Annotated in this window: 57 protein-coding genes and 1 pseudogene (2 of these 58 running past the window's edge); 34 read left to right on the top strand and 24 right to left on the bottom strand. The window is 69.2% G+C overall.

The annotated features are described in order from the left end of the window. The 21 genes from ACQP2F_RS33260 to ACQP2F_RS33160 form a co-directional block, all read right to left on the bottom strand. Positions 1-261, bottom strand: partial view of a S1 family peptidase gene (locus ACQP2F_RS33260; protein ID WP_433294497.1) — the start only. Its footprint begins 657 nt before the window's first position; 261 of the gene's 918 nt are visible here — the first part of the coding sequence; it begins with the start codon at positions 259-261; its stop codon lies beyond the left edge, outside the window. Between the two features lie 292 nt (positions 262-553). Continuing rightward, entirely contained in the window at positions 554-1,297 is a 744-nt protein-coding gene (locus ACQP2F_RS33255; RefSeq protein WP_433294495.1) for a hypothetical protein, read from the bottom strand. Positions 1,298-1,386: 89 nt separating this feature from the next. Beyond that, entirely contained in the window at positions 1,387-2,379 is a 993-nt protein-coding gene (locus tag ACQP2F_RS33250; protein ID WP_433294493.1) for a hypothetical protein, read from the bottom strand. A 190-nt stretch (positions 2,380-2,569) separates the two neighbouring features. Next, complete coding sequence (locus ACQP2F_RS33245; RefSeq protein ID WP_433294491.1) at positions 2,570-2,770, bottom strand: hypothetical protein; 201 nt, start codon at positions 2,768-2,770, stop codon at positions 2,570-2,572. Positions 2,771-2,844: 74 nt separating this feature from the next. After that, positions 2,845-3,423 (bottom strand): hypothetical protein, encoded by a 579-nt coding sequence (locus tag ACQP2F_RS33240; RefSeq protein WP_433294489.1) that lies wholly within the window; start codon positions 3,421-3,423, stop codon positions 2,845-2,847. Positions 3,424-3,473: 50 nt separating this feature from the next. Then, positions 3,474-4,355, bottom strand: coding sequence for a methyltransferase domain-containing protein (locus ACQP2F_RS33235; protein WP_433294488.1), 882 nt, complete (start codon positions 4,353-4,355; stop codon positions 3,474-3,476). Between the two features lie 35 nt (positions 4,356-4,390). Continuing rightward, positions 4,391-4,873, bottom strand: coding sequence for a hypothetical protein (locus ACQP2F_RS33230; protein WP_433294486.1), 483 nt, complete (start codon positions 4,871-4,873; stop codon positions 4,391-4,393). Positions 4,874-5,014: 141 nt separating this feature from the next. Then, the gene (locus ACQP2F_RS33225) at positions 5,015-5,476 is read right to left on the bottom strand and encodes a hypothetical protein (protein ID WP_433294483.1); all 462 of its coding nucleotides are present in this window, start codon (positions 5,474-5,476) and stop codon (positions 5,015-5,017) included. Next, positions 5,473-6,993 carry an ATP-binding cassette domain-containing protein gene (locus ACQP2F_RS33220; protein ID WP_433294481.1) on the bottom strand — a complete coding sequence of 507 codons (1,521 nt, stop codon included), beginning with the start codon at positions 6,991-6,993 and terminating at the stop codon, positions 5,473-5,475. The genes ACQP2F_RS33225 and ACQP2F_RS33220 overlap by 4 nt, the downstream gene beginning before the upstream one ends. Further along, a complete protein-coding gene (locus ACQP2F_RS33215; RefSeq protein WP_433294479.1) occupies positions 6,990-7,532 on the bottom strand; it encodes a hypothetical protein in 543 nt (180 codons plus the stop codon). The genes ACQP2F_RS33220 and ACQP2F_RS33215 overlap by 4 nt, the downstream gene beginning before the upstream one ends. Continuing rightward, positions 7,529-8,377, bottom strand: a complete 849-nt coding sequence (locus tag ACQP2F_RS33210) for a hypothetical protein (RefSeq protein WP_433294477.1) — start codon at positions 8,375-8,377, stop codon at positions 7,529-7,531. Before ACQP2F_RS33210 ends, ACQP2F_RS33215 begins: the two co-directional genes overlap by 4 nt. Next, a complete protein-coding gene (locus ACQP2F_RS33205; RefSeq protein ID WP_433294475.1) occupies positions 8,374-9,150 on the bottom strand; it encodes a hypothetical protein in 777 nt (258 codons plus the stop codon). Before ACQP2F_RS33205 ends, ACQP2F_RS33210 begins: the two co-directional genes overlap by 4 nt. Continuing rightward, positions 9,147-9,428 carry a hypothetical protein gene (locus ACQP2F_RS33200; protein ID WP_433294473.1) on the bottom strand — a complete coding sequence of 94 codons (282 nt, stop codon included), beginning with the start codon at positions 9,426-9,428 and terminating at the stop codon, positions 9,147-9,149. Before ACQP2F_RS33200 ends, ACQP2F_RS33205 begins: the two co-directional genes overlap by 4 nt. Continuing rightward, positions 9,425-10,987, bottom strand: coding sequence for an ATP-binding cassette domain-containing protein (locus ACQP2F_RS33195; RefSeq protein ID WP_433294472.1), 1,563 nt, complete (start codon positions 10,985-10,987; stop codon positions 9,425-9,427). Before ACQP2F_RS33195 ends, ACQP2F_RS33200 begins: the two co-directional genes overlap by 4 nt. Continuing rightward, a complete protein-coding gene (locus ACQP2F_RS33190) occupies positions 10,984-12,012 on the bottom strand; it encodes a branched-chain amino acid ABC transporter permease (RefSeq protein WP_433294470.1) in 1,029 nt (342 codons plus the stop codon). The genes ACQP2F_RS33195 and ACQP2F_RS33190 overlap by 4 nt, the downstream gene beginning before the upstream one ends. After that, complete coding sequence (locus ACQP2F_RS33185) at positions 12,009-12,881, bottom strand: branched-chain amino acid ABC transporter permease (RefSeq protein WP_433294468.1); 873 nt, start codon at positions 12,879-12,881, stop codon at positions 12,009-12,011. The genes ACQP2F_RS33190 and ACQP2F_RS33185 overlap by 4 nt, the downstream gene beginning before the upstream one ends. A gap of 28 nt (positions 12,882-12,909) precedes the next feature. After that, positions 12,910-13,722 carry a class I SAM-dependent methyltransferase gene (locus tag ACQP2F_RS33180; protein ID WP_433294466.1) on the bottom strand — a complete coding sequence of 271 codons (813 nt, stop codon included), beginning with the start codon at positions 13,720-13,722 and terminating at the stop codon, positions 12,910-12,912. A gap of 11 nt (positions 13,723-13,733) precedes the next feature. Continuing rightward, complete coding sequence (locus ACQP2F_RS33175) at positions 13,734-15,110, bottom strand: ABC transporter substrate-binding protein (RefSeq protein WP_433294464.1); 1,377 nt, start codon at positions 15,108-15,110, stop codon at positions 13,734-13,736. 178 nt (positions 15,111-15,288) lie between these two features. Next, positions 15,289-15,702, bottom strand: a complete 414-nt coding sequence (locus tag ACQP2F_RS33170) for a roadblock/LC7 domain-containing protein (protein ID WP_433294462.1) — start codon at positions 15,700-15,702, stop codon at positions 15,289-15,291. 34 nt (positions 15,703-15,736) lie between these two features. After that, on the bottom strand, positions 15,737-18,322 hold the full coding sequence (locus ACQP2F_RS33165; protein ID WP_433294460.1) for a nitrate- and nitrite sensing domain-containing protein: 2,586 nt from the start codon (positions 18,320-18,322) through the stop codon (positions 15,737-15,739). Continuing rightward, positions 18,319-18,516 carry a hypothetical protein gene (locus ACQP2F_RS33160; protein WP_433294458.1) on the bottom strand — a complete coding sequence of 66 codons (198 nt, stop codon included), beginning with the start codon at positions 18,514-18,516 and terminating at the stop codon, positions 18,319-18,321. The genes ACQP2F_RS33165 and ACQP2F_RS33160 overlap by 4 nt, the downstream gene beginning before the upstream one ends. 1,012 nt (positions 18,517-19,528) lie before the next feature. Between ACQP2F_RS33160 and ACQP2F_RS33155 the strand changes: the two genes are divergently transcribed. The 6 genes from ACQP2F_RS33155 (at position 19,529) to ACQP2F_RS33130 (ending at position 26,294) form a co-directional block, all read left to right on the top strand. Next, a complete protein-coding gene (locus ACQP2F_RS33155) occupies positions 19,529-20,638 on the top strand; it encodes a radical SAM/SPASM domain-containing protein (protein ID WP_433294456.1) in 1,110 nt (369 codons plus the stop codon). Next, the gene (locus tag ACQP2F_RS33150; RefSeq protein WP_433294454.1) at positions 20,635-21,234 is read left to right on the top strand and encodes a dTMP kinase; all 600 of its coding nucleotides are present in this window, start codon (positions 20,635-20,637) and stop codon (positions 21,232-21,234) included. Before ACQP2F_RS33155 ends, ACQP2F_RS33150 begins: the two co-directional genes overlap by 4 nt. 20 nt (positions 21,235-21,254) lie before the next feature. Further along, a complete protein-coding gene (locus tag ACQP2F_RS33145; protein WP_433294452.1) occupies positions 21,255-22,058 on the top strand; it encodes an endonuclease/exonuclease/phosphatase family protein in 804 nt (267 codons plus the stop codon). Positions 22,059-22,277: 219 nt separating this feature from the next. Beyond that, entirely contained in the window at positions 22,278-23,678 is a 1,401-nt protein-coding gene (locus tag ACQP2F_RS33140; RefSeq protein ID WP_433294450.1) for a helix-turn-helix domain-containing protein, read from the top strand. Next, the gene (locus ACQP2F_RS33135; RefSeq protein ID WP_433294447.1) at positions 23,675-24,220 is read left to right on the top strand and encodes a flavoprotein; all 546 of its coding nucleotides are present in this window, start codon (positions 23,675-23,677) and stop codon (positions 24,218-24,220) included. Before ACQP2F_RS33140 ends, ACQP2F_RS33135 begins: the two co-directional genes overlap by 4 nt. 520 nt (positions 24,221-24,740) lie before the next feature. Next, on the top strand, positions 24,741-26,294 hold the full coding sequence (locus ACQP2F_RS33130) for a helix-turn-helix domain-containing protein (protein WP_433294445.1): 1,554 nt from the start codon (positions 24,741-24,743) through the stop codon (positions 26,292-26,294). 41 nt (positions 26,295-26,335) lie between these two features. On the opposite strand, the gene ACQP2F_RS33125 is transcribed toward ACQP2F_RS33130, so the two are convergent. Further along, a complete protein-coding gene (locus ACQP2F_RS33125; protein WP_433294443.1) occupies positions 26,336-27,379 on the bottom strand; it encodes an NAD-dependent epimerase/dehydratase family protein in 1,044 nt (347 codons plus the stop codon). A 458-nt stretch (positions 27,380-27,837) separates the two neighbouring features. Here ACQP2F_RS33125 and ACQP2F_RS33120 point away from each other — a divergent pair, with 458 nt between their 5' ends. The 5 genes from ACQP2F_RS33120 to ACQP2F_RS33100 all read left to right on the top strand — a co-directional run bounded on the left by ACQP2F_RS33120 (position 27,838) and on the right by ACQP2F_RS33100 (position 32,339). Next, on the top strand, positions 27,838-29,358 hold the full coding sequence (locus tag ACQP2F_RS33120; RefSeq protein WP_433294441.1) for a helix-turn-helix domain-containing protein: 1,521 nt from the start codon (positions 27,838-27,840) through the stop codon (positions 29,356-29,358). After that, the gene (locus tag ACQP2F_RS33115; protein ID WP_433294439.1) at positions 29,355-29,894 is read left to right on the top strand and encodes a flavoprotein; all 540 of its coding nucleotides are present in this window, start codon (positions 29,355-29,357) and stop codon (positions 29,892-29,894) included. The genes ACQP2F_RS33120 and ACQP2F_RS33115 overlap by 4 nt, the downstream gene beginning before the upstream one ends. 290 nt (positions 29,895-30,184) lie before the next feature. Continuing rightward, positions 30,185-30,973 carry an asparaginase gene (locus tag ACQP2F_RS33110; RefSeq protein WP_433307688.1) on the top strand — a complete coding sequence of 263 codons (789 nt, stop codon included), beginning with the start codon at positions 30,185-30,187 and terminating at the stop codon, positions 30,971-30,973. Next, complete coding sequence (locus tag ACQP2F_RS33105) at positions 30,973-31,452, top strand: PPC domain-containing DNA-binding protein (protein WP_433294437.1); 480 nt, start codon at positions 30,973-30,975, stop codon at positions 31,450-31,452. Before ACQP2F_RS33110 ends, ACQP2F_RS33105 begins: the two co-directional genes overlap by 1 nt. Before the next feature lie 65 nt (positions 31,453-31,517). After that, the gene (locus ACQP2F_RS33100; RefSeq protein WP_433294435.1) at positions 31,518-32,339 is read left to right on the top strand and encodes an alpha/beta hydrolase; all 822 of its coding nucleotides are present in this window, start codon (positions 31,518-31,520) and stop codon (positions 32,337-32,339) included. On the opposite strand, the gene ACQP2F_RS33095 is transcribed toward ACQP2F_RS33100, so the two are convergent. After that, positions 32,266-33,630 (bottom strand): helix-turn-helix domain-containing protein, encoded by a 1,365-nt coding sequence (locus ACQP2F_RS33095; RefSeq protein ID WP_433294433.1) that lies wholly within the window; start codon positions 33,628-33,630, stop codon positions 32,266-32,268. The two genes, ACQP2F_RS33100 and ACQP2F_RS33095, sit on opposite strands and share 74 nt — an antisense overlap. 988 nt (positions 33,631-34,618) lie before the next feature. On the opposite strand from ACQP2F_RS33095, the gene ACQP2F_RS33090 reads away from it, so the two are divergent. The 7 genes from ACQP2F_RS33090 (at position 34,619) to ACQP2F_RS33060 (ending at position 41,125) form a co-directional block, all read left to right on the top strand. Next, positions 34,619-35,308: a 50S ribosomal protein L11 methyltransferase gene (locus ACQP2F_RS33090; protein WP_433294431.1), complete on the top strand. Its 690-nt coding sequence runs from the start codon at positions 34,619-34,621 to the stop codon at positions 35,306-35,308. A 5-nt stretch (positions 35,309-35,313) separates the two neighbouring features. Beyond that, complete coding sequence (locus ACQP2F_RS33085) at positions 35,314-36,726, top strand: NAD(P)/FAD-dependent oxidoreductase (RefSeq protein ID WP_433294429.1); 1,413 nt, start codon at positions 35,314-35,316, stop codon at positions 36,724-36,726. A gap of 5 nt (positions 36,727-36,731) precedes the next feature. Further along, positions 36,732-36,965 carry an acyl carrier protein gene (locus tag ACQP2F_RS33080; protein WP_433307687.1) on the top strand — a complete coding sequence of 78 codons (234 nt, stop codon included), beginning with the start codon at positions 36,732-36,734 and terminating at the stop codon, positions 36,963-36,965. Beyond that, on the top strand, positions 36,962-37,585 hold the full coding sequence (locus ACQP2F_RS33075) for a DapH/DapD/GlmU-related protein (RefSeq protein ID WP_433294427.1): 624 nt from the start codon (positions 36,962-36,964) through the stop codon (positions 37,583-37,585). Before ACQP2F_RS33080 ends, ACQP2F_RS33075 begins: the two co-directional genes overlap by 4 nt. Positions 37,586-37,664: 79 nt before the next feature. After that, positions 37,665-38,936: a UDP-N-acetylglucosamine 1-carboxyvinyltransferase gene (murA, locus tag ACQP2F_RS33070; RefSeq protein WP_433294425.1), complete on the top strand. Its 1,272-nt coding sequence runs from the start codon at positions 37,665-37,667 to the stop codon at positions 38,934-38,936. A 66-nt stretch (positions 38,937-39,002) separates the two neighbouring features. Then, entirely contained in the window at positions 39,003-40,064 is a 1,062-nt protein-coding gene (locus ACQP2F_RS33065; protein WP_433294423.1) for a DegT/DnrJ/EryC1/StrS family aminotransferase, read from the top strand. Continuing rightward, positions 40,061-41,125: a Gfo/Idh/MocA family protein gene (locus tag ACQP2F_RS33060; protein ID WP_433294421.1), complete on the top strand. Its 1,065-nt coding sequence runs from the start codon at positions 40,061-40,063 to the stop codon at positions 41,123-41,125. The genes ACQP2F_RS33065 and ACQP2F_RS33060 overlap by 4 nt, the downstream gene beginning before the upstream one ends. Here ACQP2F_RS33060 and ACQP2F_RS33055 read toward each other — a convergent pair. Beyond that, positions 41,089-41,589 (bottom strand): NUDIX domain-containing protein, encoded by a 501-nt coding sequence (locus ACQP2F_RS33055; RefSeq protein ID WP_433294419.1) that lies wholly within the window; start codon positions 41,587-41,589, stop codon positions 41,089-41,091. The two genes, ACQP2F_RS33060 and ACQP2F_RS33055, sit on opposite strands and share 37 nt — an antisense overlap. Positions 41,590-42,028: 439 nt before the next feature. On the opposite strand from ACQP2F_RS33055, the gene ACQP2F_RS33050 reads away from it, so the two are divergent. The 16 genes and pseudogenes from ACQP2F_RS33050 to ACQP2F_RS32975 all read left to right on the top strand — a co-directional run. Further along, positions 42,029-43,927 carry an ABC transporter ATP-binding protein gene (locus tag ACQP2F_RS33050; RefSeq protein WP_433294416.1) on the top strand — a complete coding sequence of 633 codons (1,899 nt, stop codon included), beginning with the start codon at positions 42,029-42,031 and terminating at the stop codon, positions 43,925-43,927. 50 nt (positions 43,928-43,977) lie between these two features. Next, a pseudogene (locus tag ACQP2F_RS33045) lies at positions 43,978-44,739 on the top strand (ATP-binding cassette domain-containing protein); the annotation flags it as partial. Between the two features lie 5 nt (positions 44,740-44,744). Beyond that, positions 44,745-45,356 carry an NUDIX domain-containing protein gene (locus ACQP2F_RS33040; RefSeq protein WP_433294413.1) on the top strand — a complete coding sequence of 204 codons (612 nt, stop codon included), beginning with the start codon at positions 44,745-44,747 and terminating at the stop codon, positions 45,354-45,356. Positions 45,357-45,433: 77 nt separating this feature from the next. Beyond that, positions 45,434-46,894, top strand: a complete 1,461-nt coding sequence (locus ACQP2F_RS33035) for a GDSL-type esterase/lipase family protein (protein ID WP_433294411.1) — start codon at positions 45,434-45,436, stop codon at positions 46,892-46,894. 302 nt (positions 46,895-47,196) lie between these two features. Then, positions 47,197-48,432 carry a methyltransferase, FxLD system gene (fxlM, locus tag ACQP2F_RS33030; RefSeq protein ID WP_433294409.1) on the top strand — a complete coding sequence of 412 codons (1,236 nt, stop codon included), beginning with the start codon at positions 47,197-47,199 and terminating at the stop codon, positions 48,430-48,432. Continuing rightward, positions 48,429-49,058, top strand: coding sequence for an AAA family ATPase (locus tag ACQP2F_RS33025; protein WP_433294407.1), 630 nt, complete (start codon positions 48,429-48,431; stop codon positions 49,056-49,058). Before fxlM ends, ACQP2F_RS33025 begins: the two co-directional genes overlap by 4 nt. Further along, positions 49,055-49,495: a hypothetical protein gene (locus ACQP2F_RS33020; protein WP_433294405.1), complete on the top strand. Its 441-nt coding sequence runs from the start codon at positions 49,055-49,057 to the stop codon at positions 49,493-49,495. The genes ACQP2F_RS33025 and ACQP2F_RS33020 overlap by 4 nt, the downstream gene beginning before the upstream one ends. A gap of 75 nt (positions 49,496-49,570) precedes the next feature. Continuing rightward, on the top strand, positions 49,571-50,851 hold the full coding sequence (locus ACQP2F_RS33015; protein ID WP_433294403.1) for an MFS transporter: 1,281 nt from the start codon (positions 49,571-49,573) through the stop codon (positions 50,849-50,851). A gap of 129 nt (positions 50,852-50,980) precedes the next feature. After that, entirely contained in the window at positions 50,981-51,391 is a 411-nt protein-coding gene (locus ACQP2F_RS33010; protein WP_433294401.1) for a GNAT family N-acetyltransferase, read from the top strand. 16 nt (positions 51,392-51,407) lie between these two features. After that, positions 51,408-52,232: a phosphotransferase enzyme family protein gene (locus ACQP2F_RS33005; protein ID WP_433294399.1), complete on the top strand. Its 825-nt coding sequence runs from the start codon at positions 51,408-51,410 to the stop codon at positions 52,230-52,232. After that, on the top strand, positions 52,229-52,768 hold the full coding sequence (locus tag ACQP2F_RS33000; RefSeq protein WP_433294397.1) for a GNAT family N-acetyltransferase: 540 nt from the start codon (positions 52,229-52,231) through the stop codon (positions 52,766-52,768). The genes ACQP2F_RS33005 and ACQP2F_RS33000 overlap by 4 nt, the downstream gene beginning before the upstream one ends. Positions 52,769-52,840: 72 nt before the next feature. Then, entirely contained in the window at positions 52,841-53,251 is a 411-nt protein-coding gene (locus tag ACQP2F_RS32995) for an NUDIX domain-containing protein (protein WP_433294395.1), read from the top strand. 24 nt (positions 53,252-53,275) lie between these two features. Then, entirely contained in the window at positions 53,276-53,848 is a 573-nt protein-coding gene (locus ACQP2F_RS32990) for a nucleotidyltransferase family protein (protein ID WP_433294393.1), read from the top strand. A gap of 163 nt (positions 53,849-54,011) precedes the next feature. Then, positions 54,012-54,833 (top strand): phosphotransferase, encoded by an 822-nt coding sequence (locus ACQP2F_RS32985; protein WP_433294391.1) that lies wholly within the window; start codon positions 54,012-54,014, stop codon positions 54,831-54,833. 81 nt (positions 54,834-54,914) lie between these two features. Then, complete coding sequence (locus ACQP2F_RS32980) at positions 54,915-55,436, top strand: topology modulation protein (RefSeq protein ID WP_433294389.1); 522 nt, start codon at positions 54,915-54,917, stop codon at positions 55,434-55,436. Beyond that, a protein-coding gene (locus ACQP2F_RS32975) for a 3'-5' exonuclease (RefSeq protein WP_433294387.1) crosses the window boundary here: on the top strand, positions 55,433-55,864 show its 5' portion. It continues 231 nt past the right edge of the window; 432 of the gene's 663 nt are visible here — the first part of the coding sequence; its start codon is at positions 55,433-55,435; its stop codon lies beyond the right edge, outside the window. The genes ACQP2F_RS32980 and ACQP2F_RS32975 overlap by 4 nt, the downstream gene beginning before the upstream one ends.

Below are 55,864 nucleotides of genomic sequence, written 5' to 3'. Positions count from 1 at the left end.
GGCGGGCACCGCTTCGACCTGCGGGGCGACGAACTCGTCGCTGACGCAGTGCGCGGCGGTGAGAACGACCCGCGGGGTGATCAGAGTGCCGCCGCACTGCGCGGTTCCGATGCCGGGATAGAGAACGCCGACGAACGTCATGCCCGGATAGGCGTGCGTGGCGTCGCGACCGCCGACAATCGCCGCGGCCGGGGAGGCCGCGACGGCGAGTATGCCGGCAACCGTTGCCGCGGCGATCGTCGACCGTTTGAGGAGTTTCATCGAATCCTTACTGATCAGAGGGATGGGTCACCCGGCACCGTCGTGGTGCCGGGAACATGAGGGGCGGCCTGCGGGCGCTGGCGCCTAGTCGGCAAGCGTCCGACCGCCGTCGTAGCGGTATTGCGTCCGGCGCCCGTTCGCGGCCAGCAGACTCGGTAGGCAGAGCGGACCACCGGCCACGGGCTCCCGACGAAAACGCGAGATGTGGTGGAGGAAAGGCCGGCCTCAGGAGGCCCGAGCCCGTCGTGGGCGGCGTTGTGGTGTACGCAAGGCGTCGTTCGACGTGACCGGGTTACGACCGGGAGGGCAGCAAAACCGCTTGCCACCCCTGCCATCGGTCCGCCTCGGGTGGTGGTTCACGTTGCGGGAGCAGGGTGCAGACCGGTGGATGTTCGCGTTCGGCGACGGCAATCTGCACGGCGGTGATGAACGCGGCGGTTGCGCGCTGGTCGGTTCCGGGCACCGCGACGAGGTAGGTGTGGTCGCGGAGCAGGGTGTGAGCGGCGTCGGTGTCGCCGCATCCGGCGAGGATGCCGGCGTAGGTGCTCAGGAGCTGTCCGCCGGTGGGTTGGGCGGGCACGTCGGTGTGTTTCCAGTAGGTGAAGGCTTCCTGGATCTGGGAGTGGGCTTCGGCGCATTGCCCGTCAGCGTGGAGCGCTACGGCGAGTTCTCTCCAGGCATGGGGGATGTCCTCGGCGGGTCCGTAGGTGGTGTAGGCGGTGAGCTCGCGGCGCCGGGTGATCGCGGCGTCGAAGGTGAGGCCCTGCCTGGTGCAGACGCGGGCGTACATGTCGGCGATGTGGTGGCGCGTCGGGTTCGCCACGGTGTAGTAGGTGCGTGCCGCCTGGTTGGCGTATCGGGCCCAGGCGAGTTGGATGTCGTCGCGGTCGGGGTGGGTGTGGGCGAATGACAGGACGTCGATGTAGAAGGTCGCGGCACGCATCAGGCGAGGGTCGTGGCGGGCGGTAACCGGGTCGAACGGTCCCAGTGCGTGGCTGAGTAGCCGACACGCGCGGGTGTTCTCCAGGTCGCGCATGAGCCGTCGCGCATGGCGGATTACCGCGGGCAGAACACCGAGTTCTGGCATGCCCACGACTGGTTGACGCAAGCTCTGATCGGCTCTGTTCATCGGGTTGTCCGGGGCCCTTCGACCTGTTGGAGGGGTTTTCCGAGCACGTCGGCGTGGTATGGCCGCTTCGGGGTGGCGGGAGCCTTGGCGAAGCCATAGAGCAGCGCATCCCACTGCTCACCGGAGCGGCGCGCGGATCGCGGGCGCCCGGCGTCCGGGCCCGGCGCCCGGCACTGGCGTTGATGCTCGGATCGCTGCTGGGGGCCGACGTGCCAGCCGATACTGAGGATGTCCTTCATCGGGTGGTCCGGCTCGATGAGCAGGTGTCGGAATCGGCTTGCGGTTTCGACGGCGCGTTCGTCAAAGCCGCAGAGAATGAGTATCTCGAGCATGCTGGTCAACGCGTGCCGCTGAGCGTGCGCAGCATCGACCGCGGCGGCGGCGGTGTGTGGTGCGGCGCGTGGGAGGGGGCGTAGACAGAGCTGCAGGCGGCGGGCGGCGGCTTCGCGGGCGATGCGGCACCATCCGGCCTGATGGGCGAGCCGTTGCAACAGGCCCAGCGCTGCTGCGGTCTCGCGGCTGTCGCCCAGCTTGGCCAGACCGCAGTACTGCCGGCACGCCAGCCTGACGGACAGGTCGAGCCGGCCGGTGTTGTCAGCCAGCCCGGCTGCGGTCCCGTAGCCCTCGAGGGCGTCGGCGTCGTCTGCGGGATGAAGCTGGGGGATGACGCGCAGGAGGTAGTTCAGGCAGGCGTCGTCCATGTCGACGCGGTAGGCGAACCAGATTACGGCTAGCAGCAGCCGCGGGTCAGCCGGTGCGGCGGCCAGGTCGATGCGGGCGAGCGTGTCGGCGGCCTCGTCTTTGATGCCGTCGAGGGGGTCGTCGAGCCAGTCGCCCGAGGGTCCGTGGCGGTAGTCGTCGCGCACGATGGAGGCCAGCTGGGCGAGGCGATCCAGCACTTGCTCCCGTACAGCTGGTTCACCGGCTGCCGCGGCAGGGCTGTCGGTCGGCGCCTGGTACGGGAAGGTCGTTGATTGCTGGCGGGTCATCGCCGCGGCTGCCGTCGCGTAGCGGCCGTGACCAGGCCGGGTCGCCCGTAACGTGCTGCCGATGCTTGAGCCGGTAGGTGGAAGCTGGAAGGGGCGGGCATGGCGTAGTCCTTCGTGCCGGTCAGTGTCGGTAAGGGATGCCGGCGCGCGCTGGGTGGCGCGGTCGCGCGGCAGGTGCGGTCGTGCTCGCTCATGGGAGGTCCCCGCTCAGGGCGCCGAGCCGGGTGTTCACGTGGTCGAGGGCGCCGGGATCTGTGGCGGCCGCGGTGTGCACGGCGCGGCTGGGGTCGAGGATGGTGAAGGTGCCGGCGATACCGACCGCGAAGGTCGTGTTCTGTTCGGCGATGGTGATGGCCGTAGGCGCGAGTCGGCCGTCACCGCCATCGGCCACGCCGGGCTCAGGCAGTCCGCAGCGACGAGGGGCGTGGATCTGCCGCGTGGGTCAGGCGAGAGTGTCGAGGGGTCCTAGGGCGACCACATCTCGCCCGGCTTCTGAGTTTCTGCGCGGACGGCCTTGATCCACACGCCGATGTCCGCAGGTGGCTTCTCGATGCTCCTGACCACGAGAGCGGTCGCACTCGCCGGGGTGTATCCGGGGCCTACGTCTTGCAGGTGGAGGTGGTTACCGAGGACCAGCGCGACGGCCACCTGGTAGAGCTCGGGCCATTTGATGTACGGGTCGCCTGTGCTGTAGTGGATGGCCCAGCGGCAGCGGCGGACGACCTCCTGACCAAAAGCGTCGAGAGGGAAAGCGGTGACCGCGGGTGCGACGGGTTCCTCATTGGTGGGCTCGTCGGTGGCTTCGGCCGCGTGCTGGGCGAGGTGATCCGGCAGCAGGCTGACGATCCAAGCAACGGGCACCTCGCGATCCGGTCCGTACTCACGTACCGCGTTGAAGTCCGGGTGCACGTGGCAGCGCACGGCGATGGTGCCGTCGCCTATCCACAGGAAGACCTGGTCGGCGCCGGGCACAGCGGTCGCAGCTGTCTTGCCGGCTGCGGCCGAGTGCTGGTGCGCTGCGGTCTCGGGCTGGTGGTCGGCCATCGGTGATTTCCCTCGTGGTATCGGCTTGTGCGGCGCGACGTCGGCGTTGGTCAGGCGGCGGGTTGCCGCAGTTGGGCGCTCAGGTAGACGACCGGGGTGGTGAAGGTGATGCCGGCCTGGTCCGGGGCGTGGTCGAGGGCTTGGTGCCAGGCAGTGGCGTACCGGTCGGCGAGGTCGGCGCCGAGATGGTTCGTGATCAGGTCGAGGGGGTGGGCGGCGCCAGGGTGCGGGATGCGGTGCAGGTAGGCGTCGATCTGGTTATGGGTGGTCATCTGGTCGGTGACGGCGGTCTCGGTGGTGCTCGAGGTGAAGCCGGCGTGCTGGGCGGCGTCCAGCAGGGCGTCGATGCTGAAGGCGAGCATCGGGGCGGCGGTTGCGCTGCTGCGTTGCCGTAGCCGGTCGATGGCGTCGAGCTCGGCGGGGGTGATGTCGGCGAGGACGGCATCGTGGTGCCGGCGAGCGTTGATGGGTTCAAACGCCGCGAAGACCCCGCCCGGTTTGAGGACGCGGGCGACTTCGCGCAGGGCGCCGGGCAGGTCGTGCAGGTAGATCAAGACGCTGCGGGCAACGACGCGGTCCATGCTGGACGCGGCGATGGGCAGGCGGCCGGCATCACCGGCGACCGGGAAGATGGCGCGCTGCGTACGGGTGATCTCGGCGAGCGCGCTGACAGCCAGGTCGACGGCGAGGACGGTTCCGGTGGGGGCGACGCGGTCAGCAGCGGCATGGGTGAGCAGACCGGTTCCGGCTCCGATGTCCAGCAGGCGGTCGCCGGGCCGGACCTGGGCCGCATCCAGCACTCGGTCGCTGATGCCGGCCAGCAGGTCGGACAGTGCGGCTTGTTCGGCGTGTCCGCGTCCGTGGTCACGCTCGCGGGTCAGCCATTTCCCGCCGTTTTCGGTCGAGGCTGCCGGTGTGGTGTGCTCACCCATGCTGATCAGTGCTCCTCTGCTGCGGTGGTCGCTGGTTACGCGGCGGCGGCCGTCATCTGGAAGGCCGGGCCGATCGCGTTGTTCAACGAGGGCAGCAGATCAGTGAGCCGGGCGTCCTTCTCCGCGTGGTAGATCGCGTCGATGGGCTCGAGCTGGTCGTCGCGCAGCAGGTCGTGGCCGCGTTCGCCGTAGGCGAAGAACAGCTCCTCCTCGGCCCGGAACAGCTCGGCGTGCCGGTCGAGCAGTTCCTTGCGCCCGGCGACGGTCTCGGCGTTGAGCCGGCCCCGCTTGTGTTCCAGCTGCTCGGTGACCTGAGCGAACTCGACCCGGATCTCGATCAGCTTCGCCTGGTACTCGGCGTTGAGGTCGATCAGGGCGACGATCTGCTGCGGGGTGAGGCCGACTTCCTCGTGGTGCGACAGCATCCGGGTGAACAGGACCTTCGCGGCGATGCTCTCGCAGGAGATGTCGATCAGGTAGCCGGGCCGAGGGAACAAGTTGTGGTTGACACCGCACATGCTGTGACTCCTTATCGTGTGCTGGAGGAGGCTTCGATTCGCGGGATTGCCAGTACGTGGACCGATTCGGGGAGCGCGGATGTGGTGGAGCCCGCCCTCGATGCCGGCGATGAGTGGTCGCTGCGGGCGTATGGCCGGCCATCACCCACTCCTTGTGGGTGCCTGGGAATCTGCCGGCCAGGCGTGTGGCGGCAGATGCGGCGAATATTCGAGTTGTCTGATCCGCTCGCGGATCTGACGCCAGCGCAGCTGGTCGGGCTGCCCGCGGTACTCGCAGCTCGGCCGATGCTCGGCGCGGCCACGCGGGTCACTGATGGCGGCGATCAGCGCCGTGATGGCCCGGTCGCGTTGCCGGTCGCCCACGGCGGGCAGGGCACCGGTGTGCTGGACCAGCAGGTCGAGAACAGCGCGACGCCGCTCGCACAGGGCCAACGCCGCCACGACCGGCGGCAGGGCCAGAGCCGTACGGTCGGGTGTCTTCCGCAGCAGGGCGAGGTACTGCTCGTGGCCGGCAACGCAGCGGCCGGACCGCAGTTGCGCCTGGGCGTCCACGAACGGATCGCCGTCCAGCCCGGCGAGCGCCCGCGTTTCGCTACCGGTCATGACGCCCGCCCCGGGGCCGATCGGGTGGCGAGGTCGCTGTGCTGCGCGTCGACCGTCAGGACGATCGCGCCGTTGCTCAGCACGCTGAGCCGGTCGGCGACGCCCGGAGCGAGGGCGGGCGTGGCCTCGGCCAGCAGGATCGTGACACCGCGCTGGGCGATCACGGTGAGGGCCGCGGTCAGCGTCGCGCGTTCGCCAGCGGCCAGGCGGCGGCCGGGATCGTCGAGCAGCAGCAGCCGTGGGTGCGCCAGCAGCGCGACGGTGATGCCGAGCATCGTTTTCTCGGCGTCGGTGAGCTGCGCCGGGTACCGGGTTCCCACCTCGTTGAGCCGTGGGAACACGGCCAGGACTGCGGGGATGGTCCACCGTTGCGCTCCGGCCGGAAGGTGGTGCCGGTCGGCGAACGCGAGATGCTCGCCGACCGTGCGGTGCTCCACGAACTGGTCGTCGGCCAGGCTGATGCTGGCATGATCCTTGGAGTTGTCGGCGCTGATCGCCATGCCGTTGTAGCGGATGACCGAGCTGCCGGAGGGTGTGTGGCGTCCGGCGACGACGTTGAGCAGCAACGTTTTTCCGCTGCCTGGTCCGCCGAGCACGGCGTGGATGCCGCCGGTGGCAACGTTGAGGTTCAGGTCGGTGATCGTCGTCGTCGCGGTGCGGGCGCTGACGTGCTCCAGGCTCAACAGCGGCGAGCCCGATAGCCTCTCGGGAGCCGTGACCATTGGACGTGAGGGGCGGGCTGCGGATCTGCTGCTGCTCGGCGGTGCCGTCGCGGGCAGGTGGGTGAGGGTGTCGGTGACGGCCGCGACCCACGCGGCGTCGTGGGCGGCGACCAGGATGGCGAACTCACCGGGAAGGCCGCGTAGGGTGCTGGCGAGGTGGTCGCGTTCTGCCTGGTCGAGACCGGCGATCAGGTCGTCGACGAGCAGCAGCCGGGGCCGGCAGGCCAGGGCTATCGCCAGGGCGAGCAGCCGTTTCTGCAGCGTCGGCAGATAAGCGGGACTCGTGTTGCGGTACGGGGTGAGGCCGGTCCGGGCCAGGGCTGCGCTGACCCGGATCGTCCGGCTGCCGGCCACGCTGATCCCGCCTCGGCGGCGCAGGATCGGGGTCCGGCGCTGCACGGCCAGGTGCAGGTGCCGCTCGACGGTGAGCTTGTCGGCGGCCGTGATGCGCGGTGACGCCGCGTGGACGCCAAGCTGGGCCCGGTGCAGGGGCTGCAGGGCGGTTACGTTGCGGCCGTCGAGGGTGATGCGCCCGCCGTACACGCTGCGGGTTGCGGCGATGGCCGCGATCAACGCGGCTGCGGTCGTCGGGTCGTCGCTGACGACGCCGTGGCGGGCACCGGACGCGACGTGCAGATCTATCGGCGGTGACACGTGTGCGCCGACTGCGAGACGTACGCCGTCGATGCGCAGCAGAGGCGTACCGGCGACGTGGCGCGGTTCTTGCTGGCCGGCCGGTTGCGAGAGCGCGGGGCGCTGCCGATCGCCGAAGGAACGGTGCGGCTGGGCCGTCATAGCGCACCACCGCGTGACCCGGACGATGGTTCCGCAGAGCAGTCGGGAGCAGAGCCGTCGGGAGTGGACGAGTCGCGGCTGTCCTGGTCGTCGCGCGGGCCCTCGGGGATGATCATCGCGAACAGGATGTCGAGTTGGACCGCGGCCCAGGGGTCGACGCGGCGCCGAACACGGCGGACCACGAGCTCGCGGTCGTCGTGGTGATGAGTGGTTGCTGAGGTGACCCTGAACGCCGGGCCGGCCGGGTGCGGTGCACGGCGGAACCAGCTGGTGAACCGGACACCGAGCTGCTGGGGGTCGACGGCCGGCAGGTCGAGGACCGCCTGGTCGCGCAGGAGTGCCAGCAGGATGCCCAGCGCTCGGCGCTGGAACCGGTAAGCGGCCAGCAGCCGCTGCTGGGCGATCGTGCACGGCCACGGTGCGCGGCAGGACGAGCAGGCCCATGCGGGCCGGACCGGGTCGTGCGCGCCCCAGCTCGGCGTCAGCCGGGCGTTGCCGCGGATGCGGCGCCGCGTGATCGGGCGGTGGGTGTGGGTCATGACGGGTGGCCCTGCCGTTGTGCGTACGCGTGATAGGCGCAGCAGCGCTGGTGCTCGTCGGCGGGTTCGATGTCGGCGAGCCAGGCTTTGCCTTCTTCCGGCTCGCTGTCACTGTGCGGCGCCGGCTGCTGCCCGGCGGTCTCGTGCCGGGGATGAGGTTGGGCTTCGGCGAGCAGCGCGTCACGGTCGGAGCTCTGGCCGCACGCGCCGAGCATCGCCGCATAGAGCGCGAGAACGGTAGGTGCGCTGGGCTGCTGGAGCCCGGGTTGCCGGGCCGCTATCCAGGCGCACGACATCTGGTTGAGGGCTTCCCCGCACTGACCGGTGCGGTGCAGGTCGATGGCGTGTGCGAGCCGGGCGTGCTGCTCGGCGTCGCGGCGATGCGCGAGCTGGTAGAGCGAGACGAGCCGGCCCCACAGCCGGCCGGCCTGGGTGTGCTCGCCCTGCTCGTCGAGGACTTCGGCACGCAGCCGGGCCGCGTCCATCGCGAGCGGCGTGAAAGCGGCGTGGGTGCGTTGGGTGAGGCGATGAGCGAGCTCGGAGAACAGGGCACGCCGCTGGTGGGACGTTCCCGGCAGTGCCGCTGTCCGCAGAGCGGTGGCCACGACTTGATCCACGCTCACCTGCCCGACCGCGCCCAGCTCGGACGCGCTCGTCCCGGCCGGGAGCACCGGTCCGCGACGGCGCGGGCCGTCGGCCTGCGGCATGCGAGGCGCGGCAGCCGTACGCCACCGGCCGTTGTTCGGCGCGCTCGGGCCTGCGGTGCCGCGACGGCTCGTCGGCGTTCGAGGTTTCTCGACCGGCAGGCCCGGGTTACGGCGGGCGGCGGGCATGGGGCCGCTCATCGTCGGCCTGCCAAACGCATGGCCGTCGTCCAGAACACGGCCGACGACTCGACCACGGCGTCCGTGTCGGCGTGCTCGCAGAGGTGCGGGTGCGTGGACGCCAAGGCGTGGATCTGCCCGCCGATGGTTGCCTCGTCGGCGCGGCGTTCGCTGCTGCCCTCCGGCGCCAGGGCCTCGTGGTGCTTCTCCAGCAGCGCCACGGCGGTGCCGGTGTCGCCGCACGCGGCGGCCATGACCGTCTGGGCGATGAGCGCGTGGCGGGCGGCCCGTTGCCGCTGGTCGCGGGTGCTGAGGCCGAAGGACAAGGTCAGGCAGAGGGCGATCTCGTCGCGGCCCTGGTCGCATTGCCCGTCACGGTGCAGCAGGGTCGCGCGTTCGCGCCGCCAGGTGAGCGCGTTGGCCGGCTCGCGGCGCTCGTGCGCGTCGATCAGGCGTCCGCAGACGGTGATCGCGTCCACGAGCAGGCCCTGCTCGCGGGAGACGTCGACCAGGGTGGTCATGGCCGACACGGTCAGCGGGTCCTCGGGGCCGAAACCTGTCCGCGCGCTGCGGTCGGCGAACAACGCCCACAGCAGCTGGTCGTCCGGGTCGATAAGGGCGGTGGCCGCGTAGATGGTCGCGGCCTTGATGACCAGCCAGTCGGTGCACGTCGTAGCCGGGTCGTAGCGATGCAACACGGGCTGTAGCACGTCGGCGGCTGCCCGCGGCGCACACTGGTCGTACAGGTAGTCGGCGTGGACGACGGCGCGGGCCAGGGCGCGGCGATGCTTCATCGCGCACCTCCGCCGGCGCGTGACCGTGCGGCGAGGGCGGCCGCGGCGACCACCAGAGCGGCCGTGGCGACGCCGGCGGCGAGCCGCGTCCGGCGTCGGTACACCTCGAGCTGGGCGTTGCGGGTGTCGGTGTCGTGTTGCCAGCGCACCCGGACCTCGTCGATCGTCGGTTCGGTCCCGGTGCGGGGCACGACCATGCCGGAACCTCCGGCCGGCCGCACGGCCGTCCCGAAACCGGTAGTACGGGCCGGCCGGTCGGCGAGGGGCAGACTGCTCACGCCGCCTCCCCGATGCCGTTGACGCCGAGGAACACTCCGATGCGGTCGAGGGCGCCGTCGGCGAGTTCGGCGGCGGTGGCCGTCATGGCGATGCGGCCGTGCTCCAGGACGGTCACGTGGTCGGCGACGTCGAGGGCGGCGTGCTGGTTCTGTTCGGCCAGCAGGACCGCGACCCCTGTGCCGGCGATGCGGATGATGGTCGCGGTGAGCTGGTCGACGACCTGCGGGGCGAGGCCTTCGGTGGGTTCGTCGAGCAGCAGCAGCCGCGGGCCGGTCAGCAGCGCGCGGGCGATGGCGGCCATCTGCTGTTCGCCGCCGGACATCTGCGCCGGATACCGGCCTAGTTTGTCGCGCAGGGCGGGCAGCAGGTCCAGGACGTCGTCCACGCTGAAGCGGGAACGGTGCTGCCGGTGGCGGGTGCGGCGGCCGGCCAGGGCCAGATGTTCGCGGACGGTCAGGTGAGCGAACAGACGGCGGCCTTGCGGGACCAGCGCGATGCCGTGCCGGCCGGCGTCGGTCGCTCGTCCGGGTCGCAGGTCGGTCCCGGCGACCCGGATCCGGGTGTTGCGACCGGGCCGGTGCAGCCCGGCAAGGGTGTTCAGCAGGGTGGATTTGCCGGCTCCGTTGCGGCCGAGGACGGCATGCACGCTGCTGTCGGCCACGGTGAAGGTGACGTCGTCGAGGACCGCCGCTCCGTGGTAGGCGGCGTGCAGGTCGTCGACCTGGAGCACGGCCGGGCCCGCCACCGCGGCACTGCCACCTGCCGCGGCGAGCCGGGGCCGCACACAGGCAGACGGAGCATCTGCGGCTGGCCCGTCCTCGGGGTGCTCGCCGTCGGCGGCGGGGGAGTCCGGTGCGGCGGGGCCGAGGTAGACCGCTTGGACGATGGGGTGCTCGCGTATCTCGTCGGTGGTGCCGGTGATGACGTGCTGGCCGGCCGCGAGGACGGTGATGGTGGTGGCGAGGTCGAAGACCATCGGCAGGTGATGGTCGACCACGATGACCGCGACGTCGTCGGGGAGCTGCCGGATGATGGCGCTGACGTGGCTGATCTCGCTCGGGTCGAGTCCGGCGGAGGGTTCGTCGAGCAGCAGCAGTTGCGGCTGGGCGGCGAACGCGACGGCGAGTTCGAGTAGCCGTCGCTGGCCGTACGGCAGCTGCCCGGCCGGCGTGCCGGCGTGGGCGCCGAGACCGACGCGCTCCAGCGCCGCCTGAACGTGCACGCGGCGTCCGGGGCGGCGGCGGATGGCCAATGCGACGTTGTCGGCGGCGGTGAGCTGGTCGACGACGGCGGGGTGCTGGAAGGTTCGGCCGACGCCGAGCCGGGCTCGGGCGGCCTCCCGCATCCGGGTGACCGGTCGTTGCCGGATGCGGATGTCGCCGGCCGCCGGGATCAGGTTGCCGGCGATCACCTTGAGCAGCGTGGACTTCCCGGCGCCGTTGGGCCCGATGACGCCGTACCGGCTTCCGGCGTGCACGTGCAGGTCGACGGGGTGCAGGGCGAGGTCGGCGCCGTAGCCGTAGGAGACACCGTCGACGTGCAGGAGGGGTGCGTTCATGCCTGCCTCCGGCGGGTGGACCAGGCGCGCAGCCCGGTGGCGGCCGGGCGCAGGTAGGGGACGGTGAGGCACAGCAGGCCGAACCAGAGCGGCCCGGTGCCGTTACTGCCGAGGAAGTCGCGGACGGCCACGATCGCGGCGGTGGCCGCCAGCGCCCCGGTCATGGTCGGCCGGCCGGCGAGGGAGGCGCCGAGCGCGGCGGCGGCGAACGCGGCCGCCGCGATGTCGAAGCTCAGATAGGCCGGGGACATGAAGGTGTTGATGGCGACGGTGAGCGCGCCGCCGGCGCCGGCGAGCGCGGCGGCGGCCACGTAGGCGGCGCCGAGGTCGACGGTGGGACGGTAGCCCAGAGCGATCATGCGAGGTTCGTGGCCGGCGTGTCCGCGCCAGATCAGGGCAAGCCGCGAGCGCAGCAGGACCGCGGTGGCCGCGCCGGCCACGGCGAGCACGGTGAACGCGTACCAGTAGATACCCGGAGTGCTGGTCACCGCACCGTTGTGGCCGAGGGTGACCGGCGGGGTGTGGCGGCCGTCGCTGCCGCCGGTCACGCTGGTCCAGTGCACGGCGGCGGCGTACCCGAGCCCTTGGATCATGACGGTGACCATCAGGAAGCTCACGCCACGGGTGCGCAGCACGAACGGTGCCGTCACCGCGGCCACGGCGGCGGCGGCGAGCACGGCGGCGGCCAGCTGGACCAGACCGTGGGTGATCCCGGCGTTGGCGAGGACGACGGCGGTGTAGGCGCCGACGCCGAGGAACGCGGTCTGCCCGAACGACGGGAGGCCGGCGACGGCGAGCAGCTGGGTGCTCATCGCCAGCAGTGCCAGCACGATCGCGCTGCTGGCGAGACCGACCACGTACGGGCCGGCCAGGGCGGGAAGGGCGGCGGCCACCCCGATCACCGCGGCGCCGGCAGGCCATCGGCCGGCCCGCCACACACCGCGCCAGCGAGCCGCTGGCGTCCAGCCCGCAATGTTGTCCTGGGGTGCCGCGACCGGTGCGGTGGCGGGCGTGGTCGTGGTCATGCCGGGACCACCGTCCGCAGCTCCTGGCGGCGGGTGATCAGCACGGCGATGACGACCAGGAACAGGCTGAACGAGGCGAGGCTCGGCAGGACGATCGCGCCGACGTAGTCGACCATGCCCACGATCAGGGCCGCGATGAGCAGGGCCCGGATGTTGGTGCCGGCGCCGCCGAGGATGACCACGATCAGCGACAGCGTCAGCACGGTCGCGTCGACGCCGGGGGCCGGTCCGAGGACCGGCGCGCCGAGGACTCCGGCGCCGACGGCGAGGGCGGTGCCGACGGCGATCGCGGCGGTGCGGATCCGGCCCGGGGACAGTCCGAGGGTGGCGGCGATCGGCGGATCGTCGATGGCGGCCCGCAGGGCGATCCCGGCGATGCTGCGGTGCAGGACCTGGTGCATGGCGACGGCGATCAGCGTGGCGACGCCGATGAACGCGAGGTGGTAGATCGGATAGCCGTGCCCGGCGAAGCTCAGGTGCCCGTCGAGCAGGCCGGGCCGGGGCACAGGTAGGGAGCTGCCGCCGGAGAACCGGCTGAACAGCCACGCGATGATGCCGCCCAACCCCAGCGTGACGACGGCTTGCTCGGTGTGCCCCCGCAGGGGGCGCAGCAGGGCGGCCAGGGCGGCGCCCCCGACAGTGGCGGCGAGCAGCCCGGCGGCCAGCGCGAGGGCGAGGCCAGCGAGGGTGCCGTCGGCGAACAGGTAGGCCAGAGCAGTGCCGGCGAGGTAGGAGGCGCCGTGGGCCAGGTTCATGACCTTCATGACGCCGACGATCAACGCGAGTCCGGCGGCGACGACGAACAGCAGCATCCCGTACGCGATCCCGCCGAGCACGGTGACCGCGATGGTCGCTGATGTGGATCCCACGACGCGCTCCTTCCTGAATGTGGGGTGGTCAGGCGGCGGGTCGGACGCCGACGGTGGTGTGCATCGGCCAGCTGCGCGTCAGCACGTCCGGGTTGTTCATGGCTTCGCGCAGGAGTTCGAGTTCGTCGGCGGTCATGCCGGCGTCCAGCAGCTCCGCTTCTTTTTGGCGGCTGTTGGAGGCGTGCAGCAGCATGCCCGCATCCCCGCCGTGCATGACCTCGTTGAACGTCATGCCACTGTGGACTTGAAGGCCGGCCGAACGCATGACGGCCGGGACGCGCCGGGCCCAGGTGGAGTCCATGCCGTGACCGCGGCCCAGCACGTCGATCAGCGTGTGCTGAAAGTCGTCGAATACCTGCCGGACGGTGTCGGGGCCGTCGATGAACATGTCGTCGAGGTGGTCGGTGGCCCAGTCGGAGATGATCATTTTCCCGCCGGGCTTGAGCGCGTCGACGAGGTTGGTGAGGATCTGTTCGCGTTGCTGCAGGTGCATGAACAGCAGCCGGGCGTGGATGGCGTCGAAGCTGGCCGGTGGCAGCGCCGCGGTGGCGATGTCCTGTTGCAGGATGTCGATGCGCGGGTGCTGGGGCACGTGCTGCGGTTGCAGGTCGATGACCAGGGTGCTGCCGTCGCTGTCGCCGTGGTTGGCCAGCCACAGGGCGACGGTGCCGGCGCCGGCACCGATGTCGGCGTAGCGGCCCGCGGCCGGAAGGTCGAGACCGTCAAGGACGGCGAAGGTGTGCGGGTCGAGGTAGGCGGCGAGGTAGCCGACCTGGTCCTGGGCGTCGCGGGTGCTGTTGTCGAAGCCGTACCGGTCGTCGGAAGCCAACGTGGTGGGCATGCTTGGTCCTCCTAGTTCGCGGGGATGAGGGTGGCGATGACGACGTTGCTGCGCGAGCGGCCGTCGGACTGGACTTTGCGCAGGTAGAACGGCTGGATGGGGGCGTGACTGGTCGGGTCGAGCCGGAATATGCCCCGGGGGCTGTTGATCTGCCCGAGCCCGGCGATGGCGATGTTGATGGCCTGCCCGGTGACCGGCGGCAACGCCACGGCCGAACTGCTGGCGCTCGCAGCGCCGGCGGCGTGGCTCGCCGGGGCCGGGCCGCTGGCGGACAGGCTCGGCCCTGTGGACGACGCGCTGCTCGTCGGCAGGCTCGGGGCCGCCGACGACGAGCCGGTTGCGGGCGTGGCGGCGGCTTTGGCGATGGCCAGGTCAAGGACCTGGGCGGCGTCCCACGCGGTGCAGTTGTAGAGCGTCGGGGTCTTCTGGAACTTCTTCTGGAAGTCCTGGACCAGCTCGGCGTTGGCGTCGCCCGGCAGCGTCGGCGAGTAGTTCAGGACCGTGTAGATCCCGTCGGCGTTCGCACCTTCGTCGTCGAGGGCCTTGCCTTCGGTCAGGAACCCGGCCGCGTACAGGGGAATGTCGGACAGTCCGGCGTCGCGGTAGTCCTTGACGAACTGCACCGCGTCCGTGCCGGCGTAGAAGGTGTAGACGGCTTTCGCGCCGGTGGCCCGGATTTTGTTCAGGTACGGCTTGTAGTCCTTGGTGCCGGGGAATGGGGTTTGCGCGAACGCGTTGGCGCCGGGGGCGTTGACGCCTTCGGGGTTGGCCAGTTTCCCGCCGGCTTTGACGAACGCGTCGGTGAAGCCGCCGAGCTGGTCGTAGCCGCCGGTGTAGGCGGGCCCGATCGCGTACACGCTGCCTTTGATGGTTTTCGCCAGGTAGGGGGCGATCGCGGCGCCGGTCTCGCGGGACTGCCAGGACACGTGCCACACGTAGCTGCGGTCGGGCATCGCCGTGTCTGCGGGGCGTCCGCCGGTGCCGATGAACGGCACGTGCCGGGCCGCCGCGAGGGGGGCGATCACCGCGGACGGGACGGCCGACGCGGAGCCGACCAGCACGGTCGCATGGTCGGAGTCGAGTAACCGCAGCGCTGACTTGCGGGCGGTTGTCTCGTCGGTGCCCTCGTCCGCGGTTTTGGTGACGACCGTGCGGCCGCCGAGCTTGCCGCCGTGCAGCTCGAGGTAGAGGTTCCACGCGTTGGCCATGTCGTCGCCGAGTGACTGGTAGGGGCCGGTCTTGGGCAGGATCAGCCCGACGGTGATGGTGTCGCCGGACGCCGCGTCGTCGTCGGTGGTGGTGGTGGTGGTGTCGAGGCTGGAGCCGGCGCAGCCGGCGACGGCCGTCAGCGTCAGCACGGCGATGGCGGCGCCGATCGGCCGGGCCATGCCGGCAGGTCGGCTGGTGCGCGGTCGCCGCAGGGTTCGGGTGGTTACAGGTCTCCTTGCTTGGCGTGCATTAGGGGTGGTGACGTGCGGACGGCACAGCGCCCGGACGAAGAAGGGGCCAGCCGCGATCCGGACCGGCGTGAGGGGATCCGCCGACGCAGAGTCGGCGTCGGGCTCGTCAGCGCGCGGCGGGGCTGAGCTGGACGAGAAAGGATTCGCCGAGCTTGAGCAGCGCTTCGTTGATGGCGCCCATGTCGGCGTTCGGCGGGGCGAGGGTCATCAGGTAGGCGTTGCCGAACGGGCCGGCGATCATGGTGGAGCCGATGTCCATGACGATGCCGATGTCGGCCTGCGGGCCGGCGCCCAGCTGTTTGGCCAGACCGACGACCAGCGACGTCATGCCGGAGCAGATCGCAGCCAGGGTCTCGGCCTGCGGCTGGCTGTCGACCGAACCGCTGGCGCACAGCAGCAGCCCATCGGCCGACACCGCGACCGTGCGGACGGCGCCACGGTTGCGGTTCTCGAACTGGTAAAGCAGGAAGGCCAGGTCGGGTCGCAACCCGATCGGGGCTGGTGCGGTCGGAGCGGTCATGGTCAGCCAATCTGTGAAAGAGGAGGGGTGCGGGTCAGCGGGAACCGACGAACGCTGCGCTGCTCTTGCCGAACGAGGACCACTGCGCCCGGCCCGCGCGGGCATCCCGCGGGCGGGGCACCGCCGGCGGTGTCACCGGGGCCGGCTCGGCCGGCGTCGAGCTGCCTGGCACGCGGATCGGAAGGCCACGGGCGGTCAGCAGCTCTTGGCGAGGCTGCGGCGGGTCCGGCTCGGCGCGGACCCAGTCGACGCCGCCCCCGAGTCCTGCCTGCGCCCCCTGTACGACCTGCTCGACGCTGGCGTTCGGGTCGAACAAGGGATGGATGACGGCGACGGTCTCGTAGATCGGCAACTGCTGGCCGGCGACCGGTCCCTGCGGCATGTCGGGATGCACCTGCGGCGCACCGGCGGCCACCTGCGGTCCCGGCGGTATGGCGGGGTGCGCCTGCGTCAATGCCGGCAGCAGCACGGTCGCGTCGAGCGCGGCCGGCGGTCGGTCGGCGACCACGGTCAACGCCATCGTGACCGACGGCCGCGCATCGATGACCGGGGCGGCGGCCGGCATGAGGGCAGGCGCCGGCGTCATCGCGCGCGGGATCGCCGCCGGCGCGGGCGTCTGCCGGGCCGGCGCCGGGTGCTCGTCGCTGATCGGCACGTGGATCGGCTGTTCCCAGAACGCGCCGGCCGGGACGGCGATGTTGACGCTGGTGCCGGCCTTGGCCAGCGAGTCCAGCTCGACGGTGATGCCGCGCCGGTTAGCGATCAAACCGACCGCCGCCAGCCCGTAATGGCGGGCGGTGAACTCGTCGAGAATGAAGTGGTCGATGCGCTCCTGCATCTCGTGTTGCTGCTGCTCGGTGAGGCCGAGACCGTAGTCGCGGATTTCCACGTAGAGCCGCTCGCGGGTGGGTCTCGCCGTGACCTCGACGGGGACGTCGGACGCGCGGATGGCGTTGGTGAGCAGCTCGACGAGCAGGTGGATGAGTTCGTCGACGAGGTCGCCGTCGATCATCACTTCCAAGGGCACGCTGTGGTGCTCGACCCGCTGGTACTCCTCGACCCGGCTGACCGCCGCGGTCACCACGTCGGCCAGCCGTACCGGCTCCGAGCGGGGCTGCCCGACGCGGCCGCCGGAGAACAGCTGCATCGTGCCGACGCTGCGCAGCAGCGTGGTGACCAGCTGGTCGAGCTCGTACCAGTGGTCGAGTCGTTCCGGTTGGTCGAAGTCTTCGCGTTCCCGAAGATCTAGTGTCCTGGTGATGGCGTCGATCCGGTTGCCCTGCTCGTACGCCTGCGTCTTGAACGCGGCGGCGACGATCTCCCGGAATTCCGCTTGACCGGCCGCGACACGCGCCGCCGAGCCGCGCGCGTCGTTGAACGCGGCGATGACCTGCCCGATCTCGTCGTCGCCGGGCACCGGCAGGGGCCGGGACGCGGCCTGGATCGCTTTGTCCAGTTCCTGGCGGGTTACACCGCGCTTGTTGAGCTCGTTCTCCATCCGCGGCAGCACCACCCGGGCGACCTCGGTGGCCTCCGCGGCCAGCCGGGCCAGCGGCGCGGTCATCGACCGGGTGACCCACCAGCCGATCGCGCCGACCCCGAGCAGGCTCACCAGCACGATGAGGCCGAGCAGAAAGGTGTTGCGGCGCTGCTGGTCGCGTTGACGGGTGACCGCCGCCAGGTCCTCGGCGAGGAACTGGGCTTCGACCTGGTGCAGTTGCTGCATCCGCGCGGTCATCGCGGCAACCCAGCCGCCGGGACTCACCCCGAGGTCCAGGCCGGTGTCGGCGTCGGTGCGTACCATCGTGGACTGCAGCCGTTCACCGGTCAGGATCTGTTTGTTGCCCGGCTGCGACGTGAGCAGGGCCTGCCAGTCGGCGGGGGCCAGCTGCCGGAAGTTCTCCTGGCTGCTGGTGAACGCGGCGTCCGCGGCGATGACCTGCTGCTGCGCGGCCGGGGTCAACGCGTTGGCGGTGATCGCCGGAACCCCCGTGACTTGCAACGACCCCAGCGCCTCGATGCCTTGCGACAGCGTGGAGACGGCGCGCAGCTGATCGGCGGTATCGGGGTCGATGTCGGCCTGGCTCAGCGACTGCCCGTACCCCAGTAGCGCCGAGATCAGCGCGCTGTAGCGGAACACGACCGAGCTTTCGGTGGCGTCGTTGCCGCTGCGCACGTCCTGGCGCAGCAGCGGCAACGCCGCCAGTTGGTCGTTGAGCCGCCGCAGCGGACCGGCCAGACCGTTGGAGTAGTCCAGGCCGTCCTGGGCGGTCGAGTACACGGCGAGGGCCTGGTCGGTGGCGGTGTTCTGCTGCCGGTAGGCGTCGACGGACTTGCTCGTGCTGCGCTGGGCCAGCAACAACGCGGCCGCAGCCCGTTCCTGCTGCAACTGCTCGGTCAGCACCGCGCCGGCGGTACCGATGTCGACCAACTGCCGGGCGGTTCCCGTCTGCGCGGTAGCCGAGAAACTCGTCAGCGCGGTGTATCCGGCAAGCAGCAGAACCAGCACCACCGGAAGCGCGACCAGCAGCGTCAACTTCGTGCGGATCCGCCGGTCCGCCAGACGCAGCCACTGTCGCTTGCGGCGGGCGGGAGCGGCGCCTTCTCCTAGCGCGGTCATACGACGGCCGCCGTAGTCAGCGGGCGGTGCTCGTCCACGACGTAGACCGCGGAGATCGTCGGCTGGGCCCGTCGAGCGCTGACGGCGTCGAGAGGAGCGGCCGAGCCGAAATAGGAGGGCGGCGGAACGGCGCAGCTGAGCGCGTCGGCCAGTGCCGTCATCCGCTTGTGGAACGACAGCTGACCCGCTGACATCAGCCGTGTTGCAGTTCGGGCTGGGGTGCAGGGGTACTCCTGATTCACGCAGCGGGGGTTCTGACAGCGGCTGGCGTCGGCTGGGCAGGGCAGGTGATCGGTCATTAGCTGCCGTCCGGCGTTCCACAGCGGCCAGTCATACACGCGCGGCGGGGAGGGAAGGGTGCTCGCCGACTCAGAGGACATGGTTGAGGGGTCTCTCGGTGCGAGGAAGGAGGAGACGGTGGCGGGGGTGGTGTGCCGGCCGGCCACGGGGGAAGCATCGGCCGGCACACCACCGCGGGGCTGCACGTCAGGGTGAGGAGGCCGAAGGGCTGAGGTTCTCGGGTACATCGGCTTCCTCCTTCTCGGTTATCGGTAGTGACGGCGCCGAATTTGCCGTTCTTGACGTGCAGGAAGTTCGTGCGTGGTGCGCTGCACTCGAAGGCGGGCGGCGTTTGCAGCGCGCCCGCCCCCAAGCGTCTGCCGGGAGCCGAGATTCCTATGGCGAAACTTCTGTTCCTTGATGGCCGAGTGACGAGGGCTAAACTGCTGGAGTGCGGGTTTGCATGGCCCCTGTCGTGGAGGCGTTCGGCGCTCATTCGACCTTGGTTCCCGGTGTGGCATCCGCGGTGGCGGGAATCACTGCCGAGATCAGCTAAGTCCTCAATGGAGATGTCGGACAGTGTCGGAGCGGAGAGAAAATAAACTCCGACAATCAGCTCACCGATTCGTGTTCCCGACGGCCCGGCCCTGGGTGCTGCCGGCCGCGGCCGCCCGCTTGGTCGTGAAAGATCTTTGATCAGGGCTTTGACGTGGATTGATGCGGTCTCGGGTCGTGCTGATGGCAGGCCTGCGCGGCGGTTGCAGGCGGTGATCATCGGCGGAGCTGTCGGCCGGATGTCGGAAATTGTCGGAACTTGGCGAAGGTGGTTTCCGACAATGCGCACCGCGTGGTGGACTTTCTTGGGGCATCTCTGACGGTGCCTGACGAGGCGGCTAGAAGCCGGCCCCACATCGGCGGGAGTCGTCTATGAAGCGCTTGATTGTCGACACGCACGCGTCGTCGTGCTATTTCCGCACCTCGGTCGGTGGTGATGGACGTAAAGCGTTGGTGCAGATCACCGAGAGGTGCAATCTGCATTGCGCGCATTGTTTCGTCTCGTCCACGCAGGTAGGCGCGGATATGTCGCTGAAGGAATTTACGGAGGTGGTACTTCCCCGCTTGGTGCGGGCTCGGGTCGAGCGGGTCACCCTGACCGGCGGCGAGCCCTTCGTCCATCCGGACCTGTTGGCGATGTGCCGAGCTGTGGTGGATCAGGGGTTGCCGCTCGGGTTGTGTACGAACGCGACGCAGACCAGCGACGCGCAGATCGCCGAACTCGCCGCCCTTGGTGGCGTTCACATCAACGTGTCGTTCGACGGTTTCCGGCCGGAGAGCCACGGCAAGTTCCGCGGGAACCGGAGCTCGTTCGAGACGACGGTGGCCACCACGCGCAAGTTCGCCGAGGCCGGCTTATTGCAGGGGCTGCTGTCGACGCCGAACGCCCTGACTCGCCCAGAGGAGTTCGCCGACCTGTGCGCGTTCGCGGCGGAGATCGGCGCCCAGTACGTGCTGATGAATCCGTTGTCCTCGTTCGGGCGCGGTGTGAAGAGCCAGGGTCGGCTGGCCGCCGACACGGACGCGATGCGGGCGATCGCGGCGGTCACGAGCCGATTCGCCGACAAGCTCGACGTCGTGAAGATCCGGTTCCCGAACGACGACCTGCCGCTGGGTGGCTGTGACGCGGGCCGGCTGGTCTACGTGTTCACCAACGGGGAGGTCGCCGTGTGCCCGTACCTGGTCTTCGCGGCGCGGACTCCGACGTCGATGTACCAGGACACGGAGTTCCTGGCCGGCAACATTCTCGGCTCGGAGGACACGGTCACCGGCGCGCTGGACGCCTATAACTTCCACGAGCGATTCGCTGTCGGTGACAACCCGACCTGCGGCAGCTGCGCTTTGAATTCCTCGTGCGGGAAAGGCTGCCCCGCCGCCGTAGTCTCCCGTGGCGGCTTCATCGGGGATCTCGATTCCGAGCAGTGCCCGGTCGCCGAGCCCGGGACGCGTCGCCTACTGCCGCTGGTCGGCACATCGCGATGACCACGCAGTTTATTGCGATCGAGGGGCCCCGAAGCGTCGGTAAGCGGAAGGTCGCCGAGCTGCTGGCCAACCGACTTGCCGCGATCGGGGACATAGGTGTGCACCTGACCGGCGAGCCCACGCGCACGCCGCTGGGGCAGCTCATTCTGCGGCAGGAAGCCATGCTGTACGGCAGATCACTCGCTTTGGCCGTGGCCGCCGACCGAGCAGCCCACGTTGAAACCGAAATCATTCCCCAACTCGACGACGGCCGGCACGTCGTCACCGCCCGCTACGTCCCGTCCTCCCTGGTCTTGCAACGCATCGACGGCCTCGACCTCGACGAGATCTGGTCGTACAACCGCTACGTCCTGCCGGCCACCGTCATCTACCTCGAGGACGATCCTGCCGCGATCCGGGAACGTCTCGGCCAGCGCGCCACCCTGTCGCGGCTGGAAGCCTCCGGATCACCCGAACGGGAACTCGCCCTGTACCGGGACGCGAAAGAATTCCTCGACCAGGAGGAATGGAAACAGCACATCATCAACTGCGCGGGCCGGACCCCGGACCAGGTGGTCGGGGACATCCTCGGGGCGCTGATCAGCCCGGTCCAATAGCCCTGGTAAGACTGCTGACTGTGCTGTCGCTACTGACGTTGAACCTGCAAGCCGCCGCTCTCCCCCGTGCCGAGCGCATCCTCGGCTGGCTGGCCCAGCGCGACGACCACGCGATCGTGCTGACCGAGACCAGCAACGGCCCCGGCACCGCCCACCTGCTCGAACGGTTCCAGGATGCTGGCATGCTCGTCGACCATCGCCGGTCACTCGACGGCGACCGCGGCTGCGCCCTGATCAGCCGCATCCAGGGCCGCCTCCGCTCCGACCTGATCGAGGGCATCTCACTTCCCGGCAGGGCCGTCGCAGTCACCCTGGACAGCGAGCCAGCGGTGACGCTGCTCGGGATATACGTGCCCTCCAGCGACCGCGCGCCGGCCAAGGTCGCCAAGAAGAAGACGTTCCTGGCCAGCACGCTGGACGCCATCGCTGCGATTAGCAACGACGAGCGACGCCAGCTCGTGGTGACCGGCGACTACAACGTCATCAGCCGCCGCCACGAGCCCCGCTACTCGGCCTTCCAGCCGTTTGAGTACGACTTCCTTGACCACCTCGCCGACCTGGGCCTGGCCGACGTCCACGAGCACCTTCGCCCGGGTGTCCAGGTGCACAGCTGGTACGGCCGCGGCGGCAATGGCTATCGCTTCGACTACTTTCACACCGGTGCCGACCTCACCACCGCCGCAACCAGCTGCGTCCACCTGCCAGAAGTCCGTACCGGTGGCCTGAGCGACCACGACGCCGTCGCTCTCACCGTGACCGCCACGACGCCCGGCCCGCTCGCCGGTGCCGACCTGGCCGTGCAGTCGGCCAGCACCTTCCTCTAGACCTCGACGGCCACGAAGCGCGCGAGAACTGACCCTGGCCAAGGCCGGATAGCAAGCGTTGTGATGTCGGAACTTTGTCGGAGAATTGTCGGAGACGACCTCTAGGTAGCCGACACGTCACTTCGGTGGACTACGCTGCTTTCACCGTCGGATCGCCGGAACGAGGTGGTCCGCCACAGCGGTCCTGAGCCGACGTCACGTGCGAAGCGGAGGGTGAAGGTGGCCGATCCGCAGGCTGTCCGGGCAGCGTGGCATGATCTGGGCCAATTGCTGGCCGAGAAGCGTCGGGCGTCGGGACTGAGCCAACAGGCCCTCGCCGCTCAGACGAACTACAGTCGCAGCAGTATTGGTAGCATCGAGACCGGTATCCAGCACGTCAACAGAGCATTTTGGTCAAAGGCAGACGACCTGTTGCACGCCAAGGGCGAGCTCGTCGCTGGCTACCACGCTGCCGAAGCGCTACAACGGGAACATCAACGCCCGACGCAGCCCGCAGGCGAGTCAAATGCGACTCTTTTCTATTCGTCGTCGCGCCCTCATGAACTGCCTGAAAGCGCGGATAAATCGCAGGATCCGTATCCTTCTCCAACGTCTGCCACCGAGCCACGATCCGAGAACTCCTGGGCTGCTTTACGCCAGCCGTATGAGGTGAGGGGTAGCGCCAATGCGTTGGCCCGAATCGTCGATTCCCTGGTAGTCCCTCGAACGTGGGAAATTGATATTCCGCAGGATGTATCAATGATGGCCGCAGCGGTCGCTGCTCTGCGTGACAGCTATCAGCATAGTCGTTACGGATGGGCTGCTGAGCGGTTGCCATACTGGATCTCGGTATCAGATGCCTTAATGCGTGATCGATCAGGCGGCGCTGTTGACGAGCGATTCTCAGCACTTGCCGCCGCGGTCTATCAAGTGACGAGCGGGGTTCTGCTAAAGCTCGATTCGTCCGCGATGGCGGCGCTCGCGGCTGAACGCAGCGCTCAGGCTGCCGCCGCCGGCGGGAATCCATTGGTAATCGCATCTAGCGCACGAGCGCAAGTGCACACGCTTCTAGCGAGCCAACATAGCGATGCAGCGGTTAGCCTTGCGTTGGCCTCGGCGCAGAATCTAGAAAAAGACTTAAAACCGACGGATGCGGCGCTCTCAATCAGAGGCGCTTTGGTACTCCGGGCCGCTGCTGCGGCCGCGAGAGACGAAGACCGGAGATCGTGTCACAGCTTGCTTGAAGAAGCTACTGAAATCGGGAAACAACTTGGCCGTGACGACAATTTAGGATGGACCGCCTTCGGCCCTACCAACGTGCTATTACACAAGGTTTCCACTGCCGTTGATCTTGGAGATGCGGGAACTGCGCTCGATATCGCGGCAGGCATCGACATCTCAAGTATCATGCTGCCTGAACGGCGGGCAATGATCTATATCGACTCGGCCCGTGCGCTTTTGCAATGGGGGAAGTTTGAAAGGGCTTTCGAGGCGATTCGGGCAGCGGAAGAACACGCCCCTGAAGAGGTTCGCCAGAGGAGCGCGGTGCACGGCATGATCGAGGACCTGGCGCGTCGTAGCTCGACAACGTTACGGCGTAGGGTGCAGAGCTACTGTCTATCGATCGGGATGGCTGCATGACTGAAACCAGTGACGAAAAGCGTCTCTGTGTCATCGCTTGTGGAGCAGGGCCTGCACCGGAGGTTGGGAAGCTTGTTGCGCTCGCTCAGCAGAGAGCCTGGGATGTGCAGATCGTAGCAACGCCGGCTGCATTGAGCTTCCTCGACCTAGAGAGGCTTGAGCGATTGACCGGCACTCCCGTGCGGCATGATTACGGGCAGAGGACCAAGGGGCCCCGGACAAGTGACTCACAAGCTTTAATTATTGCTCCTGCGACCTATAACTCTATAAACAAGCTCGCAGCAGGCATCAACGATACCTATGCGCTGAATGTAGCCGCTGAAGCAATCGGACGAGGCGTTAGAACGGCAATCCTTCCATTCGTCAACTCCGCCCTTGCCGGGCGTCTGCCATTTAGGAAGTCCATCGAATCGCTTCGTGCGGAGGGAGTAAATATCCTGCTCGGGAAAGATATTTGGGAACCGCATCCTCCTGAAACTGGTAGCGAGTTAATTCCCAAATTCCCGTGGAAAGAAGCTTTGAGTGCGGTAGCGGCAGGTTAGCGCCGATTGGGCCTCACGGCGCAAACGAGGGCACCCTTCACGATCACCCCTTCTTTGGCCGCCTTCATGGGGCGGCCGGGACCTTGACAGCCGCCGAAATCCTCGATGCTGCACTGGCGTCTGCCTGCTCAATCGCTGTTGCCCAGCTCGCTTGTCGGAGATCTACGATGCTCACGACGTGATCGTGCCACATTGGAGACCCGCGCAGGCTGTCCAGTCACTCTAAAGTTCCTTGTCTATGGCCGTGATCGTGGCCGCATCAACGGGCTGCTGTCTTCGGCAGATCGTGTGGTCAGGCGCTGATCTTCAGGAGCCCCGAGCGCGGAGAGTCTGGGGAGCGCCGTCTTCGTTGATAAAAGGAGGCGTTGTCGGAACTTTGTCGGAGGATTGTCGGAAGTGGGCGCTGAGTAGCCGACAAGTCACGTCGGTGGATTACGCTGCGTTCACCGTCGGGCCGCCGGAAGGTGCGGTACGCCGTGGTGATCCGGAGTTGGCGTCACGTGTGAAGCGGGGGGTTGTGGTGGCCGATCCGCAGGCTGTTCGAGAGGCGTGGATCGAGCTCGGCCATAAGCTTGCCGCGAAGCGCAAGGCGGCGAAGCTGAGTCAGGTGGAGCTTGCGAGCCGTACGGCGTACAGCCGTAGCAGTGTCGCTAACGTCGAGACCGGGCTCCAGCAGATCAACCGGACCTTCTGGGAAGCAATCGACGGGTTGCTCGGTGCGGACGGTGACCTGCTTCGCGGTTACGACGCTGCCAAATCTCTGCAACGTGAACGTCAACGCCCCGCGATTGAAGATTCGGGCTCCGGTAGGGAGGGCGAGGGCGAGGGCGAGGGCGAGGGCGAGCCAGCATCGGCGCCTCTTGGTTTTCTGTCAAACCCGCTGGTCACGTCGCTGATGGCCCCTCTGCAACCGCCGACTTCGGCCGGCGTCTGGCCGAACTCTACCTTCGCGAGTGCTGGTCCGCACAGTGCTGCGCCGCTCGCCGTGGGTGGCGGAGAAATCGGTGGAGCGGCGTTGACCGGCGCTGCGGCCTACGCTGGAACGGTGGAGCGGATGATCTACACCGCTCTCGACACCCGGACCTTCGCGCGGAATTCAGGGGCGAGCGCAGTGCCAGACACCGATATCGCAGAGCTGCTGACAGAGATCGCTGACCTCGCGCGGGCGTACGGGAGCCAGCCGCCCGGGGCGGTCGGGGTGCGGGCCTTGCACCTGCACGATCGAGCTCGTGGTTGGCTGGACAACACCCGCCGGCCGACGCAGCAAACGGACTTGTACCTCGCCCTAGCCCAATGCTCGGCGCTGTTGACCAGCGCCACCAGCGACCTCGGGTTGTGGACGACCGCGGAACAGTACGCGGGCGCGGCCTACGACTACGGCGACAGCATCGGGCACGCCGGGGTGCGGGCATACGCGCTGGGGTTGCAGGCCATGATCGCCTACTGGACGGGACGTGCGGCCGAAGCCGTCGATTTCGGTCTGCGCGCGGTCGAGGCCGCGCCCGCGGGGATGGCCACCGTACGCGCGCAGAGCCTGCTCGCTCGCGCTTGGGGCCATCGTGGTGCACCTGGTCAGGTCGATCTGGCCCTTCGGGCAGCGTGGGCCGCGTGGGAGGACGAGGGCAGCGACGAGATGCACGACCCGGCCGGCGGGGAGTTCAGCTGGACGCGGCCGCAGCACGAGCGCAGCGCGAGCACGGCGTGGCTGCAGGTCGGTCGTCCCGACGAGGCGTCCGTGGCCGCCACTCAGGCCCTGCATCTGATTCGGTCCCGCGCCGGGAACGCGGGAGGGGCGCTGGAGGCCGAGGCCCGAGCGGATCTGGCCGCCTGTCTCATCCTGCGTGGTCAGCCCGACGCGGCCCAGGAGGCGCTAGCCCCTGCGGTCGAGGTGCTGTCCCCACTGTGGAACACCCCAGCGGATTGGCGTCGCGCCGGGATGGTGAGTCGCATGGAACGCATCCCGGTCTTGCTCGCCGATTCCCGCTGGCGGGGTGTCAGTCAGGCCCAGGAACTGCGCGAATTGACGCGCGCGTTCCTGGCGACCCGGCCGACCGTCCCCGCCGTCCTCGCCTGAGAGGTCTTGCAGTTCGGCAGGGCGCGCGCCGGACGCGGAGTTCAGCGCAGCTGGCGCCAGCGGTCCAACAGGTCCGCTTCTCGCTCGGCGGATAGACCATGCTCGGCCGCACGGGCCGCCTCGCCCTGCTCCTCCTTGACGGCCTGGCCCCCGCCGGTCATCCACGACCAGGTGTCCGCCACGGTCTCGCGCAGCGGACGGCAGGTCAGCCCTGCCGCCCGGGCCCGGCTGCTGTCCACGTTCCAGACGCCGGCCGTGGTACGCCACAACGGCAATTCCGTCCACTCGGCGACCTCGTGCTGCCTAAGCCAGGTTGGATCGACCCACACCGGCTCGGCGCCGGCCGCGGTGACCTCGGCGCACGCGTCGACGAGATCGGCGAACGTGGCGTGGCCGATCGGGGCGGTGACGTTGATGTCGCCGGCGATCCGCTGGCGGGCGCACCGAAGGGCGAACGCGGCGAGATCGCGGACATCGATCGGCTGAATCGGCCGATCCATAGGCGCCGGAGCGAGCATCTGCCCACCCGCGGCCGCGCGCAGCAGCCACCACGGCAGCCGGCCCACGTACTCGTGCGGTCCGAGGATCACGCCCGGCCGCAGCACCGTCGTACGGTCATCGCCGACCGCTTGTCGAACAGCCTGCTCACATCCGGACTTCACCGTGCCGTACCGGATGAGCTCGCCGTGTTCCACGGCGTAGTCGGCGTCTGCGTCAACCGGGCATTCGTAGCGAGGCGATGTCTCAGAAAGCGGCAGGTCAGGCCATCCGGTGTAAGCGTTGACGGTCGACATGACCACGTAGTGCCCGACGGCCGGCGCGAGCGTCAAAGCCCCTCGGTAGGTATCGCGAGGGACGTAGGCGATGCAGTCGATCACGACGTCCCACGGTCCGTGCGACGCGAGCCGCTGGAAATCCTCCGCGCTGGTGCGGTCGCCGTGGACCGCATCGACCTCGGGCAGATCCGCGCGGGTGCCCCGGTTGAACGTGGTCACCTGCCAGCCGTCTGCGAGCGCCGCCTCCGCGATCGAACGTCCCAGGAACCATGACCCACCGAGAATGAGCAGCCGCATGCCGGCCATCATCTCGTACGGATCGTCCGGGGGCGCGCTCGCTCGGTTCGCCGATCGTGCGCTGCGACAACCGGACACGATCGGCGTTCTCCGCTCGGTACATGATCTTGCTCGACGCCCGGGGCGCGTCGAGTTTCGCATAAATTGCCTGCGCGGCCGTGTTGTCGGCGTCGGTTGTCCACTCCAGTCGGATACTGCCGGCGGCAAGGGCGATCGCGCTCAACTTGGCCATCAGCGCCGTGCCGACCCTGCGCCCGCGGTGGGCCTCGCGGACGGCCGAACACGCGCAGAGCCGCACGGATTAGAGGTAGCGTCCGCAGTTGGCAAGTGCGGGTGATGTCGGAATGTTGTCGGAGTTGTCCGACAGAGTAGTCAGCTGGTCACGGTAATGGACTACAGTCTTGCCACGCCGAGGCTCTGGGCGTAGGTGGATCCGATGGCACCGTCTCGAGGCGGAGCGGGGGGTTGAGGTGGCCGATGCGCAGCAGGTCCGCACAGCTTGGCGTGAACTGGGCCGTCAGCTGGCGACGCGACGTCAGGAAGCCGAGCTCAACCAGAAGCGTTTCGCCGTTGAGACCCGCTACAGCCGCAGCAGCATCGCCAACATCGAGGTCGGTCTCCAGCATGTCGACCGGTCGTTCTGGGAGAAGGCCGACGAGGTCCTGGGCGCCGGCGGCGAGCTGGTGCGAGGCTACGACCGTGCCGAGGCCCTGCAACGCCACCACCAACGCCCCGTCCGTCGATCAGTTCCTGACGGTGCAGCGACTCATTTGAGGGGCAACGACGACGGAGTTGCGCCGAAGGACTTCGAATCGTCACTGGTTCTGGCGTCAGACAATGCCGGCGTGTGTCGGACCGGATCGGCCTTTGCGACCGCTGATCAAGCTTTTGAGGCTGACGACTCGATTACCGTGGACGTGGTGATCCAAGGCGAAAACCGCAGCGTTCGGATCAGCCGTCGTGCGGTGCTTCAGGCAGCTCAAGCGGGTGCGGCCGCCATGGTGCTCGGCGACTCCGCGAGGCAGGGTGATCTCCCCGACGTCGTCCGTGCAGCCGTGCTTGCCGCAGATGTCACCGCCGACGATGACGGCGTTGGGCTCGATCAGGTGGAACAACAGGTCGCTCGAATGCATCTGGCCTACCAACGAGCTGAGTACGACGATGCCGCCGCGTTCGTCCCTGCTTTGATGACTCAGGTATTCGGGCTGACCTCGAACACTCGGCATGACGATCGGAGGCGGGTGGAAACGGCTGCTGCCAGCGCGCATCTGGCCGTGTCGAAGCTGGCGTTGAAGTTTGGAGATGCCCAGCTCGCGTGGGTCGCCGCCGATCGCGCGCGTACCCACTCCGCCTACGCTGACAGCGGCGCACATTTACAGATCGCGCTCGTCTCCATCGGCTGCGCGCTGCTCGCGCTGCCCGGCCGCGCGCAGGACGCGGCGAGCCTGGTCGAACGCGCTCTTTCGACGGCAACACCGCAGGACCGACGCAGTCCCGCGAGAATCTCCGCTCTCGGCGCCCTCAACTTGCTTGCGGCAGTTATCGCCAGCCGGCTCGACGATCACACCGCATCCCGGGCCTACGTCCGTGCCGCCCGCGAACTAGCGGTCGAGCTCGGTGGCGACCACAACGCGTTGTGGACTGGATTCGGCCCGACCAATGTGCTGATTCACGAGGTCAGCATCGCGGCCCAGCTTTGGCCAGACCGCGCGATCGCCTTGGGCGAGAAGATCGATACAACGAGCCTGCATCCATCGCTGTCCAGCCGGCGTAGTCAGGTTCATCTTGATCTGGCATCAGCGTTTGCCCGACAGGCGAACGGTGATGCGTCCGCCGTGCTGCACCTGCTCCAGGCCGAACAACTCACACCGCAACTCCTTCGAGTGCATCCGCCGGCGCGCGCCCTGATCCAGGGCCTACTGGTGCGCGAACGCAGGGCGGCAACGCCAGGGCTACGCGCGCTTGCGGATCGCGTCGGGGTGGAAGCGTGACATCGACCGGTTCCCAGCGAGTTCTCTACCTGATCGTTTGCGCAGCACCGCCGTGCGCGAACATTGTCGAGTTGATCGATCTATTGCGTGCCGACGATTGGGATGTTTATGTCATCGCTACGCCTACAGCGACGACGTGGATCCCGCTGCATGCAGTCGAGCAGCGCATTGGGCGGCCGGTTTTGGATCGGCAACGGCGGCTAGGCGAACCTCGTCTACTCCCCCCCGCCGAGGCAATTGCCGTCGTGCCGGCAACGTTCAATACTGTCAATGCGTGGGCCGTCGGGATCAGCGATACGCTTTCTCTGGCGATCTTGAACGAGTCGCTAAGCGCTGATGTGCCTATCATCGCGTCCGTCTACGCCAAACCGGCTCTAGTGTCACATCCGGCATTCGCAGGACATCTGCAGTTGCTGCGCGATGCTGGTGTCCTGTTCACCGATGTGGAGGCTCTGCGTCCGGCGGATCCCCGGGATCCTTTCCTGTGGCAATCCGTCATCGACCTTCTCCGGACCACTTCACCGAGTAGACATTAGAGCAGCCCAGCACCTTCGCGCCCGCCAGGCATAGGCGGCATGTTAAGACGAACACCACTGAGACGCGGAAGCTCGCGGTTGGCGAGGGTGTCGCCTAGCCCCGCAGCCGGCTGCTCTCGCTGGACGGCATGGACCGGGCCTGCCAGTTCGTGGCCGAGTGCGGCCGCCGCGGCGACTAGGCTGCGTGACCGAGCGTTTCCCACCGCACCAGGAAGGCCGCACCTGTGGCTGACGAGAACGGTACGCCGGCGCCACGCGTCCTCGTGGTCGCTTTGGGCGGGACCATCGCCATGACCACAGCCGACTCCGGAGGGGTCGCCCCGTCGCTGACTGCCCGACAACTCGTCGACGCGGTCCCCGGTCTCGGCGAGACCGGTATCGAGATCGACGTGCTGACCTTCCGCACTAAGCCCGGCGCTTCCTTGACCATCGACGACCTCACCGAGCTGACAACCAGCCTCGGCGACTACTGGGAAGCGGGCATCGTCGGAGCCGTGGTCACCCAAGGCACCGACACCATCGAAGAAAGCGCCTACACCCTCGACCTGCTCCACCATGGTCCACAGCCACTCGTGGTGACCGGCGCAATGCGCAACCCGACCCTGGCCGGCGCCGACGGACCCGCCAGTCGCCAGCCGGCGCCGACCGTGCGGCTCTACACCGCGACGCTCGGCGATGACGGCGCAGCACTAGGCCTTCTTACCGGGGGTGCCGACGGGCTCGTCGTGGCCGGCTTCGGTGTCGGCCACGTCCCCGAACCTTGGTTGGCGACGCTCACCGAGGTTGCCGGCCGGATCCCTGTCGTGCTCACCTCCCGTACCGGTAGCGGCCCGGTCCTCGCCCAGACCTACGGCTTCCCCGACTCGGAGCGTGACCTGATCAGTCGCGGTCTCATCCCCGCGGGGCTCCTCGACCCGTTCAAGGCCCGGATCCTGCAGCACCTGGCGCTCGCCGCCGGAGCAGACCTAAACCAGGTTTCGGCCGCGTTCGCGGCTACCACCGGGCTCGGAACCAGGCCGGAGTGGCCCTGGACAACCGAGGCCGCACAACCAGCTCATGCCATGGCCGGCGGTGCCTGATGCGCTCTCGCGAAGCCACGACCGGCCGCACCGTCGTTGTGGTGCTCGACCACGGCGACGACTTCTACACCGCGCTCACCCAAGCCTGCACCGACAACGGCATCCGCCAGGGCTACATCCCCATGTTCATCGCCGGCTTCGCCGCCGCCGATCTGGTCGGCACCTGTGAACAACTCGAAGACCCGCAGGCTCCCGTCTGGTCGAAAGTCCATCTCACCAACGTCGAAGCCCTCGGCGGCGGAACCCTGGCCTGGGACGACGCCAGCGACAGCGCCGCACCACACATCCACGTCACCGTCGGTCTGAAAGCCCACAGCGCGACCGGGCATACGAGTCACTTGCTCGGCGCCACCGTTCAGTCTCTCACCGAGATGATCATCGTCGAGATTACCGAGCCGCAGATGCACCGCCAGCGGCAAGCAGATCTCTATGACGTGCCACTGCTTCAGTTCGGATCCATCCAGGCGGAACCGTGGTAGGGATCCTGTCCCTTCGTAGATCTCCGCAAAGAGAACTTGGAAATTCGAGCAGACAGGAGTGCGTAATGCCGTCCGAGGTTACTGTGCGGTTCCGGTCCCTTGACGGGCTCGATTTGGTCGGCGACCTGATCGTTCCCGACAACCCGCCAACGATCGGCGTGGTCCAGGTCCACGGCGGCGGCGTTACCCGGCACGAGGCAGGCTTCTTCGACCGCATGGCCGCCGGCTTGGCTGCCGCCGGAGCCGCGGCGCTGCGCTTCGACCTGCGCGGGCACGGCGAGTCGGGCGGCAGGCAGGAAGACCTGACGATCGCCAGCGTGCTCAACGACATCGGCAGCGCGTTCGCGTTCCTGCGGGAAGCCACGAACGTCGAGTACACCTCGCTGGTCGGGCAGAGCTTCGGCGGCGGGATCTGCGCCTACTACGCAGCAAAGCGGCCGCAGGACGTCGACCGGCTGGTCATGCTGTGCCCGCGCATCGACTACAAGAAGCGCACGATCGACGACCGCCCCTACTGGGTTGACGACCAGTTGCAGCCGGACCAAGCGGCCGAACTGGCCAAACAAGGATTCCTCCAGTACTCGCCAACGCTGCGGCACGGGCCGGGGTTCCTGAACGAGGTGTTCTGGGTGCGGCCGGACACGGTGCTCGGCGAGATCCAGGCGCCGACGCTGATCGTGCACGGCACCGCCGACACGCTTGTGCCGATCGACACCAGCCTGGCGGCCATGCCAAAACTCAACGCCGACTCGTCGCTGCTCAAAATCGAGGGCGCTCAGCACGGCTTCGCCGTTGACGACGACCCGACCTATCTCAATCCGCAAAGCCAGCAGTGGCAGGCCCAGGTGATTCAAGCGGTCGCCGACTGGACGACTCGTACGCGGTGAGCGCGTCGTCGAGCGCGGCGACCGAATCGCGTTTCTTCCAGGGCGCCAACGCCGCCCGGGTCGCCACGACCGCGCGATGGGTACGCCGTGACCCCGTCCGAGCCGCCGCGGTGAGCGCGTCGTACGCCCGCTCGGCGGCGAGGTCGGGAGCCTGTGCGTGGGCGAGCGCGACGGCTTGCCGGGCCTGGAAGTAGCCGGCGTCGCGCAGCGACAACCCGTCGCTGGTGAGGCCGGCTTCATACAACTGGGCTGCGCGCTCCGGCTCCTGGGCCTCAATCCAGCACGACGCCTCGCGCAAGGTGAGGTCCTCGCCTGCCGAGGCGTCGCGGGCCTGCTCGACTGCGGTCCCCAGATCGACGCGCTGCCCGAGCATCAGATCGCCGCGGGCGACCTGGAGCAGCGCCTCGGCGTAGAACCGGGCCGACAACTGCCAAGGGCCGTCGATCGCCGCGCGGGCAAAAAGCCGGACGCGATTCGCGGACCGAGACTCGTACGCCATCTGCGACTTACGGAGCAGGACGAAGCCCTGCCACGACAAGTCTCCGCACAACTGGGCGTACTCCATCGCCCGGTCGTACCAGTAGCCGGCCTGCACTGGGTCGGCGAGATCTCGAAAGAGCCAGCCGACGAACTCGGCGGCCTCGGCTCCGAGTACCAGGACGTCGCCACGGACCTTCTCGGGCACGTCCGGCGCGACCGATTCCACCACGTCGATGACCCCCTTGGCTGTCGCCAGCGCCGACGCCGCGCCATACCGGCCGTCGAGAGCCTTGGCCGTCTCGAGCTGGACCCGGAACGCGCCGACGAAACCCGCGTCGGCGTATCGAGCAGGGTCGGCCATCGCCTGGCGAATGCGATCGGCACCTTCCACCGCAGACGCCGATGCCGCAATGCCGGAGAACGCCACCGAAGAGGTCGCTTCTTCGGGACGGGCGGTCCTCGGCCCGGGGCGCGCCGTCGGCGGGAGCGACGCTCGCGGTCTTGCGTCCGTCGTGTGGCTCGACGCGATCGTGTCGATCTCGTGAAGCCGCTGCGCGGTGAGCTCGGCGTTGATCCGCTCATACTTGTTGACTAGTACGCCACCGGTCTTCAGCGCGATGTCGCACGCGTGCCAGAAGTCCCGGCTCACGCGTTGCCGGCCACGTTCGACGTTCGCAATGGTGCTGCGCCCGTAGTGGATCTCCTCGCGCGCGGCAAACCGTCTCTGTGTGTAGCCGGCGGAGCTGCGGCGTTCTGCCAGTTCCTCGCCGAGAAGCCGCCAAGGGTCGGCGCCGCTGTCCTGGTCCGGCATGCGTGGCCCTCCACGTCGATGTCGTTCGATCTACGCAAAGACCGCGAGTCCGAACGGGTCGGTAGCTCGTAGTGTGGCGTGAGAGGCGGTACGTACGCCACAACGCGCTGGCGGCACAGCACGGTTGACCCGGTCGAGAACCTTGATCGCGAGTTGGCTGGCGATCGCCTGGCCTGGATCGGCATACGTCTCTGCGCGGGCAAGCGGCCCCTACGGTATAAACGCGGCTCCTTCGACCCAATCGCGACGAGCACTGTGGGGCTTTGCTGGAGATAAACGCTCAGTAGCCGACGGGTGACGCCGTTGTGGGGGGTGCCTCTCCGGGTCATCGTCCTGTCGCTGGAAGTGCGTCGCAGGCGCCGACATTGTCGGAACTTGTCGGAGCTTGTCGGAGCCCGCCGACATTCATCTCTGAGTGACGCCCCCACCGGGCCACGCCTCCGCTCCTTCAGGACAGGAGGAAATGCCCTGCTGGGCGGGGCAGTAGCGTGTTGGCCGCTGTTGCGACGATCGATCGCCAGGCGCGATTGCGGGGCTGAATCATTGTCGGAGAATTCCTATCCCTCTTTCCGACAATGCACTCGCGTTGATACCAAGAAGCCGCACCGATTCGCCCTGGGAAATGGTGAGAACGCCGAAGCTCCCCACCGGACTTGGAGCCAAATCTGCAAGTTGCACATTATCGAGTGACGGGATCCACCGGAGGACGTAAGTACGACAAGCCCGGCCCTGTCCATGCCGTCGGCTCAAGAAGCGCAGCGTGGCGCGACTCCGAACCCTAGTCGCGGTCCGGCAGCACAGCCCAGGAGGAGTTATGGCAGCGACAACCGCAATGACCAGGATCTCCGCCCACATGAATCGGGTGGTTCTTCCTCCCGGTGCCGGCAACGCATTGTGCGAGCTTCGCCACGGAACACCCGACAGTCGTTTCGCTGAAGCCGAATTCCGCGGACGTAGGGTACGTATTCACGCCACTGAGGACGGCGCTGTGCTGTTCCCGACCGACGTCGGGCTGTCGCTGCTGACCGCGCTGACCAACGACACCAGCATCGCCTTCCACGGTCGCCGGGTCCTCGACGTGGGCTGCGGTTCGGGTCTCTACACCGTGGCCGCACTGCACGACGGCGCCCTGCACGTCACCGCGACCGACATCAACCCGGCCTGCGCCGAGGCCACGCTGCACAACGTGATTCGTAACGGACTGGACGAGTCCGCGGTCACCACGACCGTTGCCGACCTTTCCCACCTGGACGTGGACCAACCGTGGGACCTCGTGGTCTGCAACCCGCCGCATTTTCCCGGCGACCCGGCATACGCCGCAGGCGACGGCATCGAGGCGGCGCTGGTCGGCGGCCGCGACGGGCGGGCGTTGTACGACGTCCTGCTGGAGCGACTCGATGACCTCTTGGCGCCTGGCGGCACGTTGTTGCTGACCCATTCGTCGCTGACCGACGTGCAGCGCACGACCAAGCACCTCACGCAGCGCGGCTACCAGGTCCGGACGCTTCAGATCGTCGAGCTCGACATCCCTCTTCGCCGGTACGCCGCGCAGCGTGACCTGCTGCTGGCCCGGCTCTATCCGCTGCGGACCCTGGGCCGGGCGGCGTTTCGCGGGCTGCGGTTCGAGGTGCACACCCTGGCCGCCACCCGCGGGTCAACCTCTGAGGAAAGCCGGTGAGGAACATGACACAGAACGTGACCGATGTGGTCGTGGTGGGGTCGGGCCTACTGGGTCTGTCCACCGCGTACGAGCTGCTGGGCCGGGGCTTGGACGTCACCATCGTCGGCCCGCGCAACGGCGAACACCGGGGGCAGGCGTCCCGGGCGGCCGGAGCGATGCTGACCGTCTTCAGCGAGGTCGAGGCCGGCCACGAGGCGCAAAGGATCACCACCGAGGTGAGCGAACGGGTCGCCGCGCGGTCCCGGTACGACGCCTGGCTGGCCGCGGTGAGCGAGGCCAGCAGCAAAACGCTACGGCTGATCCCCGGGGTGTGGGTCATCGGTAACGGTTACGGCGCCGACGACACCGACCACCTCAAGGCGATCGCCGCAGCGGCCGAAGCGCACGGCGGAACCGCCGAGTTCGCCTCCCCGCGCGACGTTCCCGGGCTCGCGCCGCAGATCCGCGCGCACGAGGCGCTCTGGCTGCCCGGCGAGGCCAGCGTCGACCCGGTCGCCCTGATCGAGGCACTTACGACGGTCGCGGCCGCGCATCCGCGCTGCCACTGGCTGAACACGAACGCCACCGGCGTCGACGAGCATGGCGAGCACATCGCGGTGCAGGCGGCCGATGGCACCCTCGTGCTCGCCGCGCACCTCGTGCTGGCCGCCGGGGCGGCCACGAGCGGCCTGCTAGCGCAGGACCTGGCCGAGCAGGCGGACGCGCCGCCGCTGCGCTCCGGCCGTGGGGTGTCGCTGGTCGTGAACGCCCCGTTCGCCCTGCCAGCCGCCGTACGGACCCCGAACCGGGGTTTCGCCTGCGGCAGCCACATGGTCCCGCGCGCCGATGGCCATGTGTATCTGGGCGCCACGAACCGGCTGTCCACCGAACCGGACTACGGCCGGGGCGCCACGCTGGACGAGATCGCCACGCTGATGCACGACGCGACGGCGGAGCTGAATACCGGCCTGCGAGACGCCGAACTGGTCGAGGTCCGCGTCGGGCATCGCCCGGTCACCCTTGATCACCTGCCGTTGTTCGGGCGGACCGGGCACCCGATGGTGCACCTGGCGACGGGCACGTACCGATGCGGGGTGCTGCTGGCCCCGCACGCGGCCCGGCTGGTCGCCGACGGCATCACCGACCCGGGCACCGTCGGCGAGCACCCGTACAGCCCGCGCCGGGACATGCCGGTCCCGGCATTGGAGGAACTGATCGGGTCGTCCGCTCGAGGCCTGGTCGAGATGCTGTGCCAGCCCGGCGGCAGCCTCCCGGCCGGCTCGGAGGACATGCTGGAGCGATTCCTCACCGCAGCGCTGCACGAGCTCGCCGTGGGCGACTCGACCCGGGCGAAGGCCGTCCGGCGGCTGTGGGACCGCGCCCCGATGGCCGAGTGCCTGCCGCTGCTGCTGGACACGGCGGGACGGTTGTCGTGACCACGATGACCGCCAAGGTGGTGCGCACCGTGCTGGCCCAGATCAGCGGACGGCCGATCGCCGACCTGTCCGACGCCGACCGGCTGGTCGATCTGGGTCTGGACTCGCTGGGCCGGTTGACCCTGGCCGTCCTGATCGAGGAGAAGACCGGCCGTCCGCTGCCCGACGACGCCCTGCTCCGGGTCCGCACGCTCGCCGATCTGGAACAGCTCGTCGAACCGGCCGGAGCCAATTCGTGAAGCCGGCGCTGACCACGCCGGGCCTCGGCGAAAAGGTCATGGTCACGGCATCGGCCGACGTCGCCGACGGAGCGCACATCGGCGCGCGGACGAAGGTGTGGCACCAGGCCCAGGTGGACGCGGGCGTCAGCGTCGGCACCGACTGCGTGCTCGGCAAAGCCGTCCACCTCTGCTCGAAGGCGCAGGTCGGTAACAAGGTCAAGATCCAGGACGGCTGCGGAGTGTACGGCGCCGTCCTGGAGGACGCGGTGATGCTCGCCCCGGGCGTGCGGCTGCTGGAAGATTCGGCACCGCGCGCGGTCACCCCGGACGGGCAGCTCAAGGGCCGCGACGACTGGGGCCGCCAGCCGGTCACGATCCGCTACGGCGCCACCATCGGTGCCAACGCGGTCGTGCTGCCGGGCATCACGGTCGGACGGTTCGCCATGGTCGGGGCCGGTGCCGTCGTGGGCCGCGACGTCGCCGATCACGGGCTGATCTTGGGCAACCCGGGCCGCCAAGTCGGCTGGGCCTGTCAGTGCGGGCACCGGCTCGACGACATCTTCACCTGCCCAAGCTGCGGCCGCCACTACCTCGAACGCCCGCACGGCCTGTCCCTGGCACCGGACACGGCCCCTTGATCCACCCCACTGTTGTCGCGGAACCGGCGAGAGCCGTTCTCGCCGGTCCGTCGTCTGATCCCAGGAGGAATTGCTCCGCATGACCGAAGTGCGATACCGCGTCCGGGCCGCCGGCCCGCTGACCGGCACGGCCGTCGTCCAGGGCGCTAAGAACGCCGCCCTGCCCATGATCGCCGCCGCCCTGCTGGCCCGGCACGGGCAGACCGTGCTGCGCAACGTCCCGGACATCACCGACGTGCACCGGGCAATCGAGCTCGCCCGCCTGGTCGGCGCGCAGGCCGACTACCACCCGGACCAGCACCTGCTGGTCATCGACGCCGCCGAGGTCAGCAGCCCGGTGCTGCCCGCCACCCTGACCCGGCTGTTCCGCGGCAGCGTGCTGTTCCTGGCTCCGGTGCTGCACCGCTGCGGTGAGGTGATCTTCGAAGGTGCGGGTGGATGTGCGCTGGGCACCCGGGGCCTGGACTTCCACTACCGCGGCCTGGGCCGCCTCGGCGCCCACATCGAGACCGACGACGCCACCATCCACGTCAAGGGCGGCCAGCTCGCGGGCGCGCCGCTCTACCTCGACACTCCCTCGCACACCGGCACCGAGAACCTGATCATGGCCGCCGTGCTGACCCCGGGCCGGACCGTCATCGAGAACGCCGCGCTGGAGCCCGAGGTTCTCGAGGTCGTCGGGATGCTCACCGCGATGGGTGCCCAAATCACCGGCGCCGGCACCGGCCGCATCGTCGTGACCGGCGTCGAGCAGCTGCACGCCGTCGAGTACACGGTGATGCCCGACCGCATCGACGCGGGCGTGCTGGCCATGGCCACCGCGATCACCGGCGGCGCGGTCACCCTCGTCGGAGGCGAGGTCCTCGACCACTTCGGTGTGGCCGCCCACAAGCTGCACCAGATGGGCGTGGAGCTGTCCACTTCCGGCGCGGTCACCCTCGTAACCCGGCAGGGTCCGCTGCAACCGATCAACGTCATCACCGACACCCACCCCGGCTTTGCCACCGACCTTCAACCCCCGCTGATGGCACTGGCCACCCAAGCGGCCGGCATCAGCTACTTCCGCGAGCGCATCCACGACGCCCGCTACGGCCTGGTCGGTGAACTGGCCAAACTCGGCGCCGACGTGCAGGCCGACGGCGAGAAAGCCGTCGTCGAGGGCGGCAAACCGCTGCGTGGCACCGAGGTCGTCGCCCGAGACCTGCGCACCGGCATCGGCCTGGTCCTGGCCGGGCTGGTCGCCGACGGCGAAACCATCGTCACCAACGGCGCCATGATCGACCGCGGCCACGCCGACGTGATCGCCCGGTTCACCGCGCTCGGCGCCGACATCATCCGCGAACAGCTGTAACACCCGGCAGACGGTGGCGTCCCTGATGGCCAGAGGGACGCCACCACCCTCGGAGGAGGTGACCACGTGAACCACACCGTCCCCATCGCCTACCCGCACGTCGGCGACGCCGAGATCAACGCCGCCGTCCGGGTACTGAAAAGCCGCCAGCTCGCTCAAGGAAGCGAAGTCGCCGCCTTTGAGACCGACTTCAGCGAACTGGTCGCCGGCCGCGCGTGCGTGGCCGTCAGCTCGGGCACCGACGCGCTGCACCTGGCACTGCGAGCTCTGGGCATCGGAGCCGGCGACGAGGTCATCGTCCCCTCGTTCACCTTCGGCGCCACCGCGCACGCCGTCACCCACGCCGGCGCCACCCCCGTCTTCGCCGACATCACCCCCGAGACCTTCACCCTCGACCCCGACGCGGTCAACGCTGCGATCACCGGGCGAACGGCGGCGATCATGCCCGTTCACCTGTTCGGGCACCCGGCGGCGATGGACCAGCTCACCGCCCTGGCCACCCGACACCACCTCGCCGTCATCGAGGACGCCGCCCAAGCCGTCGGCGCCAGCCTCGACGACGTCCCGGCCGGAGCCTTCGGCGTCGCGGCAGCGTTCAGCTTCTACCCGACCAAGAACATGCACTCCATCGAGGGCGGCATGCTCGTCACCGCCGACCCGAAAATCGCCGCCACGGCCCGGCTGCTTCGCAACCAAGGCATGACCGGCCGCTACGAGTACACCATCGTCGGCTACAACGCCCGCATGACCGACGTGGCCGCGGCCGTCGGCCGCGCCCAGCTCAACTCCCTGCCCTACTGGACCACCCTGCGCCAAGCCCACGCCGAGCAGCTGAGCGACCAGCTCACCGGCGTCCTCACCCCCACGGTGACCCCCGGCGCCCGGCACGTCTACCACCAGTACGTCATCCGCCACCCCGACCGCGACCAGCTCCGCGCGCGCCTGGCAGGCGAAGGCATCGAGACCGCCGTGCACTACCCGTCCCCGGTCCACCGCAGCGCCGCCTACGGCCGTCGCCTCGACCTGCCCTGCACCGAACAGGCCGTCACCGAAGTCCTCTCCCTGCCCGTGCACCCGCACCTGGGCAAACACGACCTGGACCGGCTCATCACGGCGGTGAACCGATGACCGCCCTGCTGCGCGCCGGACTCGTCGGCCTCGGCACCATGGGCCGCCACCACGCCCGGATCCTGAGCCACCTGCCCGGAGTAACCCTCGCCGCCATCGCCGACCCGGCCGGCGACACCACCAACGCCGGCCTAGCAGCCCCGATCGTGGCGACGCTCGACGACCTGCTGAGCTACCACCTTGACTACTGCGTCGTCGCCGTCCCGACCGCGCTGCACGCGCCCGTCGGGCTGGCCCTCGCGCACGCCGGGATCCCGGCCCTGATCGAGAAGCCCCTCGCGCCCGACCTGCCCACGGCCTGCGCCCTCGCCGAAGCGTTCGAGCACGCCGGGCTGATCGCCGCCGTCGGCCACATCGAGCGCTACAACCCCGCCCTGCACGCCATGCGCGCCCGCCTCGCCGACGGGCAGCTCGGCACCCTCTACCAGATGAACACCCGCCGCCAAGGCCCGTACCCGCCCCGCGTCCGTGACGTCGGCGTCGTGTTCGACCTCGCCACCCACGACCTCGACTCCACCGTCTGGGTCACCGGCAAACCCCTGGTCTCGGTATCCGCGCGCGCGGTCAGCCGCAGCGGACGCATCCCCGAAGACCTCGTCGCGATCATCGGAGAACTCAGCGACGGCACCGTCACCAGCCACCTGGTCAACTGGCTATCCCCGAGCAAAGAACGCGTCACCATCGCCACCGGCGAACGCGGCAGCCTGCTCGCCGACACCCTGCACGGCGACCTGACCTACTACGCCAACGGCGTCGCCCACACCGAATGGGCCGCCGCCGAACTGTTCCGCGGCGTCATCGAAGGCGACATCACCCGCTACGCCATCGCCAAGAAAGAACCCCTCCTCAGCGAACACGAAGCCTTCCGCGACGCCATCACCGGCAAGGACACCCCGATCGTCACCCTCTGGGAAGCAGCCACCACCATCGCCGCAGCCGAAGCGGTCCTACGAGCAACGGTCAACGGCACCACCGCCACCCCCACGGCAACACGACCGCCGGCACCAGCTGCCCGGCCCGACGCCTACATGCTCGCCGGCGTCATCCCGTCCTCTAAGTAGGTCGCCGTGCCCTTCTCCGCCGCAAGCACCGACGCCGCCACCCGCTTGGCCAGCCGGCCCACCAACACCTCACCCAGCCGGTCAGGCGCAACGAACTCCAGACGATCCAGCTCTTCCTCCCGCAGCCGGATCGCCGCGATCTGCTCAGCAGTCAGCACCCCGCCGTCGAAGACGAACATGAGCCCGCCGTCCCACGGAGGCGCCGGAGGAACCCAATCCACACACAACACCGGGCCCACCGCCAGCGTCAGGCCCAGCTCTTCCTCCAACTCCCGGCGGCACGCGACCAGCGGCGACTCATCCGCCTCCAACGTTCCGCCCGGAATCTCCCAGACATCCTTATACGTGGGATGCACCACCAGGACACGACCCGCGTCATCCCTGAGGAGGACACCGGCAGCCGCGCGAACACGGGTGACGCTCGCGATATAGGCAAGGTCGGGAGCGTTCGAGGTCTCAAGCACCGCACGACCATACGCGACCCCCAACAGCTATGTCCGATTGACCCGATAGAGGACAACTCGGTCGTGGGTCACACCGACCGAGTCACGTCGGCGCGGGCCGACAGCCTGTGCGGCGGACAACACGTCTGCCCGTCCACGCTCACCACTGGTTCATTCGGTCCGGGCCATCGACCGGTCTCAGATCGACGGGCCATCACGGTAGGCGGAGATACGGGCGGGTCCTTCACGTGGGCGACAGAAGCCGCCCAGCCCGGCGACCCGGCGCGCGTGGCGGGTTCCTCCCGGTGTTCGCGTGCCGGTGGGATAGCAGCGCCGCGTCGGTGAGCCCGGAGCGACGCGAGGGCGACGTCAGGTGTGAAGCAGGCACCGGAATCCGGTTCTTCGGAGGAGGGAGTTGAGGCGGATGGGCGCACCAGCAGAGCAGAGGATCCGCGGCGGAATGCCGCACCAGGTGGCGGCCGGGCAGGTCGAGTCGGTGCTGCCGGAGTTGCGGGCTGCGGACTGGGAGGTGGGGATCCGTAGGCGGGCAGAGACCGGCGTCTTCGGCGTGTTCGCCGAGTTGCCCGCGCTGGTGCGGGAGGCGGCCGCGATTAGCTGGCGGGCCGACCGGACCCGCACGGTCGTCGTGCTGGTCACGACGGTGCTGGCTGGGGTGATGGCGACGTTCGGGCTGTTGTCGACGCAGCGGCTGTTGGTGCAGTTGTTCGCCGCTGGGCCGACGCCGGACCGGGTCAGAGCCGCCCTGCCCGCCTTGATCCTGCTCGCGTCCGTGAATGCCGTGCGCGGGGGTCTGGGCATCGTCATGGGCTACGCGCAGAACGGGCTCACCCCGCGCGTGGTCGAGCAGGCCGAGCGACGCCTGTTCGAGGTAACGACCCGGGTGGAGCTAGCCGCGTTCGACCAGGATGCATTCGCCGATGACATGGAACGCGCGGCTCGGGGCCCGGACGCCGCCGCCACCCTTGTGCAGGAGTCCGCGAACGTGTTCGCGGGGATCGTGAATCTGCTCGCGGTCACCGTGGCGGTGATCGTGATCAACCCGCTGCTGCTGGCTGCCCTGCTGGTGGCGACCGTCCCGAACTTCTATGCCGCCCTGCGGGCCGGGCACCTGCGCTACGAGGAGTTCGTGGCCGGCTCTGTGCGCCGCCGACGGCTCTGGGTCCTTCAACGGCAGATGGCCGACCGGCATTCGGCGCCGGAGTCACGAAGCTACGGCCTGCGTGACTTTCTGCTGGGCCAGTACGACCGGGTCATGCGGGCCCAGACCACCGTGGAGTTGAACCTGGCCCGCAAGGTCACCACCACGACCAGCATCGGCGCCACCATCAGCGGCATCGGCATCGGCGGCGTGTGGGTGCTGCTCGCGGTGCTGCTCGATCACGGCCGGATCCCGCTGTCGGCGTCGGTGACCTGCGTCGTCGCCGTCCAGGCCGCTCAACGCGCCCTGGCCGCGGTGACGTTTCAGCTCGACCGGGTCTTCACCCAGGGCCAATTTTTGAAGGAGTACCTGGGCTTCCTGGGCCGGGCTAACGCCTACCTCCCGCCGGCCGACGCCACCGAGCGGCCGGCGCCACCGCAGCTGACATCCCTGACGGCTCGGAGCGTCAGCCTGCGCTATCCCGACCGCGACGAGTTCGCCGTCGACCAGGTCAGCCTGCGTATCGAGGCCGGGCAGACCGTTGCGTTCGTCGGCGAGAACGGGTCCGGCAAGTCAACGCTCGCCGCGATGATCGCCGCCCTGCGCAGCCCCACCTCCGGGGCGATCGAGTGGAACGACCGGCCCTTGGACCAGTGGGATGCGGACGCTGTCCGAGCCCGGATCTCCGTGGTACTTCAGGAGCGCCACCGGTGGCCGTACACGGCGGCCACCAACATCGCCATGGGCGACTTGTCCGTCCCGGCGAGCATGGACCGCATTGACAGCGCGGCCCGGCAGGCGGCCGCCGACGAGATGATCGAGCGGCTGCCGTTCGGGTATGAGACCTTGCTCGACCGGACGTTCAAGGACGGCCAGGACCTCTCCGGCGGGCAATGGCAGCGGCTGACCGCCGGGCGCGGCTTCTACCGCGACGCTGACCTGCTGATCATGGACGAACCGTCTTCGGCGCTCGACCCGCGGGCCGAGGACGCCCTGTTCCAGTCGATCCGTAGCCGCCAGGGCGACAAGACCACGATCCTGATCACCCACCGGCTCGCCAACGTCATCCACGCCGACCGGATCTACGTGATGCACGACGGCCGCCTCGAAGAACAGGGAACCCATGCCGAACTTGTCGCCGCTGGTGGCCGGTATTCGGCGCTCTTCGCCTTGCAGGCAGCCGGCTACCAAACCACCTAACCAGGCCGCCACGGGCAGGCCGCCACCCCTCCACCACGGCACACCCAGGAGAACCCCGCACGATGAATGAACGATCCAAAATTTTGGCCTCGCATCTTCGCGGGCTGGCGGACGACCGCGCCGCCGTCGACGGCGTATCGGTGACCATCCGCAGCGGTCAGACGATCGCGCTCGTGGGCGAGAACGGCTCAGGCAAGAGCACCCTCGCGGCGATGATCGCCGGTCTGCGTGACCCGACGGCCGGTGTTCTGAGCTGGAACGGGCGCTCGTACCCGCAATGGGATCGCGACGGGCTGCGCCGGCACATCGGGGTTGCGTTGCAGGACCATCATCGATGGCCGTTCAGCGCGGCCACGAACATCGCGATGCGCGACATCGACCGCACCCCGCTGGCCATGGCCGCCGCGCACGACATGATCCTCGACCTGCCCCACGGCTACGACACCCTGCTCGACCGGACGTTTCGCGACGGGCAGGACCTGTCCGGTGGGCAGTGGCAGCGGATCACCGCCGCGCGAGCGTTCCTGCGCGACCCGGACCTGCTGATCATGGATGAGCCGTCGTCCGCGCTCGACCCCCGCGCCGAGCACGCCCTCTTCCAGGCGCTGCGCAGCCGACAAGGGGCGAAGACGACGATCCTGATCACCCACCGGCTGGCCAACATCACGCACGCTGACCAGATCCTCGTACTCGACCAAGGCCGCGTGATCGAGACCGGTACCCACCAGCAGCTGATGGCCGCCGACGGCGCGTACGCGCAGCTGTTCACGATCCAGGCTTCCGGATACACCGCCGCAGCCGAAGGGGCGTAACCCGCATGTCCTCAACCGACGTCCGTCAGGTCATCGCCGACCTCGCCGCCGCGGTGGCACCGCTGGACGAAGAGGAGGCGCAGAGCCGGAAGACGGTGCTGGAGTGGATCGCGTCCGGGGCGCCGTTGTTTCGGACCGCCCCGCCAGACGTCCCGCCGATGCATCTCGCGGTGTATACAGCGCTGCTCGACGGGGCGCAGGAGTCCATGCTTCTGGGTGATCACATCAAGGCCGGGCTGTGGTTGCCGCCCGGCGGGCATGTCGATCCGGGCGAAGACCCCCGCCATACCGTCGTCCGCGAGGGCGACGAAGAGCTCGGTGTCGACATCGTCTTCCACACTGGTACTGGTGATCGGCCGCTGTTGTTGACGCTGACGGCGACGCGCGGCTCGGGTTCTCACCTGGATGTGACCTTGTGGTTTGTTGCCCAGGGCGACCGAACGGCCGCGCTGGCTGTGGACTCGGGCGAGTTCCGCAGCGTCGACTGGTGGAATCTCGCGGCAACGGACTGGGCGGATGGACGGTTCGATCCGCACATGGCCCGCTTCGTCCGCAAGCTTGGCGCGACGGTCGACGCCGGGACCAGCCAGGCAGCTGCGGTCGGTGGACCGGCATGACGGCCTCTGACGAGACATCGCGGACGGCCGGGAGAAGTGGGGGCTGCGTTCTGTTGCACGGGCTTGACGGTCTCGCCGTGGCCCGGCAGCAGTGGCTGGAGCAGATGATCGCGAGGCTGCGCGGCCTGCCGTACGTGGCCGGGGTATGGCTGGTCGGCTCGCTCGGCCGCGGTGACGGTGACGCGTTCAGCGACGTCGACCTGGTGGTCGCCGTCGATGCCACGGTGCTGCCGGGCGAGGTGATCGCTGATCCGGCCGCAGGGCTCGGACTGCCCGGCCGGCAGCTTTACGTGCGGCCCAAGCCGCGCAATGCGCCGGCCGGCGGCGGTTACGTCGCTGTCGGAATGGAGGTGGCCGGTCTGCCGCTGCTGGTCGACGTGTTCGTCTGGCCTGCCGCATCCGCCGCGGTGCCGGCGGGCGCTCGGGCGCTATTCGAACGGCGCCGGATGCCCCGCTCGGAACTGGACTTCATCCCGCTGCTGGACGCCCATCGCACCCCGGACCAGCAGGGTTCTGATCCGCTCGCGGCGGGCACGGTGCTCATGCTGGTACAGCTCGCCGCGAAGTATCTGGCCCGCGGCAACGCGAGCCGGCTGGCCGGCATCTGCGCCCAGCTCGGCATCCCCGGCGACACGTGTGACGTCGCGACGCTGCGTAAAGTGCTCGCCGAGCGCATTCCACTGTCCCCGGTCACGCAGCCGGCCGTCGACGCCGTGCACCGGCTCCTCGAGCACGCTGACCTCGTCCGGCACCGTGCACTGGCCGACGAGTCTGACGGCGGGGGCAGGGCGGATCAGCGGCCGGTGGTCCGGGTCGGGTTCTTCGGCACCAGCATCATGGAACACCTCGAAGCTGTCAGCGCCGCGCTGTCGCGGCAGGCCGACCTGCCGCCGCCCGGCTCGACCGTGGTGGTGGACGGGTGGCAGCGCCGCGGTTGGCCCTACCGGCTGATCCTGTCGTTGCGAGCCCGGTATCCGCAGCTGCGATTCGAGGTCGGTAACCGGGCCGCCGGTGGGGCCACCAGCAGGGACCTTGCCGCCGCCGTCGAAGCAGATCCGGTCCTGGCCGGTGGCGGCTACGACCTGGTCTTCGTCGGCTGCGGGATCAACGATGTGTGGCGCCGCTACCAGCAGCGCCCCGACGAAGCCGTCGGCCTGACCGAATATGCACACCTGATGGAGGCGGTGATCGACCGGCTGGCCCGAACCTGCCGACACGTGATCATCGTTGGCGAAACACCGTTCGGCCCCGTCGCCGAACCAGAGGTGGTGGATGCGATGAACACCGACCTCGCGACCTACACGAAGGCCTTGGAACGTCTCGCCGTCCGGGCGGGAGCCCGGTTCGTCGGCCTGCGGGAACCGTTCCTCCAGGCGTCGGCTCTGCTCGGCCCCGCCCACGAGCTCTGGACCGACGGAGTGCACATGAGCGAGCTCGGTGACACCCTCATCGTTCAGCAGGTCGAACGAACTCTGGCCGAGCACGCGATCATCGAGAACCTGCCTTGCCGTATCGCGGTTCCGAAGGCGCAACGATGACCTCATGGAGGCGGCCAACGGCCGCGCCGAGGCACGAGCCGCGCCGGGCACGACACGGCGCTTGCAAGGCCGAACGTCCCGCTCGCGTATGCCGTCGACCTGCGGCGGGCGTTGCCGCGATGCGTGCCGGGGCAGAAATCCTGCGTCCCGACAAAGCCGCTGGCCTGGGTGTAACCGCCGCGCCGCCGCTGACTCGGTCAGGTGACGGACCCCGGGGCGGCCACCCGGAAGCGTCGTACGGTCCAGCTACGGTCCTGTCCGCTACCCACTACCCGGCCCTTTCACGATCAGGAGCAGGCGACATGACCGAGACTATGACGGACCCGGCCTCACCCGAGGCGCTCCGGGCGGATCTGGTCGAGCAGTTGACAGCGAAAGGCTGGATCATCGACAAGGCGGTGGCGGCCGCGTTCGCGCGGGTGCCCCGTCATCTGTTTATGCCGGAGGGCACCGCGCTGGCCGCCGCGTACGCCGATGACTCGGTGCCCACCAGACGCGGCCCGGACGGCAAGACCACCTCGAGTGTCAGCGCACCGTGGCTTCAGGCATACATGATCCAGGCAGCGCAGGTGCGGCCGGGCTCGCGGGTCCTCGAAATCGGTTCCGGCGGTTACAACGCTGCCCTGCTCGCCGAGGTCGTCGGGCCGGCCGGGACGGTGGTCAGCGTCGACATCGACGCGCACGTCGTCGCCCACGCCCGCACGGCGCTCACGCAGGCCGGCTACCCGCAGGTCCAGGTGATCTGCGCAGACGGAGAGCACGGGTATGCAGACGGCGGCCCGTATGACGCGGTGATCGTGACGGTGGAGACCAGTGACGTCCCGCCGGATTGGACCGGGCAGCTCGCCTCCGGCGGGGTACTCGTGATCCCGTTGCGGATGCGCGGGCACACCCGCTGCCTCACCTTGCGGGCTGACGGCGATCACCTGGTCGCGACAGCCGCGTTGCAGTGCGGGTTCGTACCGATGCAGGGCCACGGCCGTGACCCGGGCCGCCGGATACCGCTGCGCGGCGACGACGCCGTCCTGATGTTGGACGACCCCACCACCCGCGTCGACGAGGACGCTCTGCGGGCCGCGCTCGACCGGCCGAGCGTGCAGCGGTGGTCGCCGGTCACGGCCGCGATCGACGACGGCCACGCCTTCGAGACGGTGCATCTTTGGCTGGCCAGCCAGCCGCGCCCGTACGGGATCCTGAAAGTCGACCGGGAAAAGACCGCCGGCCTGCTGGATCCGCAGGATCGGTTCTTCTGCCCCACCCTGCTGACCGAGGACAGCTTCGCCTACCTCACGCTGCGCAAGCAGGACGCCGAGACGTGGCAGTTCGGTGCCCACGGCTTCGGCCCGGCGGCAGATGCCTTGGTCGCGGACCTGATCGACCTGCTGACCGTCTGGAACGCGCAGCACCGCGCGGGGCCGGGGCCGCGGATCACCGTGCACCCGGCCGGCACCCGGCTGCCCGACAGCAGCGGGATGCGGCTGCTCGTGCCACGCCGGCACACCCTGACCGCGATCACCTGGGCCGGCAGCGAGCGATGACGATCGACCACGCACTCCCGGGGCCGCCGACGCTGGTGATCATTCGGGGGAACTCCGGTTCTGGGAAGTCGACTGTCGCGGCTGAAGTCCGACGCCGTTACGGCCGGGGCTGTGCGCTGATCGAGCAGGACTACCTGCGCCGCGTCGTTTTACGCGAGCACGGCAGCGACAGCACGCCGACGAAGGCGCCCGGCTTCGTCATGACGACGACCCGGGCGGCCCTCGAGGCGGGCTATCACGTCGTCCTGGAAGGGATCCTGCACACCGGCCAGCACGGTGCTTTGCTGCGCGAGCTGATTGCCGAGCATCCCGGCCGGTCAGCGGTGTTCTGGATGGACGTGTCGTTCGACGAAACTGTGCGCCGGCACGCCGGGCGGCCCGATCTGGCCCACATCAGCGCCGAGACGATGGCGTCCTGGTATGTCGCAGGCGATCTGCTCGGCGTCGACGGCGAACAGGTCATCCCCGAGCAGTCCACCGTCGAGCAGAGCGTGGCCGCGATCCTGCACGACAGCGGTCTGGCCCAGGCCGCCGCTTTGACCCCGTGCCCGCGGCTGTGCCGACGCTGCGCCGAGAAAGCCGATCTCGCGTTGGGCGCCGGCCTCGGGAAGGGGGCGATGTCGTGACGGGTCTCGAGCACGCCCATGTGTCAGAAGAAGTCCCGGGCGAGGAGGGCGGGTGTGCGGAGGAGGACATCTGGGCGGCCATCGCGGCGTCCCGGGCGTGGCTGGACGATCACAACGGCACGGCCGAGCCGGAACTGGGTCTGCGGATCCTGAAGATCGTCGAGGAAGCCGGCGAGGCCGCCGCGGCGTGGATCGGCACTGTCGGCCAGAATCCCCGTAAAGGGGTAACCCACGGCCGGCAGGACGTGGCCGACGAGCTCGGCGACGTCGCGTTCACCGCCCTAGTCGCTGCCGCGAGTCTCGGCTACGACCCCCGCACCCTTCTCACTCAAGTCGCCGCCAAGGTCGTTGCCCGGCTACCCGGCCCGCAGCAACCCCTCGCGCCGAGCGGTGGCCTTGACGGCACGTCCGGCGACGTGGGAGTGCCTGGTGCCTGATGGTTTTACGGCCATCGTGCCGCGCAGGCGTGTCGGCGCCGGCATGCGGTCACCGGCGTGGCGAGGGTGCCGCCGGTGACCGGCCTCGCGCGTTCGCTCGGCGCCACCGACTCGCACGCTGTGTCGGGCGGTGGGGGCGTGGATGTGCGGCGGTTCTGGTCGGCGTACGCGGTCAGCGCGCTCGGGAGCGGCGTCGGCGCGGGCGCCCTGCCGTTGGTGGGGATCCTGGTTGTGCACGCGTCGGACTGGCAGGTGTCGCTGCTGGCGGTGCTCGGCGGGCTCGCCGGTGTCGCGGTCACGGTGCCGATGGGTCCGTGGATCGAGTTCCATCGCAAACGACCCGTGATGATCGGCGCCGACCTGGCACGGTTCCTCGCTTTGGCGAGCGTCCCGGTCGCGGCCTGGTGGGGCCGGCTGGGGTTTGCGCAGTTGTGCATGGTCGCGGTGGTGCAGACGGCGGCAACGATCGTGTCGAACGCGGCGAGCAGCCCGTACCTCAAGGCGCTCACCCCCGCGGCCGTCCGGGCACGGGTGAACAGCCGGCTGGAGACGACCACCTGGACAGCGAGCACCCTGGGGCCGCCGGTCGGCGGGTTGCTGGTGTCAGCGACGAGCCCGATCACCTCCATGACGGTCGACGCGATCAGCTTCCTACTTGCCGCTTTCGGCTGGCGGCGGATCCGCCACCACGAGCCGCCCCCACCACGGGCGAGCACCGGAGGGCGGTGGTGGATGGAGATGGTCGGCGGCTGGCAGTACATCGGCTCGCACCCGGTCCTGCGAAGCTTGTTCGCGAACGCGATGCTGTTCGGTGGGTGCATCATGGCGTCCACCCCGCTGATCGCCGTCTACCTGCTGCGCGACCTGCATTTCAGCCCGTTGCAGTACGGCATCGCGCTCGGCGTGCCCTGCGCGGCCGGGGCGCTCGGGTCGCTGCTCACCCCGCAGATCATCGCCCGGGCCGGTATCGGCCGGACCATCCTGTACGCCGGAGCCGCCCGCTGCCTGTGGATGAGCCCGATGCTGCTCGCCCCGCCCACCACCAGCGGCCTCGTACTGATCATCGCCGCCGACAGCGCGCTGCTGCTGTGCGCCGGGATCTTCAACCCGGCCTTCGCCACCTACCGGATGAGCGTCACCGCCGACACCCACCTGTCCCGCGTCGTCGGCGCCTGGGCGATATCCAGCAAACTCGTGCAACCGGTGTGCATCGCCGCCGCCGGCCTGCTTGCCGCCGCTGCAGGGATCCGCACGGCGATCGCGGTGCTGGCCGTGGTGCTGGCGGCGTGCGCGGTGCTGCTGCCCTGGACCGCTTTGCGCCACCACCACTCTGGGGATTTCCCGAATTCAACATGATCGGAGAAGGCTGATGCCCGCTGCCACTGCGCCATGCAGCCCCGGCACCCACGAAGGCGCCCCACCTATCGGTGGGCGAGACGGCGACGCCGCTCGCGCCCGCCAGCGCGCCCTCCGGTGATCGTGCGCATGGCCGCCCCCAGGGACGTGGCGGTGCTCGCTGAGCTGCAGGACATCGCCCCGAACGCGGTGAGCGCGTACGCCGGCTGGGTGGCCGCCCACACCGAAACGCACCTGCCGTTCGTCGCCGACCTCGACGGGCAGGTGGTCGGCGCCGCGTGGCTGCTGGTCGCCGAACGAGTACCCCGGGGTAGCTCGCTGAGCCGCCGGTACGGCGACGTCCAATCAGTCATGGTGCCCCCTCAGTTCCGCAACCAGGGCATCGGCGGCGCCTTGATGGAGGCGATCCTGGTCGAGGCCCGCACCCGCCAGCTGACCCATGTGACCGTGCATTCCGGCCGCCGCGCGGTCGACTTCTACCTGCGCCACGGCTTCAGCCACGACCGCCAGCTCCTGCTGTGGGAACCCGCGGATCCATAACGGAGGAGAGTTCTTGATGACCGACGACACTTTGGCCGGCGGCCGATTCGCCGCCCCGGTTCGCGACGGCGACACCGTCACCCGTCGCACTGGGCCCGGCGCAACGAATGTCCACGCCCTGCTGGAACACCTCGCCCGTCAGGGATTCGACCGCGCCCCGCGACCGGTTGGCCTTGCCGCCGAGGCGGGCCGGGAGACGCTGACCTATCTGTCGGGCAGCAGCGCCTCGCCCCCGCTTCCCGAAGCGGTGCGTTCCGAGAAAGCGCTGCGCTCGGCCGCCCGCACCGTCCGGGCGTTGCACGATGCCACCCTCGGGTTCACCGCGCCGAGACCCGAGCAATGGGGCCGGCAGGAGGTCGCCGTGCCGGCCGAGATCGACTGCATCGGCCACGGCGACCTCGCCCCGTGGAACCTGCTCTTCGACGGCGACCAGGTCGTCGGCGTCATCGACTTCGACGCTGCCGGACCGTCCAACCGCGCGTGGGATCTGGCGTACCTCGCCCACCAACTCGTCCCGTTTCACCCGACCAAAGACCTGCCCGGGTTCGGCTGGACCAGCGAACCCGACCGCGGCCGCCGGCTGCGCATCCTCGCCACCGCCTATGACCCCGGTTTGGACCCGGCGCTGCTGGTCGACTACGCCGCGATCCGGCTGCTCGGCATGGCCTCCCACATCGACCAACGCGTCCGCGCGGGTGATCCGGCGTACGCCGAGCACGGCGAACATGACTTCGCCGCCGGCTATCGACGCGCCGCCGCGTTCATCCTCGACCAACGTGCACCCCTGCTGAGCGCCGCTCACCGCCACGGCGCCGGTCAGAGCGAGAGTGACGGCCGATGACCTCCGCGCCCTGGCCGGTCCTGACCGGTGAGCGGGTCGTCGTCCGTGACCCCGCGACCGGCGACGAACGCGCGCTGGTGGACATGGCCACGGACCCGCGGGTACGCCGCTACCTGGGCGGCCCCAAGGACCAGGCGACCGCTGAAGCCGACGCCACCGCGAAGGTCAGCGAAGCCCGGTGGGGTCAGTTCGTGATCGTCGACCGGACTGCCGGCGTGGTGGCGGGTAGCGGCAGCGTGGCCCGCAAACGCGGACCGTGGGAGATCTCCTACCAACTGCGCCACGCGTTCTGGGGACGCGGGCTGGCCGGTGAGGCCGTGGCGCTGGTCCGCGACTGGTTCTTCGCCGCCACCGGCGAGGACCTGCTGATCGCCACGACCCAGCAGGCGAACCTGGCCTCGCAGCGCCTGCTCGAGCGCCTCGGCGCCGTCCCCACGGGCGGCTTCGAGCAGTACGGCCTACCCCAGCTGCGGTTCGACTTTCACCGACCCGACCACCACGGCGCTGATCGCGGCCGGCCTGACGTCCCGGCCTGACCGCCACCACTCCCAGGAGATCGTCGTGACTGATTACACCGCGACCCTGCCGCGCAACGCATGGGCGCCGGCATGGTGTTCACCAACCAGGACGGACACGTCCTGCTCGTTGAGCCGACCTACAAACCGGACCGGGAGATCCCCGGCGGTGCGGTCGAGGCCGACGATTCACCGTGCGCCACGGCGATCCGCGAGATCGCCGAGGAACTGCGGCTCGACGTCAGGCCCGGCCGGCTCCTGGCCGTCGAGTGGGTTCCGGCGCAGGAAGGCCGTACCGAAGGGCTCATGCTGCTGTTCGACGGCGGCGCCCTCACCGCGCAGACCAGCACGATCCGGCTGCCCGGCGAGGAAATCCACAGCTGGGCATGGTGCGACCCCTCCCATGCCCAGCAACGTCTGTCCGGTCTGCTCGCCCGCCGCGTCGCCGCGCTCGACGCCCGCACCGCCGGCACGAACGCCGACCTCGAAAACGGGCACGCCTGAGCCCTCGACCGCAGGGAGCCGACCGTGGACAACGAGCTGACCGACCTGATCCGCACCAACCGGTGGCTGATGGACGTGCTGCGCGCCGTCCGCGACGCGTCGCCGGCCGACGCCTGGGTCGGCGCGGGGGTATTACGCGACCTCGTGTGGGGTGAGCGCTACGGGCCGGGCTTTCACCCCGACCAGGTCCGTGACGTCGACGTCGCGTTCTACGACCCCCAGGATCTGAGTCGGACCAACGACGACCGGGCGACCGACCGGCTCACCGGCCGGCTTCCCGGCGTGCCGTGGGAGGCCAAGAACCAAGCCGCCGTGCACACCTGGTACCCGCACCGCTTCGGCGGCGCCCCGGTCGAACCCCTCACCGGCATAGCCGACGCGGTTGGGACGTGGCCCGAGACGGCGACGGCCGTGGCCGTACGGCTGACCGACACCGACGTCCTACAAGTGTGCGCCCCGTACGGCGTCGACGACCTACTCAACGGCATCTGGCGGCGCAATCCCCGCCGGATCAGCGTCGCCCAATCACGCGCACGGCTGGCCCGCCACGATCCCGCTACGCGCTGGCCGGCAGTCACGGTGGTGTTCCCAGAGTGAACGCCTCGGATCGCTGGACCTGCGGGGAACCGCGGGAGGTGGTGTAGGGGTGACCGTGTCGTTCACTGCGCGGCCGCCGTGGCAGACCGCGCCCGCAGAGTTGCGCGATGCGGTGTACCGCTGTGCCGGCGAGGTCGTCGCCGCTCGAGACGTCGTAGGCGGGATGTCACCTGGCCCGGCGGCCGTGCTCACCCTCGGCGACGGGGACCGCGTCTTCGTCAAGGCGATGAGCACGGCGGCAAGCGCCAGCTCGCACCGGCTCTACCAGCAAGAAGCCGACATCCTCCGAATCATCCCGGCGATCGTTCCCGCCGCCCGGCTGCGCGCCGTCGTCGAGTGCGGCGATTGGATCGCGCTCGTCCTGGACGCCGTAGCTGGGCAGGTCGCCGGGCCGCCCTGGACCACCACCGCAGTCATCGCCGCAGCCGGGGTCTGCGCCGCCGTGGCCGATGTCCGGGCTCCCACCGGCGTCCCGGCCGTCGTTGAGCGCCTGCCCGATCTCGACGGCTGGACGAAGCTGGCCCGCGGTAGGGCCTCGCTCAGCGACTGGGAGAGCCGACACATCGAGCGCCTGGCCGCGGTCACTACAGGATGGCGGCACTGGACCAGCGGCCCTCATCTGAGCCATCACGACGTCCGCGGCGACAACATCATCATCCGGGCCGGCGACGGCCGGGCAGTTCTGGTCGACTGGGGCTACGCCTCACACGGGGCGCCCTGGCTGGACCGGGCACTTCTGGCCGCTGACGTGGTCGCCGCCGGGCATGAGGACGGCACCGATACCGCGCGACACCAGGCGCTGGAGCTGCTCAGCGATCAACCGGCCGAGGCTGCACGATTTGTGATCGCCCAAGCAGGCATGTGGCGCCGCAACTCGACCCTGCCACCCCACCCCGGCATGCCGACACACCGCCGATGGCAGCACCAACGGGCGATCGCTCTGCAACCGCTGATCGAAGACCTCCTACCACTGATCCCCACCTGAACCCCGACATCCGTTGACGGCAGCACACTCATAGGTCCCGGGCGAGCGAGACCCAACATGCAAAAAGGGAGGCAAACTTCGGTGCAACGGATCGCCATCATGGGCGCTGGTGGGGCCGGCAAGACCGTCCTGGCCCGGCAGCTCGGCCACCTACTCGGTCTGCCCGTGACCCACTTGGACGCCCTGCGTTACGACGCCGCCTGGAACGTCGTCGCCGAAGAGACGTTCACCGCCGCGCAACGAGCTCTGGCCGCCGGTGACGCGTGGGTGATCGACGGCAACAGCCTGGCCTCCCTAGCTCTTAGGGCGGCCCGAGCGGACACCATCATCGTGCTCGACCCGCATCCGCTGGTGTGCCTGGCCGGTGTTCTGCGCCGTCGGCTGCGCTACCGCGGCGGCCAGCACGCCGATGGAGTCTACGACCGCATCTCCCTCGCGTTCGTCAGGTACATCCTGCTGTACCGGGTGAAGCATCTGCCGAGAGTTCTGGCCGTCGCCCGCGAGCACGGCGGCCACGCCACGGTGATTCACCTGACCAGCCGCCGCGCCGCCGACCAACTCGTCGAGCACATCACCGCTGACCGCAGTCGGAGGCGGCCATGACCGGCATCGACGGATACCTGAGCGACGTGGCATTCGCCAGCACCACCTTGGTCATCATCGACTTTGAGGGCACCACGCCGGCCCGGCATCCGGCGGAGCCGATCGAGGTCGGCGCCGTACTCCTGCAGCCGACGCGGGACGGGATGGACTGCGTCGGCCGGTACGAGGCTTTGATCCGGCCGCCCGCGCATGCCCGGCTGACCGACGCCGACACCCGGCAGACCGGCATCACCGCGCCGATGCTCGCCGACCGGCCGCCTGCGCCGACCGTCCTCGCCGAGCTGGACGCGCTCCTGAGCGACCCGCCGTACATGCTGGTGGCGCATCACGCGTCCACCGAGGCCGGCATCCTGCGCCGCTACGCGGACGCCTGCCCGAGCTTGGCCGCCACGCCGATGCTCGACACCGTCGCGCTGGCCAAGAAATGC

The organism is Actinoplanes sp. CA-030573 (assembly GCF_050951115.1).
Classification (GTDB): Bacteria; Actinomycetota; Actinomycetes; order Mycobacteriales; family Micromonosporaceae; genus Actinoplanes.
This window is presented reverse-complemented; position numbering and strand designations above follow the sequence as displayed.

Coding starts and splice junctions, on each gene's coding strand:
- ACQP2F_RS33255 (WP_433294495.1), bottom strand. CDS start 1,297: ATGCGCGACCTGGAGAACACCCGCGCGTGTCGGCTACTCAGCCACGCA.
- ACQP2F_RS33250 (WP_433294493.1), bottom strand. CDS start 2,379: ATGACCCGCCAGCAATCAACGACCTTCCCGTACCAGGCGCCGACCGAC.
- ACQP2F_RS33240 (WP_433294489.1), bottom strand. CDS start 3,423: ATGGCCGACCACCAGCCCGAGACCGCAGCGCACCAGCACTCGGCCGCA.
- ACQP2F_RS33235 (WP_433294488.1), bottom strand. CDS start 4,355: ATGGGTGAGCACACCACACCGGCAGCCTCGACCGAAAACGGCGGGAAA.
- ACQP2F_RS33230 (WP_433294486.1), bottom strand. CDS start 4,873: ATGTGCGGTGTCAACCACAACTTGTTCCCTCGGCCCGGCTACCTGATC.
- ACQP2F_RS33225 (WP_433294483.1), bottom strand. CDS start 5,476: ATGACCGGTAGCGAAACGCGGGCGCTCGCCGGGCTGGACGGCGATCCG.
- ACQP2F_RS33220 (WP_433294481.1), bottom strand. CDS start 6,993: ATGACGGCCCAGCCGCACCGTTCCTTCGGCGATCGGCAGCGCCCCGCG.
- ACQP2F_RS33215 (WP_433294479.1), bottom strand. CDS start 7,532: ATGACCCACACCCACCGCCCGATCACGCGGCGCCGCATCCGCGGCAAC.
- ACQP2F_RS33210 (WP_433294477.1), bottom strand. CDS start 8,377: ATGAGCGGCCCCATGCCCGCCGCCCGCCGTAACCCGGGCCTGCCGGTC.
- ACQP2F_RS33205 (WP_433294475.1), bottom strand. CDS start 9,150: ATGAAGCATCGCCGCGCCCTGGCCCGCGCCGTCGTCCACGCCGACTAC.
- ACQP2F_RS33195 (WP_433294472.1), bottom strand. CDS start 10,987: ATGAACGCACCCCTCCTGCACGTCGACGGTGTCTCCTACGGCTACGGC.
- ACQP2F_RS33190 (WP_433294470.1), bottom strand. CDS start 12,012: ATGACCACGACCACGCCCGCCACCGCACCGGTCGCGGCACCCCAGGAC.
- ACQP2F_RS33180 (WP_433294466.1), bottom strand. CDS start 13,722: ATGCCCACCACGTTGGCTTCCGACGACCGGTACGGCTTCGACAACAGC.
- ACQP2F_RS33175 (WP_433294464.1), bottom strand. CDS start 15,110: ATGGCCCGGCCGATCGGCGCCGCCATCGCCGTGCTGACGCTGACGGCC.
- ACQP2F_RS33170 (WP_433294462.1), bottom strand. CDS start 15,702: ATGACCGCTCCGACCGCACCAGCCCCGATCGGGTTGCGACCCGACCTG.
- ACQP2F_RS33165 (WP_433294460.1), bottom strand. CDS start 18,322: ATGACCGCGCTAGGAGAAGGCGCCGCTCCCGCCCGCCGCAAGCGACAG.
- ACQP2F_RS33160 (WP_433294458.1), bottom strand. CDS start 18,516: ATGTCAGCGGGTCAGCTGTCGTTCCACAAGCGGATGACGGCACTGGCC.
- ACQP2F_RS33155 (WP_433294456.1), top strand. CDS start 19,529: ATGAAGCGCTTGATTGTCGACACGCACGCGTCGTCGTGCTATTTCCGC.
- ACQP2F_RS33150 (WP_433294454.1), top strand. CDS start 20,635: ATGACCACGCAGTTTATTGCGATCGAGGGGCCCCGAAGCGTCGGTAAG.
- ACQP2F_RS33135 (WP_433294447.1), top strand. CDS start 23,675: ATGACTGAAACCAGTGACGAAAAGCGTCTCTGTGTCATCGCTTGTGGA.
- ACQP2F_RS33125 (WP_433294443.1), bottom strand. CDS start 27,379: ATGATGGCCGGCATGCGGCTGCTCATTCTCGGTGGGTCATGGTTCCTG.
- ACQP2F_RS33110 (WP_433307688.1), top strand. CDS start 30,185: ATGACCACAGCCGACTCCGGAGGGGTCGCCCCGTCGCTGACTGCCCGA.
- ACQP2F_RS33105 (WP_433294437.1), top strand. CDS start 30,973: ATGCGCTCTCGCGAAGCCACGACCGGCCGCACCGTCGTTGTGGTGCTC.
- ACQP2F_RS33100 (WP_433294435.1), top strand. CDS start 31,518: ATGCCGTCCGAGGTTACTGTGCGGTTCCGGTCCCTTGACGGGCTCGAT.
- ACQP2F_RS33095 (WP_433294433.1), bottom strand. CDS start 33,630: ATGCCGGACCAGGACAGCGGCGCCGACCCTTGGCGGCTTCTCGGCGAG.
- ACQP2F_RS33085 (WP_433294429.1), top strand. CDS start 35,314: ATGACACAGAACGTGACCGATGTGGTCGTGGTGGGGTCGGGCCTACTG.
- ACQP2F_RS33080 (WP_433307687.1), top strand. CDS start 36,732: ATGACCGCCAAGGTGGTGCGCACCGTGCTGGCCCAGATCAGCGGACGG.
- murA (WP_433294425.1), top strand. CDS start 37,665: ATGACCGAAGTGCGATACCGCGTCCGGGCCGCCGGCCCGCTGACCGGC.
- ACQP2F_RS33060 (WP_433294421.1), top strand. CDS start 40,061: ATGACCGCCCTGCTGCGCGCCGGACTCGTCGGCCTCGGCACCATGGGC.
- ACQP2F_RS33050 (WP_433294416.1), top strand. CDS start 42,029: ATGCCGCACCAGGTGGCGGCCGGGCAGGTCGAGTCGGTGCTGCCGGAG.
- ACQP2F_RS33040 (WP_433294413.1), top strand. CDS start 44,745: ATGTCCTCAACCGACGTCCGTCAGGTCATCGCCGACCTCGCCGCCGCG.
- fxlM (WP_433294409.1), top strand. CDS start 47,197: ATGACCGAGACTATGACGGACCCGGCCTCACCCGAGGCGCTCCGGGCG.
- ACQP2F_RS33025 (WP_433294407.1), top strand. CDS start 48,429: ATGACGATCGACCACGCACTCCCGGGGCCGCCGACGCTGGTGATCATT.
- ACQP2F_RS33010 (WP_433294401.1), top strand. CDS start 50,981: ATGGCCGCCCCCAGGGACGTGGCGGTGCTCGCTGAGCTGCAGGACATC.
- ACQP2F_RS33005 (WP_433294399.1), top strand. CDS start 51,408: ATGACCGACGACACTTTGGCCGGCGGCCGATTCGCCGCCCCGGTTCGC.
- ACQP2F_RS33000 (WP_433294397.1), top strand. CDS start 52,229: ATGACCTCCGCGCCCTGGCCGGTCCTGACCGGTGAGCGGGTCGTCGTC.
- ACQP2F_RS32995 (WP_433294395.1), top strand. CDS start 52,841: ATGGTGTTCACCAACCAGGACGGACACGTCCTGCTCGTTGAGCCGACC.
- ACQP2F_RS32985 (WP_433294391.1), top strand. CDS start 54,012: ATGTCACCTGGCCCGGCGGCCGTGCTCACCCTCGGCGACGGGGACCGC.